Origin of the sequence: Paenibacillus dokdonensis, assembly GCF_004916975.1 — a bacterium.
Classification (GTDB): Bacteria; Bacillota; Bacilli; order Paenibacillales; family Paenibacillaceae; genus Paenibacillus_AQ; species Paenibacillus_AQ dokdonensis.
The window spans coordinates 115,344-173,014 of record NZ_STGQ01000001.1 but is presented as its reverse complement, the minus strand read 5'-3'; the positions used below and the strand labels follow the sequence as shown (position 1 = coordinate 173,014).

Below are 57,671 nucleotides of genomic sequence, written 5' to 3'. Positions count from 1 at the left end.
AGAAGAAAGATAAGAAGCTGCGGCGTGATAAAGCTGCGAAATCACTCGAGCTGGTCGGACTAAAAGGCTGGGGAGATAAAAGCCCCGATGAGCTGAGCGGCGGGATGCAGCAGCGGGTAGGACTCGCCAGAGCCCTGGCGAATGACCCCGAGATTCTGCTCATGGATGAGGCCTTCAGCGCCCTCGATCCATTGATCCGGCGGGATATGCAGGATGAGCTTCTCGATTTGCAGGAGAAGATGAAGAAGACCATTATCTTCATTACTCATGACCTGGATGAGGCACTTCGGATTGGCGACCGGATTGCGCTGATGAAGGACGGATCTGTCGTACAGGTCGGAACGCCTGAGGAGATTTTGACCCAGCCGGCCAATGCTTATGTAGAACGCTTTGTTGAAGATGTCGATCTTTCGAAGGTCCTCACGGCTTCGCATGTCATGCGCCGCCCAGAGACGATTATGGCGGACCGTGGTCCTCGTGTCGCCCTTGAACTCATGCGTGAACGAGGCATTTCCAATCTATTTGTCGTAGACCGTGCCAAACGCATGCTTGGTGTCATTACGGCTGAAGACGCTTCGGCCGCCATGCGGGTCGGACAATCACTGGAGGATATCCTGATTGTAGACGGTCCGCGGGTACAACCGGATGTCGTTATTAATGAGCTTTTCGAAATCACCAGCTTGGCCAAAGTACCACTTGCAGTTGTTGATGACCAGAACCGTCTCCTTGGCGTCATTGTCCGCGGAGCTGTGCTCGGCGCCCTTGCGGGAGAAAATAGCTCGAAGGAGGTGATTCCGGATGCAGAAAATACCACTGGATGAATGGGTTCAGACGCTGGTCAACTGGATGGAGGATCATCTGACGGTTCTATTTAATATTATTTCCGCTGTCATTGAGGGCATTGTCAAAGGCTTCACCTGGCTGTTTATGCTGCCTCATCCTTTTCTCTTCATTATCATTCTGGGAATACTAGCCTTCCTGGTCGGACGATTATCGCTGACCCTGTTCTCCGTAATCGGCTTCCTGCTGATCTATAATTTGGGCTACTGGTCCCAAACGATGGATACGCTGAGCCTCGTTATTACTTCAGCACTCATTTCCGTTGTGCTTGGTATCCCGCTTGGCATCTGGTGCGCTTACAGTAAAGGTGCGTCCCGGATCATTACGCCCCTGCTTGATTTCATGCAGACGATGCCGGCGTTCGTATATCTGCTTCCTGCCGTTACCTTCTTCAGTCTGGGTGTCGTGCCGGGCGTCATTGCCTCAGTCATTTTTGCGATACCGCCGACGATACGCCTGACGCTGCTAGGCATTCAGCAGGTGTCTGGAGAATTGACGGAAGCAGCCGATGCCTTCGGCTCCACTTCAGGCCAGAAGCTCTTCAAAGTGCAGCTGCCGCTGGCTTTGCCTACACTGATGGCTGGTGTGAACCAGACGATTATGCTGTCGCTGTCCATGGTCGTTATTGCTTCCATGATCGGTGCGCAGGGCATCGGTGCGGAAGTGTACCGTGCGGTGACCCAGCTGCAGATTGGTAAAGGCTTTGAAGCTGGTCTGGTTGTTGTTATTTTGGCCATTGTACTTGATCGTTTTACTCAACGCTTATTCAAATCCGATAAAAAAAGGGGAAGATAAGAATGAAAAAACAAGGTAAATGGATGACACTGCTCGGACTCGCCGGAGTACTGATGCTCTCTGCCTGCAACACAAACAGCAGTGCGAGTGACACATCGCAAGATGGAAGTAGCACGGAATCTTTCGGTAAACAAGTAAAACATGAAATTATCGGCATTGACCCGGGAGCCGGCATCATGAAGGCAACGAATAAAGCCATTCAAGAATATGACTTATCCGACTGGAAGCTGATCGAAGGCTCCGGCGCTGCAATGACGGCCACTCTGGCCAAGGATATCAAGAATAAAAAACCGATTATCATCACCGGTTGGACGCCGCACTGGATGTTCTCCAAGTATGATCTTAAGTATCTCGATGATCCGAAAAAGGTATACGGTGACGCAGAGGAAATTCACACCATTGCCCGTAAAGGACTTAAAGAAGATGATCCAACTGCGTATGCTTTTCTAGACCGCTTCGAATGGACATCCGATGAAATGGGTGAAATCATGACCGCGATTGAAGAAGGCGCAAAGCCCGAGGATGCAGCCAAGAAATGGGCCGATGAGCATGCTGACCGCGTGAATGAATGGATCAAGGATCTGAAGCCCGTGGACGGCAAAGCATTGAAGCTGAGCTATGTAGCTTGGGATTCGGAAATCGCCAGCACGAATCTGCTTCAATATGTGCTGCAGAGTAAGCTTGGTTACAAGGTTACTGCCCTTCAGGTAGAGGCTGGACCGATGTGGACCGGTGTCGCAAATGGTGACGTGGATGCCACTGCCGCAGCATGGCTCCCGCTTACTCACGCAGACTACATGGATAAGTTCAAAGACAAAGTCGAAGATCTCGGAGCCAACATGACCGGCGTGAAAACCGGACTGGTTGTCCCTTCCTATGTAGACATCAGCTCGATTGAGGATTTGAAGAAGTAATCGTGATAAACAAATTACCATGCGACAAAAAAAAGAACTCCAGGCACCGTTCATACGGGACCTGGAGTTCTTTGTATATTCACGAGCGAAAGCGACTTTGCTTACTACTCTTCATCCTTCGGCTTCTTTTTATCATCAGCACGATCATTAATCGTTACTGTCACGGGGGAGTATTCCGCAGTAACGGTTTGTCCATGGATGGACACGCTGCCTTCCGGCGAAATATCCTTCTCGGTCATAATGCCAAGTGCGATAGTAAATTCATTGAATTTGACCGGTACATTTTTCTCGCGGCGGATCTCTTCCCCGTTCAAGTAAAATACCGCTTCGTCATTGCCGCGGTCATACGTGATTTTGTAAGTGTTAAACTCACGGGCTTTGAAGTTGGTATCTTCCTTGAAGATGCAGAAGTATCTCGTTTTGTCGGATGGCGGCACCTCTACTCCCGGGAAGGGAAGTACGGCATAGACGCTTGCGTACTTGTCGTTTCCGGCAAAGAAGTCCAGAGCCGCGCCGGTTGTAAAATCCAGTAGATTCAGCGAAACATACCCATCATACAGATCGTTCGGAGCCGTATTTTCACTGCGGGCACGGATTTGCAGTTCGAAGCTGACCTCGCCGGATTCGGGTACCTTGATGGTTTCCACGGAATAGTACATATGCTTGGCGTTATCCAGAATTTGAATCTGATGATTCTCGCGGCTCAGCGGAGCGCGGACATACAGAACACCGTTGCGTACAATGACGACCGCATTAGGTTCGCGGTATTCCCAGAAGGAACCGTCCGGAAGGGGAAATCCACCCACTTTCCAAACTTCGCCTTCCGATAAAATCGTATGAAAATCACCGATGACTTTTTGTTGTTCCATGTTGCTTTCGACTTCCCTTCTTTGATGGATCAGTACCTGTCCATATGATGTTATCAGATCAGTCCTTGAATGAATAAGCATACAATCATAATAAGTCCGCTCAGCTGCGCGGATTTAACGGATGCGCCCATTAAAGGCAAGTAAGCATGCGAGGTATTCTGAGGCTTCAGCTTGCCATATACCTGATAGAGCGGAATCATTGCAGGCAGCGCGAGCAGACCATACACCGGAAGCGCGCCGGCAACCACACTCAGAATCAGTGTCAATACGGATAGCAGCAGCAAAAATCTTGAGAATGTTAGTGCTCTCTTCTCACCCCATACGACAACCAGCGTACGTTTGCCCGCTTGGCGGTCCGCCTGCCAATGCAGGAAATGGTGGTTGAAGAGAATCAATGTTGTGAGCAGTCCGATTGGCAGCGACAGCAGCAGGGCTCTCATATCCAAATGAGAGGTCTGAACGTAATAAGCACCCATGACTGGCAGCACGCCAAAGGAAAGCAGAATCGCGATCTCACTGTACCCCTTGCCCCTGTAGCCAAATTTCAGCGGAGGAGCCACATAGAAGTAGGCAATTAATCCGCCCAGTGCCCCGAATACGAAAGCCCAAATACCGGAGAATATCGCAAGAAGGATGCCGCAAATCGCAGCCAATGCGAACAGTCCCCATGTTACAGCTGCAAACTTACGGATGCTCCAGACTTTATTGGTCAAAAATCCGGAGTTGGTCGATACGGCATCTACGGCTTCTTTTGCCGCTATGTCCGTTCCGCTCTTGTAATCCCACAGATCATTGATCATATTGGAGAACAAATGCGCGGCGGCAGCTCCCACCAGAGTCACCAGGAACAGCCAGACGTTAAACACCCCGTTCCACACAAAAGCCCCGAGTGCGCCAAGCGCAACCGGAATGAGCATAACCGGCACGACACCGAACCGTGATGCCTTCCTAAATTGTTTGAGCATGTCCACACAATGCCCCTTTCTTAGTAAAATACCCGTGCATTGCCGGGAATATCACATTCGCACGGAATATGAATAGAAAATAGCCAACGTAGCAAATGATAAATTTCACAAACCTTCCGATTTCAAGTAGATTATATCCAGGAGACCTGCTTAAATATAGGAAGAAAGTTGTGTATTACTGCTCTTCAAGAATATCATACTTTATCGGATTTTGTCATGAAGTTGTAGAATTTACATCGGTAAAGAATACCAAAAGTCATATGTATAAATTGAAATAAAGCTATGAACACCGTTAGCTGTCTGCGCATACGGTATCCATAGCTTTGTTTTCAATCTATTTTATCGCTTTATATTGTCCAGTGCTTTCTTGCCCAGCCGCTCCAGCAGCTGCTGTTTGTACAGGCTCTCAACCTTCACATGCTTGCCAAGGCTTTCCCAATAACCATCATTTCGGGGGCGCGGATCATAGTCGCTCGGGACAAGTCCCGGCACCTTCGGCCCCACATGTCCGATGGCATAATTTTGCGCGGTCGGCGGCTGCTGCGAAGTCAACTCATCCTCAGTATTCCAGGAAACATAGTTCGCTCCAGCCCAGCCATGACCGCTTCCAAGCCAGCCCCGATCGCGGATGGAGATCGGCGCGTCGATATTATCGAACAATCCGCCCACTGACCAACGGTGATGAGGCTCGCTCGTGTTAAAGTTATTCACGGCTTTGCCATCCAGGAAGACGTTCGGGCCTTGCACACGGCTGTCCACGACGAAGGCATGACGTGCCGTCTCGGTATAAATCCGCTGTGCCAGATTCAGCTGTCCCATTTGGTGGATGACATAACGGCGTCCGCCCGTAATGATGCTGACCATATCATACATTTTGCTGTCCTGAACCGTGATCCACTTGGAGTTACGGCTCATTTGCACCAGCGAATATGACAAATGGTAGCCGGTCACGTCGCGCATCCAGCCGTTTTTCACGCTGTTAAACACGACGAAGCGTTCGGCATGCTTTTCATCCGCATAATACGGATCGGTCTTGCCATTGTCCATTGTTGTGTCCATGACACTTGGATCGAATTCGGAATCCGCACGCATATTTTCCACACCGACCTGCTCAATTCGGGCACTATCCGTGTATTTGAAAATTTGCCCTCCGCCCCATTTACGCTCAATGGCATTGGAGATCGGCGCATCAATGGTGATGTTGTTACCGTCAATGGCAGTAATTACACGATCAAAATCCAGATTAAAGGGCGCCCACTGGGTCGCGGTGCCTTCCGGACGGTTGTATATGTAATCCATGCCGATCTCATGAATCCAGTTCTTGTCTCCAGTCCGGCGAACGACAATAGTATCACCAACATGATAGCTGCTGGCATCATCCACGTGGAAGGAACGCGAACCTGATGGCACGTACAGATCCGTGATCGTTTTCATCGTGCTGTTGTCGATACTCAGGCCTGTATTTTCGCCGATCTCAATCAAGTTGCGAGGGTTCGCTCCAGTACCATAGATCAGTGTACCTTTGTCGTCCTGTCCCTCACCCCGGAGAACGATACCGCTGGCGTTGATTTTCAGTGTTCCACCAACCTCATATTTCCCTTTTTTCAACAGCACTGCTCCACGGAAGCCATCTTTGCCGATCGGCATTTGGGCTACTTGGTCAATAGCTGCCTGAATACGGGCCGTATCGTCCCCATCTCCAGGCTTCACAGTCGCTTTTACCTTAACCTCCGGAATTTTCACGCCGCCGCCCATATAACCCACGTTCGAGAAATCCAGTATTTGATTGCCTCGAAAATCACTGACATAGATCATTTTTCCATCCTTGCCAAGAAAGGCGATCTGGCTTTGGTCTTTCGGAATCCTTTTATTTTCCCATACCGTGAAATAGAATGAATCGTACACTGGCTGCTTACCGTCTTGTTCCATTTTCAAGCGGATTTCATAACGTCCTTCCTTATCCGCTTTACCCGGCGGTGTCCACTGCTTCGTGTCTCCTTTGGCTACAGCCGCAGAATCAAGCTGCGAGATCACCTTGGAGCCGTTATAGATCAGCTCGCCGCTGAGCGTCCCGTTGATATTGGAAACTGCCGACACGGATGGATATACATCATTGGGTTCAATCATCGCCGGCTGGCCGATTTCCGCCTTCATATTCGGATGCGTCAACGTGGAATTCATCACATAGCTTTCACCCAGAAAAGCATTAGGGTCGTCAACCACGATCCAGAAATCATTGGTCTTCAGCTCCTGTGCTGCCTGCACAACACCATGGACGAGCGAGGCACCAACCTGATTGGTCGTAAACGATCCTGACGGTTCAATACTTACGTCCTGTGTAGAAGCAATAAAGGTTTTTGCATATGATGTCAGATCCACTTCCTGCCCGGAGTCGAGTTCTCCTTTCAGGACCAGCGTTCCTTTTTCACCTTTCTCCAGACGCACTTCAGCGTTGTTAGGGTATTCCTTACCACTCGCATCCGTAAAATAAATCCGCTTCAGCCCGGCAGGCGCCGGCGTTTCCGTACTGTTATACACCGCAAGCTCAGATAGTTGCACATTCAGGTCTTTGCTCAGATTCAGGTTCAGTTTCATATATCTTGCCGACACACTTTCGAACATCGCTGCCTCCGTCGAAGTAAGATCTTTATTTTTGTTGTATGCCTGATTCCAATTGCTGCCGTCGTCCGAATACAGAATTTGGTAATCCTTCAGATTATCCGCACGATTGAGATGAATCATGACTTTGTTGAAGGTTTCCTCACTGCCCATATCGACCGATATCCAGACATTCATATCATCCTGGCGGTCTACCGCTAGCGGCTGCCATACGGTGGCGGCATCGCCATCCACGGCATTGCCCGCCTTGCCTGAACTTGCCTGCGCAGATTTGCCGAGCACCAGATTCGTGACTGAATCACTGGCTGCCGCTGCTTTTTCTTTGCCGCCAGGTATCACTGGAAGCACCAGCAGCATGATCATGAGACCGAAGCCAAGCCTTTTCAAAAAGCCTATCAATAAAATCCCACCTCTCTTAAATTGAAATCGCCTACATTTTAACTTGCGCAGATATGAAATGAACATGTCTTTTTTAGTGATGGGATTGTGTTTTATTAAGGAAACCGCTTAGGATGACGCCCGTCATGAAAGTCATATGCGAAAGATTGCAATACGGATAAGTGAAGGGGCGAGTTATTTGTAATGTGTTGTTCATTCTCCGTTCATATAATTTTTTTACAATGACCTTGAACCTAAAAACAGGAGGCTCAAGGCCATGTTGAAACAGTTTGCGAAAACATTCACCCATTATGTCAGCAGCCGAAAAGGCGCTTGGACCGTGCTGATCGGCTGGATTGTCATCATACTTTTACTTAGTCTGACCGCTCCGGGATCTAAAGAGTATGCCGTAAACAGCGGTGAAGGCAGCGTTCATAACGACACACCTTCCGCGGCAGCACAGCAAATGATGGATGAGTATTTCCCCTCCAAGGATGGGCTGACGGCCCTACTCGTCTTTCATGATCCGAACCGGATTACGGATAAGGATCGCAGCGCCATTACAGAAGTCAGTCAATGGCTTTCCTCTGCAGACAAACCGCAGTATGTATCTGCTGCTCTTCCTTTCCATCAGCTTCCGAAAAATGTTCAGGAGCAGATGTTTTCGAAGGACAAGACGACGCTGCTTCTGAATGTAAGTCTGCAAAAGAATCTCGAATCCGACCAGACCTATGATACATTGCAGCAAATCCGTGACCATGTGGAAAATATGAATAACAGCGGCCTTCAAGTCGAAATTACCGGTCCCGCCGGTATCGCTTCAGACACGACGACATTGTTTAAAAATGCGGACTTTGTTCTGATGCTGGCCACCGTAGTGCTAATACTGGTCATCCTCATTGTGATTTACCGTTCGCCGCTGCTAGCCATTATGCCCCTTCTCATTTCCGGTATCGTGTACCTGGTCGTGGACCGGATTCTGGGACTAGGCGGAAAGCTCGGCTGGTTTGTTGTTGAGAAGCAGTCACTGTCCATCATGATGATCCTGCTCTTTGCGGTATTAACCGACTACTGTCTGTTTGTTATTGCACGTTTCCGGGAGGAGCTCCGTCAGACGGAATCGAAACATGAGGCCATGAAGCAGGCCCTGACCCATGTCGCCGAACCGATTCTATTCAGCGGAGGCATCGTGCTGATGGCTATGGTCATTTTGTTTACCGCCATTTTCAAACCGTACAATCACTTCGCTCCCGTGTTTTCCATCGCTATGGTCGTTATTCTCATCGGCGGGGTCACGCTGATCCCAGCTCTGTTCACCCTGGTCGGCCGCAAAGCATTTTGGCCGTTTGTTCCCAAAGCCGGAGCAGAACAGACCAAACCTGAGAAGGAAGGCATTTGGAGCAAAATTGGCTCCTTTGTCACCCGGAAGCCTGCAGTTACCGCCGGTGTTCTGCTGGTATTGCTGCTGGCATCATCCGCCAATCTGTTTGGCATGAAGTATTCTTTTAACATCATGAAGTCGTTTCCGGAGGATATTTCATCCAGACAGGGCTTCGACATTTTGGAGGAGCGCTTCCCTCCGGGACAGCTTGCGCCCGTAACCGTTCTGCTTAAGTCTGATCATAAGATCGATGCCAATGCCGATTTCGTCAAACAGATTGCTTCCCTCAGTGAAAAGCTCAAATCTGAAGGCCATATCAGTTCCATCACACCTGCGCTGACTCCACAGCAAGCAGACAGCGGTCAGCTGCCTGGCAAGGTATTATCTGAATCAGGACAGGTCGTCAAGCTTCAGCTCACACTCGAAGATAATCCGTATGACCCTGCGGCTCTGGATGTAATCGCTCAGCTCCGCCAGGATAGCAACAGCCTGCTAAAGGATAGCGGACTTGAACCGGAGCAGTATTCCCTGCATTTTGCCGGACAAACGGCCGAACAACTTGACGTTCGTATCATGAACCAACGCGATACGACCGTAGTATTCACGCTGATCACGCTCTTCATCGCCGTCATGCTGGCTTTCCAGGCACGATCTGTCAAGATGGCTGCCACCATGATTCTAACCATGCTCCTGTCTTATGCAGGCACCATGGGCCTCGGATGGCTCATCTTCCATGAATTCCTGGGCTATGATTCCGTCAGCTATCGTCTGCCGGTATATACCTTCGTCTTTCTGATCGCGCTTGGCGTTGACTACAACATCATGCTGGTGTCCCGAATCCGGGAGGAAGCAAAGAAATACGAGTGGATGGAAGCCGTCAAACGGGGCGTCTCGCTGACGGGCGGCGTCATCTCTTCAGCCGGTATTATTCTAGCTGCCACCTTCTGCGTTCTGATCACGCAGCCGCTGCAGGAACTGTTCCTGTTCGGCATCCTGATGGCCATGGGCATTCTGATCGACACCTTCCTGGTGCGTGGCATGCTGCTGCCTGCCATCCTGACGATGATTGGCGGCAGCAAGCGGAGTACGAACCATAAGAATAACCTTCCGGTTCATCCGGAGTAAACGACGACAAGGAGGAACAAGTATGTTTGGATTTATGCTATTTTTACATTTGGGCGGATTGTTTGCCTGGGTGGGTGGTCTGATTGTGATCATTGTGATGATTGGCCTGCTCAACAAGCAGCTCGGTTCATCACAGGACTCCAATCTGCTGGCACGCAAGAGCCTGAGCATCTTCAGCTATCTTGCACATCCGGGGGCTGTGCTCGTGCTTGGCAGCGGGGTATATCTCATTTTGAAAATGGGATCCGGCACCAAGCCGCTGTGGCTTGATATTATGGAAAAAGGCGGAGGCACCATAGCACTGCTGTCTCTGATCGTAACGGGTATTTTAGGCAGCAAGGTCAAGAAAAGGCTGAAGGCCGCTGGGGGGCAGCCCGTGAAAGTAACCGGATATTTATCAACGATGACTGCTTTAATGGTACTCATTCTTGGCGTCGTGCTTGTTGTTAGCCTGAAAATATAGTTCAATCCAGAAAAAGGCTGTCCCTAGCTTTTCAAGCTAAGGACAGCCTTTTTTACTTGTATATTGTGAATCAGCAGACTATGCTTTCTTGGCAGTTTTGGCCGATGAGGCTTTGGCTGACTTCGCCGCAGTCTCCTGTGCTTTTTTCGCATAATACACTTTCAAATCTTCCGGTGTTACAAAATCGGTGTAAAAACCATACACACCTCTCGCCTTATATTTCGCCATCTCTTCGGGACTGTTGATCGTATGGACGAAAGCGAATTTGTTTATTTTTTTCAAGCTGCCGACAAAACCGGCTGTCGCTCTCCATTCCGGCATCGTTACAGCGGTAATCTTTTTATGGTTTTTCACAAACTGCAATACCTTCTGGTTTGAATCCGCCGTTTGGTACAAGGTATAAATGTATGACTCAAAAGGAAACACCTTTTCAATGATCGGATACATACTCTCATTATAAATTTGCGGAATGATCCGCTCCAGCATATACGGGTCTTCGTTGGCAAGCTCCACGATTTGACTGAATTGGGCTGTAATGATGCCCTTATCCGTGCTTTTCGTGTCGGTTACAAAATAGGCATCCGGATACTCATGCATCAGATCGATAATCTCGCTAAATTCCAGCGCATTGTATTTGTCGAACATTTTCATGGTTTTCATATCGGCTAAAGGCAGCGGCCCTCCGGTAATTGCCGGTGTCAGAGCCTGTCCCAGCGATTGAAAAGCGTACGCAGACCAATCATGGCGTCCGATCAAATAGCCATCGGATGTAAACTGCAGATCGACTTCAAAGATGCGCTGTCCCTTTTCATAGTTGGTTTCAAAGCCTCATAGGAATTGGTGTACGCCTTTTGATCGATTCCCCCGAGCGCATGGGCGACTAAACTATAGTCCGTCCATTTGGCGGCAAAAGCGGGAGTGCCGAGTGACAGCAAACAAATAACCAGCAGCGGCGGCAGTGCAGTAAACAGTTTTTTCATTCCAACCTCCCATTGTTTTCAGAAACGTATGTCTCAGATTTTGCAAGATCCGAGTAATGAGGATATTCACAATATCCCAATTATATCATGTTAAGGTAATAGAAGGTATAAAGCTGAGCTTTTTTTACATCATTTGATATGAGAGTTGTCGAAATCACAGCTTAAAGTGAATCCACACCATTATTCTCGAATGACTATATAACATACTATATTAAAAAGAAAAAGGACCGGATCTCCGGTCCTTTTCTATATTCTATCCTTCGGATGCCTCTCCGCTAAGCTGCCAGGAGATGCCGAACCGGTCGCGTACCATTCCAAACAATGGACTCCAGAATGTCTTCTGAAGCTCCATATGGACTTGTCCGCCATCGGAAAGAGCGTGAAAAATGGATTGAAGACGCTCCAAATCGCTTGTCATAATGGCAATGCTCAGTTGATCGCCCAACTGATACGGGTTACCCGGAAAGGTATCGGAGAACAACAGCATTTGGCCGTCGAATTCAAGTGCCGCATGCAGCACGCGGTTCTTCGCTTCCTCAGGCATCGGATGGCCTTCATCCGGCATATCCCCAAACCGTTGGATACCCAGATTGTTTGCTCCTAGCACCTTTTCATAAAATGCCACTGCCTCAGCGCAGTTCCCATCGAGCACAATATACGGCGCGATCTTCAAGCTCATTGTCTTGTGTCCTCCCTTATAATGGTTCGTTTAGTTCACACTTTCCTTCCCATTATATCCTGTCTTTTTCAAGAAGATAAGGCAAACGGCGGGACAATTATAAGTTAATTTTTTATAAAAATATGAATCTGATGTTCCTGATGGCTTCAACACCCGGATCAATAAATCAGGCTTTACAGCGGTCGATCGAGAGAGAAGGTCTCACCCAGCTTGGCGTAGCTGTTTCCGGCCAAACGGCTGACAGGCTGCAAAACATCCGCGAGAATCCGGCCATGATCAAGCAATGCATCATCCACATGAAACCGTACGACGCGTCCGATAAGCAGATCCGTGGATGGGGATGCCTCTGTTCCTCCGAGCGGGATGGACCGCTCCAGTACGCATTCCATGCGTATTTTCGCTTCAGCAATCCCAGGTACGCGCACGACATCGCTTGATACTGTTGTCAGACCGGCAGACTCCACCTCGCTCTGATCGGGAGGTAGACTTGCAGCGGTTTGATTCAGCTTCTGAATGGAGGACCCATCTCCGATATGAACAACGAATTCTCCTTCCCGCACAGCATTTCTCGCGGTATCTTTCGGACCTCCCTGCTTTCTTTGCACGGATACGGAGACCATGGGCGGATCTGCCGTTACGATATTGAAATAGCTGAATGGTGCCGCATTAACCTTGCCGTTATCAGCCAGAGTCGTCACCCAGGCAACAGGTCTTGGAATAATGCTGCCGGTCAGCAGCTTGTAATTGTCACGTTCACTTTGCCTGGACGGATCGATAGGAATGATCATGAGACAACCTCCTCTAATACCCGTACTTCAAAAGGTGTAAGCTTGGCTTCGATTTCTGTCCGGCGTTCCTCAAACCATTCAGGCAGCATAAGCTGTTCACCCAAATGGGCAAGCTCTTCGTCGCGCGCGAAGCCCGGTGGATCTGTCGCAATTTCAAACTGGATGCCGCCTCCCTCGCGGAAATAAAGGGCGTTAAAATATTGGCGGTCTACGACCGGAGTCGCTTGCAAGCCATGCTCAAGCACATGTTCTCTCCACAGGACATGCTCTTGATCGTCCTTCGCACGCCAGGCAATATGGTGGACGGTACCCGCTCCTCCTGCACCATGCTCCATTGGCGCCACATTCACGTCAATGACATTGCCAATATCTCCGAATGATTTGAACCGGGCGTAAGCTCCTTCCTGGCCAACCTTCTGAAGGCCCATCACCCGCTGAAGCAAATCAGCCGTTTGCTGAGGTGCCGTACTGTACAGAATTGCGCCGCCAAAGCCTTTAATCGCTTGCTCCATAGGAATGCCACCAAAAGTCCAAGTGCTGAGAGGTCCATCTCTCCGTTCCACGATCTCCAGCTGAAGCCCATCCTGATCGCGGAACGACAGATACTCCTCTGAAAATCTTGCAGTTTTCACAACCGGTATTTGAAAATCTGCCAATCTTTTCTCCCAAAAGCTGAGCGCTCCTGCGGGAACAGCAAATGTAGTTACACCAACCTGTCCCCCGCCTACACGTCCTTGACGTGATCTTGGCCATGGAAAGAACGTAATGATGGTTCCTGGACTTCCTTGCTCATCCCCCAAATAAAGGTGATATACCTCCGGCGCATCGAAGTTAACGGTTTGTTTAATCAGGCGGAGTCCGAGCACACCTGCATAAAAATCTACTGTTTTCTGAGGATCTCTTACAAAGGCAGTAATGTGGTGAATACCTGCGGTTTTCATATTCATAACTGGTTCAGCTCCTTCTATGATCATATTCATCTTTAATTAGAGACATTTAAGTGAAAGTATTAGAGTTTTAATATTTCTTGCTTGTTTGTTTATTTATCTTAATATAAAGATATTATATTTTGAGGTAGTTGTCAATCCTTCAGGTAAATCTGCTGGAAATTTTCACGGATATACGCAAAAAAAGAAGCGAAGCTCTGACAAGAGCTCCGCCCCCCTTTTAAACTTTAGGACAGCTTTTCTATAAACTTCAATAGATTCGCAAGGGCTTGAGCACTTTCCGACCTTTTCGTTTCCTGTGCCGGATTGAATTTACCGCCGCTGCCTTGCAGCAGCCCCATACCCACGGCATCATTGATCGCCTGCTGCGCCCATTTGCTGATAGCGGATTGATCCTTGAATGCTGTATCGGCTGAATTTCCAGGTTTCTTGCCTCCTGCGGCCACAAAAGCATTCAGAAGCATCACGGTCATTTCTTCACGAGTCACGACCTGCTCCGGATGGAACCGCCCGTCTCCCGAACCATGAATAATTCCCGCCTTAACAGCTGCAGCGATGTCCTTGGCATACCAGATGTCATCGCTGACATCCGTGAACACTGCATCAGTTCCTGCCGGCAGGCTGAGCATACGTGTCAGCATCGAAGCGAATTCTGCACGGCTGACCGGCTTATCAGGTGCAAAGGATCCATCCGGGAGTCCATTCACCACATGCCGTGCAGCCATATCCTTGATAACCTCGGAAGCCCAGTGATTGGATGCGATATCCCTGAATGTTTTATCATATGCTATCGCACTGTATTGTCCTGGTGTTGTAAGCTCAACCGTTATTTGTTTCTCGCCTGTTCTCTTCCCGCCTGCATATTCCATTACTTCGCTGCCCGTGATGCGGTAGATCCCGGTACGCACTGGTTTCGCGCCTGCAGGAATATCCAGTGTAAGAATGATTGCATCCGAGAAATGCTTCAATTCATATTGCTTGCCATCCTTCGCCTGCGCAGAAATTCCAACTTGAATTATTCCGTTTGCCGTAAGCACTGCGTCTTCACTTTGCTGCAGCTGCTTGATCGCACTCGAAACAACTTCTGCTGCCAGGGGTTTAACGTCAACGATAAGTTTCAGTTCATTTGAATTTGCACCCGCCACGAGATTCGCGGCCTCCAGCAGAATGGATGACGGAATGGATATTACTGCCCCTCTGGTGTGAATATTCAGTATTCCATCTTGGCCCAGTCGGTCTGGGGCACTGCTTGGCAGCTGCACCTGCGTTTGACCTGACCCCATCTCAATATCCAATTTGCCATTCTGGATGCTATTCAGATCATGATCAGACACTACCCGTTGATTTGACTGCACTACTGGCTGCTCGATTGGTAGCGCAGATGGTGTTCCCGGGCCGGTTGGTGTCTGTGTTCCCGGGTTCGTATTTGTTGCCGTTTCCGTATGCCCGGCAAGCGTATTACTTAAGCCGCTTTCATGATGCAGCCGGCTCACTCCCGAAACGGCATAGGTATATTCTCGGCCCGCAGCAGCGCTAAGATCCTTGTAGACCTGCATCACTCCTTCGGCTCTCCGCACCGTGGCGATCAGCTGCGATGTGTTGGTTGGATCGATAACCGAACTACCCTGAACACGGTATACTGCATAATAAGCGGATTCCTTGTCACCGTTATCCTTCCACGAAAGCTGAATGGAGCCGCTTGAACCTTCAGCCCCTGTCAACTTCGGTGCATCTGGTGTTTCATCCGGGAGCCAAGACATCACAGGAATCAATGCCGGGCGAGAATACATGGATGTAATCACATCCCTTACACCAAGAGGATTGGCGAGCAGGTCAGAGGTGCTGAACATAATATTCCCTGCTACATCCTCACCGTGATCATTATTAAATCGCAGCTGTGCCGGCAGCTGATCAGGATTCTTCCAGTTATCCTCTCCGACACGATATGCTGCCTGTCCGATATACAGCTGAACGTTATGCTTACCCGAATTATCGTTTATTCCATGAATCTCTTTGGTCCACCAATCAATCAGCTTCTCATAGGCCGCAGCTGAATATCCGAAATGCCAATAAATCTGCGGTGCCAGATAATCCACCCAACCTTCTTTCATCCATGTTCTCGTATCCGCATACAGACCATCATAGTTTTGCTGGCCGTTCGTATCTGAGCCGGTTGGATCAGTACCTTTATTGCGCCAAATCCCGAAAGGACTGATTCCGAATTTAACGTAAGGCTTGATTTGCTTGATGGCTGTGTTCAAGCCTTTGACGATCGTATTTACGTTATCTCTACGCCAATTATCCAATGTCATCGTGCCACCGCTGCTTTTATAAGCGTTATACTCTTTGGTGTCGTCGAAAGGTTCATTTCCTGGATACGGATAAAAGTAATCGTCCATATGAATGCCGTCTACATCATACTTCTGCACAATTTCCTTCACGCCGTTAATGATATAGTTTTGGGCTTCGGGAATGGCAGGATTGAAATACAATTTACCACCGTTCTTAACCACCCAGTCGGGATGAAGCCTTGCCGGATGGTTCGTCGAAAGCAGTTCAGGCTGATCGTGCATGCTGATCCGGTACGGATTAATCCAGCCATGAAATTCAAGATTACGTTTATGCGCTTCATCAATCATAAACTTCAGCGGATCATATCCATCGCTCGGTGCCTTTCCCTGTTCTCCGGTCAACCAATGCGACCATGGGAAATATTCAGACGGAAAGAAGGAATCACTCGTCGGTCTTATTTGTACAAAAACCGCATTGATCCCGGTCTGTTTCAGCTGATCCAGCAGTTTAACAAAATCCTGCCTTTGCTGCTCAGGATCGAATACATTCTTAGTTGGCCAATCTATGTTCTCGACCGTAGAAATCCATGCGCCGCGCAGCTCGCGTTTTGGATGTGCTGCCGGATTCGTTACTACGAGAAGCTGCTGTGCTTTTTTTCCGGATACCTCTGCCGTGATCATGGTCGTTCCCGGTGCAATGGCTGTCATTTTTCCTGTCGTTGGATCAATGGTTGCAATATTGGTATCCATGCTTCCAAATATGATCCCCGTAGTGATCTCTTTTTTACCTTCCACTTTATAATCCCCATAGACTTTGGCTGCGGGTACATCTTCTCCGACGATCGCGGAGAACACATTCCCAATCTCAATCGTTTTCAGTTCTCCGGCCTTAACCTGTACCGTGTAATTCGCTTCATGTCCTTCATATTTTGCCTTCACCATTGTCTCTCCTACTTGCAGGGCCCGGATTTGATGCCCCGTTATTTCGGCGACCGCTTTGTCAGCTTCAACCTCAAAGGTCGTTTTCGCCGATACATCTACAGGCTCTCCGTCTCCAAAAACAGCAAACGCCTTCAAGTTGGAAGTTTCTGTCAGTACCAGCGAAGACGGTCCCTCAATCAGGATTCGCTCAGGCTGAGCAGGCTCTAACGAAACGACCAGCCGGTACACGGCTGCATATTTGTTCTGATACGTGGCTATCAATTCGGTTTCCCCGGCAGCCAATGCTGTAATCATACCGCTCGGATCAATCGTTGCCACAGTCTCATCGCTGCTCGAAAAGGTAACGCTGCCGCTGTCTGCAGGCTGTGGGGACGAATCACCCTTGCGAGTTATCAGCGCGTTGGCTTTCACGGTTTCACCAATGCCCAGAGGCTTGACGCCAGACCACTCCAAACCGAAAATATTCGTGTCCCCGTAGATCATGCTCACCTGATCTACATATAAAGTTCCAGCCGTTTTCGTTCCCGTCTCGACCAAATAAATATAATTGAGCTTAATCGGATCATTGCTTGAAGGAATATCAGCCGTGACGTAACGCCAGCCGTTCAAAACTTCACTGCTGCCTGTAAAGTCGAGTGTTATCAAGGCTCCCTTGCCATCCTGAATTTGACCGCGGATCCAGTGCTTTTTATCCTCGCCATACACCCAGAATCCGATTTTCTTCGGGCTGCCGGATATCTCGCGGCCGTCTTTTCCGTCCGGAGCCTTAAAGCGTATGTAAGCCGCCGAAGTACCACCCTGATTGGTAAAGTCATATGTCAGCCTGCCCGCTTTCAGACCGTATTTAACCGGATTTGGACGCTCTGCCGGGTCAATGGCAGCCGAATTGGCTGCAGCAGTGGTGACTCTAAGATCTGTCATATCTTCAAAATCCTCAAAAACCTTGACCCACTCGTTGTTCGCTGCTGCTTGCATCGCAGGAGGAGCCTCGACATTCACAGTGACTTCCGTAGTCAAACCACTGTATTCGGCCTCAATGACTCCCATGGCTGGTTGTTCTCCAGCTGTCAATGTTCCTGCTGATATCTTGCCGATCCCGGGAACACTATCCGTTTTGATACTCCAGATCACCTCATGCTGCGGTATCTCCACTTCGCTGCCGCCAGCATCATAGCCTTTTACCGTAAGCGCTATTGATGTATTCACGTTTACCGTTATAGGTTCAGGCGATATATCCAGACGCACCGCATCAGCGTTTTTTTCTGCTTCTGTTTTCTCCTCTTTTACTGGTGATGCTTCACCTTGCGAATCCCAAGGAATGCCGTTATTGTCTGTGCTTGGTGGCTCGTCTTCCCCAGTAACTGCCTCCTTATCATCCGGTTTTGCAGGATCAGCCTCCCCGTCATTCTCCAAATCTTCTTTACTGTTATTCTTTACGGGTGTATCTACCTGCTCTCCATTAACTTCCTCCTCTGCTGCCGCTCCGTATACAGAAACGGGCGTATAAGATATGAATGCGCTTACAATTAAACTTATTATGAGCATTACACTAAGAGGCCTACCTAACCATGATACTCTGTGTACCATACATGCACGTCCCTTCCCATAAATAAAGTTTTTCTTGCAAATCTTGAGCGCTTCCTCATGATGAAGTTAGCAATCACCCACTTTCTTGAAAATATGTTTTAATTATATAGTGCATTTTAAAATTTTACTACAAAAATTTAATTTAATAATTCGTTATTATTTGTGGTTATTTGCTATAAACCCGTCGATTGTTTATGCACTTTGACAGAAGTTGAACCCAGTAGAGATCATGCGCTTCTTACTCAAAAAAACAGCCGCCCCAACTCGGGACGGCTGTCTCTCCGCTTTTGCCAATCTCTCCATTCGTTTAGTACATGGTCCAATAATCCGCATTTCCTTCCTTGATCATCGGCTGGTTCTGCTGCTTCCGGGCCTCCGCGATTGCTGGTTCTTCCCGCTCCCACTTTTCAATAATCACAATGCTCTGGAGATTCGCTTTATCCTTCCATTCAATATACTGCAGCTTCTCCAGCTCCCGCAGAGAGCGGAGAAGCTCCTCTTTCCGTTTCCCTGTCTTAATTTCAAGCTCATGAATGGTCGGCAGCCTTCTCCGTCCGCTGAGATAGTTAAAAAGAATGCGTAAAATTTTCCGATCCATATCCGCCAGCATGGCAGTCACTCCCTACGCAATTTTAGCCGGCTGCCATGCCAGAATGCGGTCCAGACGGAATGTCCGCGGCGCTCCCGTTTGCAGGCATGTGGCACGTACGATTTGTCCGCGGATACCTTTGACCTCGATTTTGCGCTGTGTTATTTTCCCCGTTCGGTCCAGATATACAATTTCCACCCTTTGACCGATGTATTTTTCCGGCATGACAACCCCTCCTAACAGAACCCTTGTTCCTATATTATACCCGAACATTTGTTCTTTAATCAATGGTAAGTTGCTGCCAATATAAATCATGCTGCCTGAATTCCAGAAATATCACGCGGGTTCATTTTACATCGAATGCAATGCTTAAATAAAAAAAGACTATCCAATGATAGTCTTAGTAGTAATAACAGAGATGTCCGGTCCTACAAAATAGCTTGCACGCGTCCCACGTTACCGTCGGTCAGCCTTACTTTAATGCCCCTCGTATGATTGGGCGAGTTGGTCAGCAGCTTTTGGACAACCCCCTGCGTGCGCTTGCCTGTACGCTGATCTTCTTTCTTCACGATTTCTACGGTCATTCCCGGCTTGATGTTGGCCCGGATCATATGCGATTCCATGATGTTCACGTTCCTCTCTGTCTTACAGCCTAGGTAATATAAACTTACAAGCGGCTGCCTTTGCCTTATATCATATCACAAATGCAAATTGTCTTCCGTTCGGGTACAATAAGGGCAAAACAACATTTGGAGGATACACCATGGAAAACGAAGAAGAACAAAGACAACAGGCCATCCCGGCTGAAGATGAAGAAGGTAATTTTAAACTGCTCGATGTCGAACGCATACTTTCGATAACGTCTGAAATTGAAGATGACGAAGACAGTGCCGCGATTTTCCATTATGAAGACGGCAAAACATACAAATACGTTCACAGCGAGAAAGCAATGAAACAGTTCAGCGAGTGGATTCAAAAAGGGGAAGGTTAAACGCAAAAGATGACGATGCGAAGGCTGCCGGTGGGCAGCTTTTTTGATATGGATACAGCCGTTATGGATTCGAAAAAACGGGGACACGATCATCCGTGTCCCCGTTTCGTCCGTAACGATTTAATAACATTTGCGAAAATTACTCATTGCCCGTCCATCTAACAAAAATAGAGAAAGTACGGTTAAATTCACTACTGAAGCAACCGGCTCCACTTGCGCCAAAAACGCCAGTGCTGAGGATGCTGCCGGTTCATGGCTTGCACGGCCTCATCAATAAATTGTTTCTGGCTGTCCAAGAGATTGGCCTCATAAGGCGCGGATAGCCGTTTATATTGCCCGTTACCCGACATCTGCCGGGCCTTGTCATTGTCCCGCAGCATGATATCCAGTTGATGAAGGATACGCTGCTTCAGTCTGGGATCATATACGGGGCAGGCCGTCTCGACGCGGCGGGTGGTGCTGCGTGTCATTAAATCCCCTGACGAAATATAGATGGAGCAGTCCTCATCCGCACCAAAACAAAAAATGCGGGAATGCTCAAGGAAGCGTCCAACGATGCTGCGGACCGCAACATTCTCCGTATTTTCCGGGACGCCTGGGAGCAGGCAGCAAATCCCGCGAATGATGAGCTGAACGGGAACTCCAGCTTCCGAGGCTTCGGACAGCTTCTGCAGAATTTCGATATCCGTCAAGGAATTCGATTTCATCAGGATGCGGCAAGGCTCACCACGACGAGCTTTCTCGATTTCCCGATCCATGCACGCAAGCAGAGGCTGCCTGAAGTGATTCGGTGCCACGAGCAGGTGCTGATATTGCCCCTCCAGATTCGACATCGCCATATTTTTGAAGAAGGTGTCCGCATCACGGCCGATTTCTTCATGCGAGGTCATAATGGAGATATCCGTATATAATTTTGCCGTCTTTTCATTGTAATTTCCTGTACTGATATGCGTAATATATTGGATTCGATTCCGGTCTTTCCGGGTGATGAGACACATCTTGCTATGCACCTTATAACCCTCGACTCCGTAAATGACCTGGCAGCCTGCCTCCTCAAGCCGTTCCGCCCATTCAATATTATTCTGTTCATCGAACCTCGCCTGCAGCTCGATCAAGACGGTTACATCCTTCTGGTTTTCTGCCGCACGGCTTAAGTATTGCGTAATGATCGAGTGCTGAGCCAGCCGGTAAATCGTGATCTTGATCGAGACGACTTGGGGATCTTCAGCGCTTTCCTTCAAAAGCTGCAAAAAAGGATCCATCGAATCATACGGATAATAGAGCATCATGTCTTCTTTCAGGCACCACTCCGTTATCGTAGGATAGGCCTGCGTTTCGAGAGGATTATAGGCCTGGAACGGAGGGTACATACACTTCAGTTTTAAGTGCTTTGGCATGCGCTGGATCAGATCGAACGGATAGTTCATCACAATGGGCGCTGCACTGTTGAACACCTGCTTGCGGCTCAGCTGCAGCTTATCGCATAACAATTGTCCAACACGCTTGGGAAGAAGACCCTCCACTTCTAATCGGACCGGTGCCAGACGCGCCCGTTTCTTAAGCGTCTTTTTCATAAGTAGCCGGATATCGTCATCGTCTTCGTATTCCAGGTTCTCATCATCCAGCGCAATATCCGCATTCCGGGTCACCGATACCAGATGGGCGCTGCTCACTTTATACATATTTAACAGCTGTTTGGCGTATCCAAGGATGACATGGCTTGTCAAAATATATCGGAAAGATTCTCCCGGCAACTGGATGAAATCCGGAAACGATGGGGATACCGGTATAATGCCAAGCGTATGGTTCTTGTCCTCAAAACTGCACATCACATAGGGCTGCTTATTCTTCAGATGCGGGAACGGATGATGCGAATCGACCACAACCGGCGATAAAATCGGGAAGATATGCTGTTCATAATATTCTTCAATGAACTTTTTCTCCTGCTTGTTCAGGTCCTCCATGCCCACGCGATAGATCTGAAAGTTCTGCAGGGCTTGTTCAATCTGGGCAAAAATAGCGTTACGCTTCTCATAAAATGGTTCGGTGGCCGCAAAGATAGCGTCCAGCTGCTCCTCGGCCGTCCATCCGGTCTTGTTATCCCGATGTTCTTCCTTCATGACAGACAAATCCGTTAAACTGCCAACCCGAATCATATAGAACTCATCCAGATTGCTGGTGAAGATGGACACAAACTTCAGGCGTTCGAACAACGGAACCCGCTCGTCCATCGCTTCTTCAAGCACGCGCTCATTGAACCGAAGCCAAGACAGCTCCCGGTTCTGCATATAAAGGGTTTGAGATTTTAATGGCATAGAAGTGATCATGTCTCTTCCCTTCCTTTGGTTAAACGATCATATAGGAACCCTTCGCGAACGCCTGAGCGGCTGATATGTATCACTTCACTTTGGAAAAACGCAGCGATCTCATTCAGCAAAACCATGCCGGGAATCAGGGTGTGAATGCGATCCGGCGCCTTCAGCAGAATAGGAGCAATATGCTTTTTCTTATGATTTTTAAAATGCCCGAGCATTCCTTGCAATTCCTCGACGGTTAATAGATTTCCGTTGTCCGTGTCGCCAAGAACGCCTTTCAATTTGAAGGAAGCGCGAATCGTGCCGCCAACGCCGCAAATCGGCAGCGGGCCCAGATCATCCGGAACAGAAAGGGCATGCAGCTTCATGCGCACCAGCTCTGCGATGGCTTCCCGTTCTTTCTCCGTCGGAATGATTTTCTGAACATATTTCTCGTAGGCATTCAAACACCCGATCGGCAGGCTATCGCTATAACGAATCTCGTTATTTTGAAAAATGGCAATCTCGGAGCTGCCACCGCCAATGTCGACGAGTACACCCTCCGCCAGCTCTACGCTTTGCATCGCCCCCACATAGCTGAGTCTGGCTTCCTCTTCGCCGGAGATCACTTCCACCTCAATCCCGGCGCATTCACGAATCGCATCGGCCACTTGCCGGGTATTCGCAATATTGCGGATCGCCGCAGTCGCGAACACATGAATGCTGTCAGGCGTAACAGGCAGCTGCTTCAGCATTTTCATATAATCTTTCAGGGTCTGACAGACTATACGGATGCCCGCTTCATTCATACTCTTCTTTTGGATATAATGGACCAGTCCTGCCATGGTCTTGCGATGAAATAATACCTGTGTTTCCTGACCTTCATATTGATATACGGTCAAACGAATCGTATTCGATCCGACGTCGACAATCGCAGTAATCAACTCTGCTCACCACACCTTAAATCTTCGTTTTCTTTCATATATTAATCTCGAATTGTTTTCGCAATGTAAAATTGTGAGGATATCTGAGAAATAAGCGCAGAAATGATGCTATTTTATCATTTTCCCTCAACAGGAAAGAAAAAAACCGTCAAGTACAAGGATTGCTGTACTTAACGGTTTTTTCTGTTTTTTATTCATTTGAGCCAGCCCTGCTCTTTAAAGCGCGTAATTGCCTCCACCCGTTTCATGACAATATCATATAGACGACTGCATATCGGTGCTGAATCGTTCAAACTGCTTGCTGTGCAGATCGGTATACACACCGTTGTTCAGCAAAAGTTCTTCATGATTTCCTTCTTCGATAATGGCCCCATCCTTCACCACGAGAATCTTATCGGCAGCCATGATCGTGGAGAGGCGGTGGGCGATCACGATGCTGGTTTTGTCCTGCAGAAGGAGATGCATCGCTTTTTGAATGTAGTATTCCGATGCCGTGTCCAGCGATGAGGTGGCTTCATCCATAATAATAATGGACGGGTTCTTCAAGAGAACTCTCGCAATGGAAATTCTCTGCTTCTCGCCTCCCGACAGCTTGATCCCCCGGTTCCCGACGACCGTGTCGTAACCATCCGGAAGTTCCATGATGAAGTCATGAATATATGCCGCTTTGCAGGCATCAACCATCTCCTCCTCGCTTGCTTCGCTGCAGGCGTACAGCAAATTTTCCCGGATCGTCCCGTTGAACAGATAACTGTCCTGGGTGACGAGACCAATCTGTGAGCGCAGGGATTCCAGTGTCATATCGCGAATATCCGTTCCGCCGATCCGGATGCTTCCGGAATCAATCTCGTAAAGCCGCGGAATCAGGTTCGTGATGGTCGTTTTTCCGGCTCCGCTCGGGCCGACGAGGGCTGTCATCGTGCCGGAGGCTGCAGTGAAAGAAATGTCCTGCAGCGCCTGTTTATCCTTCTGATACGCAAAGCATACATCTTCGAAAATGATGTCCTGTTTGGTCAAGTCCGCTGCCCGGGCATCCGTGCGATCAATGATCCCGGGCTTCATATCAAAATAATCGAAAATACGTTCAAACAATGCAACCGATCTTTTAATCTCCACATACAGATTCGTCATCTGGCCGAAAGGACCGTAAATCCGGCCCAGCAGCGCCACGAAGCTGATAATCGCTCCGACCGTGATTTCCCCCTGGATAAACAGATAACCTCCGTAGAGATAAATAAGCATCGGTCCCAGGCTCGTAAACGTAGTCAAAATCATCATGAACCAGCGGCCGGCCATGGATTCGCGGATCTGGAGCTGTGTCGACTCCCGGTTAATGGTTCTGAAGCTGTCATACTCCTTTCCTTCCCGTGTGAACAGCTTCATCAACAAATAACCGCTGATGCTCAGCGTTTCCTGAATGATATGGTTCTGCTCAGACATTTTTTCCTGCGTCTGCTTGGCCAGCTTCCATCGCACATTGCCCATTTTTCTTGTCGGTATAATAAATAGCGGCACGATCAATATGCCCATGATGGCAAGCTTCCAGTTCATGATGAAAAGCGTGGCGACCGTGGTGGAAAGCACGAACAGATTGCTGGCAAAATTAATCACCGTGCTGTTGAAGACGCCTTGAATGCCTGAAATATCGCTCGTCATCCGGGTTATGACTTCCCCCTGCTTGACGGCAGAGAAAAACTGCAGCGGCATCCGCTGCAAATGGCTGTACATCTGATTCTTCATATCGTACACGATGCTCTGAGAGATAAATGAATTTAAATAGCTCTGCAGCACGCCGAGCAGCCCTGACACGACCGTGGTTCCCAGTGAAATCAGCACCAGCTCCACTAGAAGCTTCATATTTTTGTCCGGAAGCGCATGATCGACGATCCGCTGGATCAAAAGCGGCGGCAAAAGTCCCAATAATGACGAAACCAGCAATATCGACAGCACGAGCATGGTCTGTTTCCAATACGGCTTGAAATACTTGAAAATGCGCAGCAGCATGGCCTTCGAAATATTGGGCTTCTGCTGGGCGTCATCGAATTTCATCCGGCCAAAGCCCGCACCCGGCATGCCTCCCCCATACATTTTGGACATCGTATTCCCCCTATCATTATGAATGATTGAATCACCTATTGACTAGATAATAAGGTACCTGTATGATAATGTCAAGGTACCTTATTATCAGGTGCCTGAATAATAAGGAGGAACGAACCGATGAACGAAAACGAAAATGGTAATGAAAACAACGCAACTCTAATGGAACAGCTATTTCAGTTTATTATGCTGCTGCGCAGATATCAGTTTCATGTCCGCGGGGATCAGGAGCATTTCGGAGATCCGCACCGGGGACAGGGACGGGTGCTCGCGCTTCTGAAAATAAAACCGGAAATTACGCAGAAGGAGTTGACGTATTTGCTCAATATGCGAAATCAGTCTCTGGGCGAGCTCCTCACTAAGCTGGAGCGCAACGGCTTGATCACAAGATCCCCGTCGGAACAGGACCGCAGAGTCATGAACGTGAAATTGACGGAAACCGGAGCGGAAGCTGCCGACCAGCTCGAACAGCGGCAGCAGGATGAGAACAAGCTCTTCGATTGCTTGAATGAAGATGAGCAAGCCAAATTTAGCGAATATTTGGATCGCTTAATCGGCCAGATGGCGGAGCAGATCGGGGCTGGAGCTTCTTCTGAGCATAATCCAGGGGATTTCTGGGGCGGACATGGACGTCATCGCCCGCACGGCAAAGGGCCACATGGATTCCGGTTTCAAAGAACGACGGGATTTCCTTCCTTCGGTTGGGGACGACACCGAGCTCCGGGTGACGAACGCTTCGGTGGACCGCGGTCCGGACAGGATCATGAGCAGGAATAAGAATTTCGGGACAGCGTGTGCTTCCCAATGTAATCATGAGAAGCACAGCCACATTCTTTGTAAGCAACTGCAGGCTCCCGGATTCAATATGGATTGAAAAAGGACGTAAAAAGGCCTCTCAGAAATAAATTCTGAGAGGCCTTTTTAATAATGTGAAAATGTGGTCAAACGGTGTTTCCCTTACGGAAAACCCTTGATGCATAAGGGCTGGTGGCCCTTATTACATCATGCCGCCCATTCCACCCATGCCGCCCATGTCAGGCATGCCTGGTTTTTCTGGTTCTGGCTTGTCAGCGATAACCGCTTCAGTGGTCAGGAACATAGCCGCTACGGAAGCCGCGTTTTGCAGAGCAGAACGGGTTACTTTCGCAGGGTCAACGATTCCAGCTTCGAACATGTTTACCCACTCATCAGTCGCAGCATTGTAGCCTACGCCAACTTCTTCTTTTTTCAGACGTTCCACGATGACGGAACCTTCTTGGCCAGCGTTAGCTGCGATGGTACGGATTGGCTCTTCCAGAGCGCGGAGAACAATGTTCACGCCTGTTCTTTCATCGCCAGTCACTTGAACAGCACTCACAGCATTATATACGTTCACGAGGGCAGTACCACCACCGGAAACGATACCTTCTTCAACCGCAGCACGGGTTGCATTCAGGGCGTCTTCGATGCGAAGCTTGCGCTCTTTCAGTTCAGTTTCAGTTGCAGCACCGACTTTGATAACCGCTACGCCGCCAGCCAGTTTAGCCAGACGCTCTTGCAGTTTCTCTTTGTCGAACTCGGAAGTTGTTTCTTCCAGCTGCGCACGGATTTGGTTCACACGAGCTGTAATGTCGGATTTGTCGCCGCTTCCGTCTACAACGGTTGTGTTTTCTTTCGTTACGCGCACTTGACGTGCATTACCCAGTTGATCGATGGTAGCGCTCTTCAGATCAAGACCGAGCTTCTCCGTGATCACTTGGCCGCCAGTCAGGGCAGCGATATCCTGCAGCATGGCTTCACGGCGGTCACCAAAGCCAGGAGCTTTAACGGCAACAGCGTTGAATGTTCCGCGCAGTTTGTTCACAACCAGCATCGCTTGAGCTTCGCCTTCGATATCTTCAGCGATGATCACAAGCGGTCTGCCTTGTTGTACGATTTTTTCGAGCAATGGCAGAATTTCTTGGGTTGTAGAGATTTTCTTGTCCGTGATCAGGATGTATGGATTGTCCAGAACGGCTTCCATTTTGTCCGTATCCGTGATCATGTAAGGAGATACATAACCGCGGTCGAACTGCATGCCTTCCACGACTTCCATCTCTGTATTGAATCCGCGGGATTCTTCGACTGTGATCACACCGTCGTTACCCACTTTTTCCATAGCTTCAGCGATCAGTTCGCCAACTTCATCGTCAGCAGCGGAGATCGCAGCTACTTGAGCAATTTTTTGGTTGTCATTGACAGCGATAGCGATGTTTTTCAGTTCAGCTACTGCCGCTTTAACCGCTTTGTCGATACCTTTGCGAACGACCATAGGGTTAGCGCCTGCAGTTACGTTTTTCAGACCTTCGCGGATCATGGCTTGAGCCAGAACCGTTGCAGTTGTCGTACCGTCACCGGCAACATCGTTGGTTTTGGTTGCTACTTCTTTAACGAGCTGGGCGCCCATGTTTTCAAAAGCATCTTCCAGTTCGATTTCTTTTGCGATCGTCACACCGTCATTGGTAATGAGCGGGCTTCCGAATTTTTTCTCAAGAACGACGTTACGGCCTTTAGGTCCGAGTGTCACTTTTACAGCGTTAGCCAAAGCATCTACACCACGCAGCATGGAGCGGCGTGCGTCTTCACTGAAACGGATATCTTTTGCCATGTTGATAAAAACCTCCCAAAAAAATAGTTTCTCAATTCTGTGGTTCCTATGTTCAGGCCTTAGCCTACGATTGCGTGAATGTCGCTTTCTTTCATAATCAGATATTCTTTACCTTCATACTTGATTTCTGTTCCGGCATATTTGGAGAAAAGAACACGGTCGCCTTCTTTTACTTCCAAAGGAACGCGAACTCCGTCTTTTACAGCTCCGCCGCCAACAGCAATAATTTTACCTTCTTGCGGCTTCTCTTTTGCAGAGTCCGGAAGGACAATCCCGAATGAAGTCGTTTCCTCTTGTTCGATCGGTTCTACCAATACGCGGTCACCTAAAGGTTTGATCATGAAAAATAGCCTCCTTGTTAATATGTTGTATTCCAGTAACGGCGATGTTGTCGTTATGTATTAGCACTCGACAGCCTCTAGTGCTAACAACCACTTTTATGATACTCAACTTGGGCACAGATTTCAAGTCCTCTTGATGCATTTTTCAAAGAAACTCACACATTTTCACTCAATTAACCAGAGCTTGTCCTTCACCACTTGAAGAAGCCCCGTTACTCATACTCCATCATTCTATCCAGCGGATTTTAAAATATGCCGGGGAAACGGGATAAAATTTAGAAGAATGAATCTCTGAAACAACAAAAAAGCAGTCTTCCCCGGGTAGAGAAGAATGCTCTTTTCATTGCAAGGATGAAGCTCATCCTGTGCGATTCAATGATGTTATTCCATGTTCGCAGGAAACTTGTATTTCTCTTCGGCAGCCTCATCGGCCGCGAGCTGTTTCCGGTATATTACCGATGACAAGTATACACTGAATTCATACAATAGCAGCAGCGGGATGGTTACCAGAAAATCCGAGATAAAATCCGGCGGCGTAATGACTACCGCGATGAACACCAACGCAAAATAGGAAACCTTGCGCATCTTCCGCAGCCTGCGCGGATTTAGAATTCTGAGCTTGGTCATGAACATCACGATAAGCGGAAGCTCAAACAGCAGCGCAATCGGCAATACCAGTGTAAACATAAAGTTGAAATACTGAGAAATGCCGTAGGTTTCTGTGAGCCCCATATTTTTAGTGATCGTTGTCGTAAAGCCGAGTGCCATCGGAAATACCACGTAGTAACCGAATGCAATGCCGATTAAAAATAAAATCAATAAATACGGAACATAGTGGAGCGCCGCTTTACGCTCGATTTCACGGAGTCCGGGGCTGACAAACGCCCACAGCTGGTACGCCGTAAACGGGATGGTTAATACCAGCGCAACAACCATCGCAATTTTCATATATATGCCGATGCCGTCCCAGAACGCAAATGCATGAAGCTGGAAGTCTTTGGCCGAGTCCACACTGATCAGATACTTATAAATGGGATTGGCGCAGACCAGGCCGATGATCAGGCCCAGCAAAAGAACGACCAGAATAATGATAATGCGCTTACGCAATTCTCCAAGATGATCAACGATCGACATTTCTTCCTGTATATCAGACATGCTGTCACCATCCTATCTCTTCTGCCCTGCGGACAAAACAAAATCCCTCCCCGCACGGAAGGGATTCCAAAGTCTTCTCTTTCAAACCAAATTATTCTGGAAGACGTTTATTGTCAGCAGTGCTCTGTGCAGCAGCCGGAGCTGCGGCTTGCACTTCACTTGGAGCGGCAGCGAGCGGCCTTGCCGGTTCGCTTGTACGGGAAGATTGATCATCTTCACCAATAATATCACGGGCTCCGTCCTTGAACTCACGGAAGGTACGACCAACAGCACGTCCGAGCTCAGGGAGCTTGTTCGGTCCGAATAACAGCAGCGCCAAAATCACCAGCAAAATAATTCCCGGTACGCCAATACTACTCAGCATATCGAATTCTCCTCTCTGTACTTTACTCGCTAAAACTAAAGCGATATGCCGCTCTTCGATTTATTGAGGAAAGAGAATCAAAGTTGTAGTTAAAAAGACATTACGACCACGGTTTAGACAAAGTTTTGCCACAAAGACATCATACCATAACTCAAATCACAACAATATCAAATAAGTGTGACAATTTTGGAAATAGAACGGAATTTTCTGGTTATTGGCGGAACTGTCCCGTAACCATCAAGAGCGCCTCCGGCAGCTGGTCCATAATGGCAGCCAGGTTCTCATGCACTCCTTTGGGTGTTCCGGGCAAATTGACGATCAGCGTCCGGCCGCGAATGCCGCATATGCCTCTGAACAGCATCGCCCCCCGGTTCTTTTGCATGACTGTCGCCCTCATCGCTTCGGCCATACCCGGCACTTCACGTTCGATCACCCGCCTTGTCGCTTCCGGTGTAACATCCCGTATCGCCAGCTCCGTTCCTCCCGTTGTCAGTACCAGATCCGCTTGAAAATAATCCGTGAGTTCAATGAGTGATGCGATAATATCATCCTGTTCGTCGGGTACAATCCGGTACTCCACAATCTCCCCGCCGAGTTCCTCCTCCACCAGCTCCCGGATGACCTGGGCGCTTGTATCTTCACGCTCACCTCTTGATCCTTTATCGCTTGCCGTTAAGATCGCTGTTTTCCACACCATGAGATCACCCCTCCTCCTTCGCATCTTTTTAACAAAAGACTCCTATGACTCGCGCTGATAATCCCCGCTTTTTCCACCAGTCTTGGACTTCAGCATGGTCGGTCCGATAATCATGTCCTTTTGCAGCGCTTTGCACATATCATAGACGGTCAAGGCTGCGGCGGAAACGGCCGTTAAAGCCTCCATCTCTACGCCAGTCTTGCCGGTTGTTTTCACGGTTCCTTCTATATAAAGCTCATCATGTCCGTTATCCGCAAAATGGATGTTAATTCCCGTCAGCGGAAGCGGATGGCACATCGGAATCCAGTCGGATGTTTTTTTGGCAGCCATCACCCCCGCCACCGAAGCCACGGCAAGCACGTCGCCTTTGCCTATTTTTCCTTCCTTAATTCGGGAGAGTGTTTCCGGGGCCATCTTCACCATCGTTTGCGCAACGGCCGTGCGTGATGTGACCTCCTTGTCTGAAACATCCACCATTTTGGCTCTGCCCTGTTCATTAAAATGCGTCAGTTCCATCTTCAACCTCCTTGAATTCATACACAACTTGCTCCGTAATCAGAACCTGAAGACGTGCATCTGTCTTTTCCATGGGAACCTGCTCTACCACCTGAACACCAAAACCGATGCCGGCCCATACCGGAAGCTTTCCATGCCCCCTTTGGGCCGAAAAGCGCTCATACAACCGGTCGTAGTAGCCGCCCCCATACCCCAATCTTCCTCCCGCCATGTCAAAAGCGATTCCCGGCACAAAAACTGCCTCCGGGATAAATTCTTCCGGCACAGCCGGGGAATGCTCCGGATCCGGCTCCAGAATGCCGTACGATCCTGATTTCAGCTCGTCCCAGTTCTTCAGCGAATGAAGTGTCATTGAGCAATCCTCCCGCCGACAGCGGGGAACATACACTTCAATGCCTGTCTGCCATGCCTCTTCAATGAGTGGTTTCGTATCCAGTTCACTGCTGAAAGAGACATAGATCAGTATGCTGCGCATATTTTCCTTCTTCAGCCATGAGACCGCCTGACCGCATGCAATCCGAGAAAAGTCCCGGTGCTGCTCAGCCGAGATACCGCTGCGAACCTGAGCCATTCGAGTACGAAGCTCTGCTTTTATTTCCTGAATTGTGGAATTTTCGCCGTTCATCGTTTAAAAACAGCTGCCTTCCCTTAAAAAGTAAACTTTCGAATTTTCATAAATTTCATTTCATTTTCATCATGGAGCCATATATGGAATCTTCACACCGTATAGATCTACATATAGCATGTATTCAGCCGCTTCATGAACTTTTGCAAAACCCGCAGGTTCATTTTGCTCTTAGTTTACCACTGTTGCTCCATTTTCGCCAAGATTGGTCTGAAGTCCTGCCCTTCAAGTCGCGAATTCTTCGTATTTCATGTAAACTGGGATTATTAAGGTGATCAGAATTTATTCATTATATATCGACGGAATTGATTCAAGCTTCTTTATATTGATTTCAATTCCATATAGATGGAGGTTAATCAGCTCATGCTGCTTCAAGCAAGTGGAATCAGAAAATTATATGGAATAGAGCCCGTGCTCGAGGGAATCAATCTGCAGATTTTGGAAAGGGAGCGTGTCGGACTCGTTGGGGTCAATGGCGCCGGCAAATCCACCCTTCTACAGATTCTCGCAGGTGAAATCTCGTATGACGGCGGACAAATTTATAAATCCAAGGAAACCACGATCGGCTATCTCGCCCAGAACAGCGGTCTTCAATCTAACCGCACGATCTGGGAAGAAATGCTGGACGTATTTTCCCCTTTAATTGAAACAGAAAAAGAACTGCGTCTTCTCGAACAGCAAATCGCGGATCCTTCCCAAATGGATAATCCGAAAAAATATCAGGAACTGCTCGACCGTTACGCCATCCGTTCCGATTGGTTCAAGGACCATGGCGGTTACGAAATGGAGACCCGCATTCGCAGCGTCCTTCATGGCATGGGGTTCGGCAGCTTTGCTCCGGATACCCCGATATCCACTCTCAGTGGCGGTCAAAAAACACGCCTGGCTCTGGCGCGAATCCTGCTGCTGGCTCCAGATCTGCTCATGCTGGACGAACCGACCAACCATCTTGATATTGCGACTTTAACCTGGCTGGAGGATTACTTGCGGTCCTATTCCGGAGCCATACTGGTCGTTTCTCATGACCGCTACTTCCTGGATCGGCTTGTGACTACCATCGTTGAAATCGAGCGCCACCAATCGAAGCGTTACACCGGAAATTACAGCCGTTATATTGATCTTAAAGCTGCTGAATTTGAATCGGCAATGAAGCAGTACGAGAAACAGCAGGATGAAATTGCACGGCTGGAGGATTTTGTACAAAAAAACATCGTCCGGGCCTCTACCACCAAGCGGGCACAAAGCCGCCGGAAAGCCCTCGACAAGATGGATCGTTTGGACAAACCCATGGGGGATTTGAAAAAGGCCGTCTTTTCCTTTGGCGTGGAATATATGACCGGTAAAGATGTGCTGCAAGTTAAGGATCTCGCTGTTTCCTTCTCCCCTCCCAAGAGGCTGTTTTCAAAGGTATCATTTGATCTGCACCGCGGAGAAACCGTTGCCCTGATCGGTCCAAACGGTATCGGCAAATCGACGCTGCTTAAATGCCTGATCGGAAGCTTCCGGCAAGAGTCTGGATCGATCCATTGGGGAACGAAGGTTAAGCTTGGCTATTATGATCAGGAACAGACAAACCTGAATCCCGCCAATACGGTATTGGAGGAGCTATGGAGCGAGTATCCGCATATGGAAGAAGCCAGGATCCGTACTGTGCTGGGTAACTTCCTGTTCAGCGGTGAGGATGTTCTGAAAAAAATCGCTGCGCTCAGCGGCGGCGAAAAAGCGCGTGTCGCACTCGCCAAGCTGATGCTGCTGGAAGCCAACATGCTAATTCTTGACGAACCTACCAACCATCTCGATCTATACAGCAAAGAGGTGCTCGAGTCCGCACTGATTGATTACGAGGGGACCCTTCTGTTCATCTCGCATGACCGTTATTTTCTCAATAAAATGGCCGAACGGATCATCGAGCTTCATCCGCAAGGCGTTGAGCATTTCCTGGGGAATTATGACGATTATACCGCCAAAAAGCAGGAACTTGAGGAATTGACACAGGAGGCGCTTGAAGCTGCAGGCGGCAGTGTGTCGAAACCAGAGAATTCTGCCGATGCAGCCGAGAAAGCGGGCGTCAACTCCTTTGAAGCCGACAAGCAGGCGAAACGCGAGGAACGAAACCGCCAACGCAGACTTGCCGCATTGGAGGAACAAATTCAAGAGCTGGAAAGCACCATCGCTGAACTTGAAACTGAAATGACTAAGCCAGAGGTATTCCAGGATTACATGGCCCTGCAAAAGCATCAGCAGGATCAAGAGGCCAAGAAAACACAGCTTGATGAGATCTTCGCCGAATGGGAGACGCTCGTTAGCGATTAATCCGGACTTTGGTCTTGCAATATAGGTCTTTGAGATCAAGAAAACGTATTTTGTCAAATTCACAAAACTTTTTTAATTTCAAAGGAAAATGTTTGTACACAATCTTATCCACATAAAAAGTGCATAACTTAGTCAAGAAAATGGCCCTTTGGGCCATTTTTTATTGAATAAATTAAGTTTTTTTGCATCATCCACTTTTATCCACCAAATTATCCACATTATCCACAGTTTTTGCTTCGTGAAAATGAAAACACTATCCCCGTTTTCAAAACCCTTATAAACCAACGGATTGCGCATTAAACATGATTTTGTACACAAATTTGGTTGAATATGTGGATAACATTGTCCACATCTTGACAAAAAGAATGTCGAATGCTGTAAGAATAGCAGTTCTTGACCTCCCGATCTTCCCATAAAAAAAGGCCCGTACTTTCACTCAAGTAACGGGCACTACGGCTGCCGTAATGCAGAAGCTGCTTATGATTAATTAACTTGCAGCGGCTTTCCCTCATCCTCTGCTGACAAAACGGCGCTGTTACAGGCTGCTACATACGCCAGACCGGCTGCCATGACAATATCATGGTGTACGGCTGTCCCCCGGTAGGTTTTTCCCTTCCGTTCAACACTGACCGCTGCTTCGGCATGGGCATCCTCGCCACCGCTTAAGGAGTGCAGCTCAAGATCACCAAATGTAATCTCTGCGTCAATACCTTGGCTGATCGCTGCAATAACCGCTTCAAGCGGTCCATTACCCATGCTCGAGTGCGAGGTCTCCCGGTTCTCATGAAGATGACGCAGAGTCACTGCCGCCACACGGTTGGAAGCACTGCCCGCCACGACCTGAACATCTCCCAGCTCATATACTTGAGTGGGTTTGCCCAGCGATTGGCTGACCATCTGCAGCAGCTGATTATCACTGACCACTTTCAATTGATCTGCCGCTTCTTTAAATACATTGTAGAACTGATTCAGCTCTTCACCTTGGATTTCAATGCCATAACGGGCCAGACGGTCACGAAGAGCATGACGGCCGGAATGCTTGCCCAGAATAATCATGCTGCGTGGAATTCCCATTTTCTCCGGATTCATAATTTCGTAAGTACTTCGGTCTTTCAGCAGACCATCCTGGTGGATACCGGATTCATGCTGGAAGGCGTTGCGGCCAACGATAGGCTTGTTATACGCCATCGGAAAATGCATAGCCCCGCTGATCATCCGGGAAGTTTCATATAGCTTTTCGATTGCGATTCCTGTCGTATAGCCCAGTGCGTCGCCTCTCGTCTCCAGCGCCATGACCAGCTCCTCCAAGGCAGCATTGCCCGTTCGTTCGCCAATTCCGTTTACGGTCACTTCCACCTGGGATGCTCCATTTTGAATGGCAGCCAGACTGTTAGCCACAGCAAGACCCAAGTCATTATGGCAGTGAGCGCTGTACTGAACGGACTTGCCTCCTCTGGCTTCATCGCGGACACGGCGGAACATGTCTCCATATTCCTGCGGCAGCGCGTAGCCAACCGTATCCGGAAGATTGATGATCGAGGCTCCCTCTTCGATCGCGACCTCCACCATTTCGATCAGATCCTCGATTCGTGTACGTGTCGCATCCATAGCCGTAAATTCAACGACATCCGAGAATTGTCTGGCGTAAGCTGTCATCTCGCGTGCAAGGGCTACGGCCTCCTTGCGTGTTTTTCGCATTTGATGCTGCAGGTGAATATCCGAGGATGAAATAAACAGATGGATACGCCGGCGCGCAGCATCCTGGGTTGCTTTAACGGCAGATTCAATATCCCCTTTGACCGCACGGGCGAAGCCGCAGATCTCTACCTGCTGGAACCGGCGTGAGATTTCCTGTACCGCGGCAAACTCACCCGGGCTCGAAATGGGAAAACCAGGTTCAATGACGTCGATCCCCAGCTCAATCAGCTTGGATGCCAAAGCAATCTTTTGCTCCGGTTTAATGCTTGCACCTGGCGCCTGTTCTCCGTCTCTCAGTGTGGTATCGAAGATTTGAATTCTTGATTTATCGGTCATGGGAAAGTCCTCCTTGGATTATCTTTTTTATATATTCGGTTCGGAATAGCAATACTACTTAATTCTTGGCTTCAAGCCTACTGACCGCTGCGATAACTGCCGATCCGCCTGCTACTTAATTCTATGCCGAAAAAACATTTCTTTTAGGAAACCACACGTCGACTTGCGGCTTCCTGTTGACCCACCCACTGCTGCCGGCAGCAAGGCTGTATGCCTTCAGTTCATGTCATATCCCTGTCCGCACACAAACCAAAAAGCCCGCCATCTCTTGTAAACAAGAGACGACAGGCTTTACACCCTCCGCGGTACCACTCTTTTTGGTGCTTCCATGTCCTTGCCGGAATGAAAACACCCTCCTCGAGCTCCACATCATTATACTTCTGATCATGGAGCATCCCTGTAACGGGGGCCAGCCGTAATGCGGTGTACTCGGAAAAAATTCCGTTTCCACCGCTCCGCTTCCGGGCGAGATTCGAAGGATCTGTCACTGCGTCGCACCACCCCGCAGCTCTCTTTAGATCAGAATTCCTTTTACTGCTCCCGTTCATCGCGTTTCGTATATGAAATCATCATTGTTGTTTTGGAATACAAAAAAGCCTGCCATCTCTTGTCATTCAAGAGACGACAGGCTGTTCACCTTCGCGGTACCACTCTTGTTGCTCCTCTTCATCCATGGCGGAATCCAAGAAACCCCTCAATAGCCTCTTATCGGTGGCTGACCGTAGCAGTATACTATCCGGTTGCAAAACCGGTCCGGAAAATGAATATCCGGTATTTCCACTGCTCCGCTTCCAGGCGAGTTGCAGGTTCCTTTGACTGCGTTGCACCATCCCGCAGCTCTCTAATATCCCGGATTCCTACTGCTCCTGTTCATTGCGTTACAACATATCCATTTGGAATTTGAACTGATTATAAAGTTTAAGGCAAATGCTGTCAATAGGTAATTCTAAAAAGAGGCTTCCCTTTTCGGAAATCATTTATTCCTGCACTGACCAGTCTTCCAGCGAAAATTGCGGCATCGCCTTGATATCGAGGGCCGTAAATTTTTGTTCCTTCCACTTCAAATAGGCTGCGGCACCAATCATGGCCGCATTATCCGTACAATACTCGAACGGTGGAATGATCAAAGGAATGCCCTCCTTTTGACACTGCTGGTCCAGCTCTCTGCGCAAACCCCGGTTGGCGGCAACGCCTCCGCAAAGCAGCAGCTGTTTCGCGCCGTAGGCCTTGACTGCCCGGATGGCCTTCGTGGTAAGCACCTCAACGACAGACTCCTGGAATCCGCGGGCAATGGCCCCCTCCATCGGTGATTCTCCGCGCATTTTGCGCTGATTGACAACATTGAGTACCGCGGATTTTAATCCGCTGAAGCTGAAGTCGTAAGAATCCGGTTCAAGCCACACACGCGGAAGATCAATCGCTTCATCTGACTCCAGTGCCAGGCGGTCCACATGCGGTCCGCCTGGATAGGGAAAGCCAATAGCACGGGCGACTTTGTCGTAAGCCTCGCCCACAGCATCGTCACGAGTACGGCCTATGACCTCGAAGCTGCCCTCAGACTTCATGTACACCAGATCCGTATGCCCTCCGGAAACGACCAGCGCCATGCACGGATACTCAATATCCGCCACCAGACGGTTGGCATAAATATGCCCGGCAATATGGTGTGTACCGATCAGCGGCTTATTCAGCGCCATGGCCAGACTGGTAGCAGCAACCACGCCGACCAGCAAAGCCCCGACTAGGCCCGGTCCCTGTGTGACGGCCACTGCCGAAATATCCTGAAGGCGGATGCCTGCCTTGTTCATGGCTTCTTCCAGCATCAGCGTAATATTCTCAACATGCTTACGTGAGGCGACCTCCGGCACAACACCGCCAAAGGCTTTATGGGTTTCAATCTGGCTGGCGATCAGATTGCTGAGCACCTCCTTGCCGTCCTTCACAACAGCAACGGAAGTCTCATCACAGCTTGTCTCCACCGCCAGTATATAGCAGGTTTCATGTTCATTTTGAAATTCACTCATCAGTATGCTTCGCTTCCTTCCTCACTGCCATAAGCGCTGCCGCGTTCAGGCAGATCCGCCCACATAATCATGGCATCCTCCTGGTTGTCCGAATAATAACCCTTGCGGAGCCCGGCAGGCTTAAATCCCAACTTCCGATATAAATTTTGCGCTACTTCATTGGTGACCCTGACCTCAAGCGTCATCCGCTGCATCCCCAGCTGAGCTGCGGTTTTCATGAGTTCACGCAGAAGGCGTTCCCCCCATTTGCGTCCGCGGAATGCCTCCAGAATAGCGATATTGGTCACATGCGCTTCGTCGATGACAGTCCACATTCCCGCATAACCGACCGCCTGACCCAGATACTGCATAATCATATAACGTGCAAAATGGTTCTGGGTCAGTTCGTTTCGAAATGCATCCTCCGTCCATGGCAGCGTAAAGGCTTCATGCTCGATTACCATTACATCCGGAATATCCTCCAGCGCCATTTGTCTGAAGGTCAGGCCTTCATTATTCAAGTACAACTCCTGCTCCATGACGTTATGACAGACTCCCTTCACGGCTTCCGCAGGAGCTTCTCAGCTTCCGCCAGCTGTGTATAATTCGGCACTAAACGGTGCACGTCATCGATTTCTCCACGCATTAGATGCTGCGCTCCCAGCCGTCCCACCGGTTCACCCTCCATATCACATCCTGTAATATGAAGCCGGTCCCCGAGCATCGGACGCAGACGTTCTGCTGCAGCTTCTAGATTCCCGATCTCCCCTACAAACCAGATGCCCTCCGGCTTCTCTTCCTCAGGCGTCTCGGTCCATAGATGTTCAATTTCTTCCACCCAATGATCCATCAGGCGGATCGCATCCTCATGATGGCGGACAGGCATGTGATCCCCATTAGCCTGAAACAGTGCCGTATAGGCTTGCCCTCTTCTGGCATCCACTAAAGGAACCACCCAATTCTTGCCGGTGCCTCTCTCCGCAGCGCTCAGAAGTCCGCTCCATGCCAATGCATGCAGACTGGAAATACCGGCAACCGGAATATTCCAGGTCCAGGCCAGCGTTTTGGCAGCCGTAACGGCAATGCGCGTGCCCGTATAAGAGCCGGGACCGATGCCCACCGCAATACCGTTCAGATCGCTTGATGCCACACCGGCTTCCGCCAATCCCTTTTGAACAAGGGGCAGCAGGTGAACCGAGTGATTCCGCTCCCCTGCGGCTTTAATGGTATGCAGTACTTTATCATTTTCCATAACCGCCAAAGCAAGACATGCCGTGGACGTATCCAACGCCAAAAACCGCTTAAGCGGCTGTGATTGTGGTTGATTCATTCTGTAAAGACCCCATTCTGTATCAGACTTCTGCACCACTCTTCATAAGGCTCTCCGTAACCCTGCACCGTAATTCTCCGCTCGGTTGGACCGGTGGTTTCAAGTTGTAGATGCAGATGCGGCTCCGGCAGCAGCTCTCCCACGATCTGTGACCATTCCACGAGGCTTACCCCGCTGCCGTAAAAATATTCGTCGAGCCCCAGGTCCTCCGCCTCTTCAAGCGACACCCGGTACACGTCCATATGATAGAAAGGCAGCCGCCCCTCGTATTCTTTAATAATCGTGAACGTGGGGCTATTAACGATCGCCTTCACGCCTAAATGCTTGGCAAATGATTGTGAAAATGCCGTTTTCCCTGCTCCCAAATCTCCGTCCAGACCGATAACGGTACCAGGTCCTGCCGCTTTCGCCAGCCACGCTGCGAGTGCTTCCGTATCCTGAGGACTATGGGAGGTATATACAAACGGTTTCCCGTTTTGAACCTGTTTCAATGCCTTGACCCACCTTCGCCTTCAGCTTCAATTCCATGCTATAACTTGTCCTTAATTATATCGGTCTCCTCCCGCTCCCGCAAGGATAGTCCGAGAGACCTGCTGATTCGAATTCATTCTACAATTTTTCATGGGAGCGGTAATATTCCGCCAGCTCTGACACCATCTGTGCAAGACGTTCATTAAGTTCAGCCGGTTCACATATCCGGATGGCTGGGCCATATGACAAGAGAAGTACAAAGCGCAAGATTCGCTTCCGTTTTCATTTTAATGTATCTTCCCTTGCCATAGTACCTGTATGGAGAGGCTTGCCGTTTAGCTGCTGCGTACTCAACACATCGCCCTCCGCAGACAACGCATGTAATGTAAAATCCATTCCTAGTGACTCATCAACAAATAAGTACCATATTCTCAAATCCTTGCCGGCATCAATCATCACCGCAGTCTCCGTTGTTGCTGTCTTGGCGTCCGTCACCGTCACCGATGCAATATCCGGATTCACGACAGCACCGAAGAGCAAGGGAAATGGCGTTTCATCCTCACCCGGCAACCACTGCACCGACCACTGCGCATCCAGCCGCTCCTGCTCTGCCATAGCCTCATCTGTCTCCATCATAGTGTGCCCGCCGCCAGTAACCCACCTCCAGCCCATCAGAGCCCGGCTTGTATAATCCACGGAAATTACAGGTCTTGGATTGCGTCGATGGATATAACGGAGATAAAAGACAACATCCCCGTCCCCCTTCTTTTGTTCTTGGACAACTTCAATAGGTTCATCCAAGTTTCTTGCTTTTTCAATCGCCTGAACCGCTGTCCTGTAGGTCCCATCTATAAAAAAGATATAAAAAAAGGCCAAACCGGCAGTCACAATGGCGATGGACAAGATCATTTTTTTCATAACCCTACCTCTGTCAATGGAAGAATAATATTCTTATATTACAAAATATTGTAACCCAGCGACAGCTAGAGTGCATCTATCCGTTCCCGCTCAACATAAAAAAACCGCCAAGCGGCAGCGCAGGACAGTCTTTGCAGACATCTGTGGCTTGTAACCGTTTGGCGGCTTTTTAAAATGCATGGTTTAGTTTACCGCATTTCTTCCTTTACGATAACGGGTGGCTTTTCCCAAACCTTGCTTGGGATTTCCCGCTTCAGGACAGGAAGCAATTCCTCGGCAAAACGCTGCAGCTGCTCCTGCTGCTCCGTCTCCGTCAGACCGTCAACGCTGATACTCAGCACCTGATGGCCGAAGGCTTCGTGATAGTTCAGGATCTTCTCGACGACCTGCTCTGGACTGCCAATCAGTGCCGGACCATTCGCGATCGTATCCTCCAGACTTACAAACGGTGACTGGTTATGCTTAGCCGACTCTGTGGCACTAAACGCATGATAGTAAGGTTTGAAGCGGCGGATCGCCTCCTCAGTCGTATTTCCCAGGTAAAGACTCCCTGAGCCCGCTCCCACTACAGCCTGGGACGGATCATGCCCGTAATAGGCCAGTCGTTCACGGTAATGATCGATGAGCGCTTTGTACTTCGCCTGCGGATGAAAGGAATTCGAGGAAAAGATAGGCTCCCCAAACTGTGCCGCAAGCTCCGTCGACAGGGTGCTTGACGCGCTGCCATGCCAAATCGGTATGGATGACTGATACGTTCTTGGAAAGGTTGTCACCTGGTTTAGCGGTGAACGATAGCGCCCTTCCCAGTTGACGTTTTCCTCCGTCCAAAGCCTCTTTAACAGCCGGTAACGTTCAGCCATGGAATCCCATTGCTCTTCCTCCGTAATGCCGAAGAGCGGATAATGCCGTGGATCATTGCCCTTTCCGATGTTCATTTCCAGTCGTCCCCCGGACAGGTGATCAAGAGTTGCGTAATCCTCGGCAACACGCACCGGATCCAGGACGCTCAGCACCGTAACCGTGGTCAACAGACGAATGCGGGAGGTTCTGGCCGCAATGGCAGTCAATACGATGGGTGGTGAGGAGGATAAGAAAGGAGCCCCATGCCTCTCTCCCACACCATAGGCATCAAAGCCAAGCTTTTCGGCGAGAACTGCCTGGTTGATGACATTTTGAAATTTTTGCTGCGACGTCCAGGACTCCCCAGTTACGGCATTGGGGAGATTCATCATTAAACTGAACAATGCCACTTTCATGATATGGAGCCTCCTTTGATTGATTCTGATGAAATAGGGTCATGAATGTCAGAATGATCCACCCTTATTTTGCAGCACAAAAACCGCGATCCCGCTGGATCGTGGTCTTGTTCAAGAGATGGCAAGTGGAATGCTTCAGACTTCAGACTTCAAACTGCCGCCTGCTCCTCTCTCTCGTTGCTGGAAACAGGGATATAATGCTCAAGTTCATGCTCAAGCTCGTTCAGAGCCGTGTCCAAACGCTCCTTCAGCTGCTCGGCAAGCTCAAATCCCCCATGTTCCGTGCGGCTGATCCAATGGTCTACAGCAAACACCCCTCCGAGTATATTCGTGCCTCCAAGCGCGGACACAACTGGCTTCAAGGCATAGTCCACGGCGAGCAGATGTGCAATCGTCCCTCCGATAAAGAGAGGCAGCACCACTTTCCCTTGAAACCCCTTTTGGGGTATAAGATCGAGAACGGTCTTCAATGCGCCTGAGTACGAGGCCTTAAAAACGGGACTGGCAATAATGACTGCGTCTGCCTGCTCCACGCTGGCAAGTGCCTGCTGAATGACAGGGCTGTTAAAGTCTGCGCGGAGAAGATCCTCAGCCGGAAGTTCAGCAGCTGAAATCAAATCGATGTCAAAGCCGGATCGAGCCAGACGATCTGCAGCGTATTGGGTCATTCCAAATAATCGGGACCCGTGTGTCGGACTTCCTACGATTAAAGCAATTCTTCTCATCACAATCTCCTCCTTATGGTTGAACCGCTAACTTGGCATAACGGTTCTCCGGAACCGATAATCCAAGATTGCCCCGCAGCGTATCGCTCTCATAATCTGTTCTGAAAATGCCCCGCTTCTGCAAAATAGGCACCACCTGATCCACGAAATCCTCAAGCCCATGCGGCACGGAGGCTGTAAGCATGAATCCGTCAGCCGCTCCGGCCTCGAACCATTCCTGGATGCGGTCTGCCACCTGCTCCGCTGTACCGATAAAGTTCCCGCGCGGCGTAGCAGATTGGATTGCGACTTGTCTAAGCGTTAAGCCTTTTTCCTTCGCATCCTTCTTGATTTTATCTGTACCGCTCTGGAAGCTGTTTTTGCCCAGATCGCCAAGCTCCGGAAACGGTTCATCGAGCGGATACTGCGAGAAGTCATGATGCTCGAAGAATCTGCCCAGGTAATTGAGCGCATTCTCAATCGTCACCAGACTGGCAACGTCCTGATATTTGCGTTCCGCTTCTTCCTCGGTGCTGCCAATGATGGGTCCGATGCCAGGGCAGATCAATACTTCATTCGGATTCCGGCCAAAGTCGGCGGCACGAGCCTTCACATCCTGTGCAAAACGTATGGCTTCTTCGAGATTCTCGGCTCCCGTGAAAATAGCATCCGCTTCTTTCGAAGCATAATTTTTACCAACCTCGGATGCGCCTGCCTGGAAAATTACCGGCTGCCCTTGCTTGGATCTGGCGATATTCAGCGGTCCTTTCACCGAGAAAAATTCACCCTCATGATTTAGCTCATGCATTTTCTCTGGATCAAAGAACACACCTGTCTCCTTATTCCGGACAAACGCATCATCCTCCCATGAATCCCATAAGCCGCGTGCAACTTCCAGATACTCGGTCGCGATCCGGTAACGTTTGTCATGTTCCGGATGCTCCTTTTTACTGTAGTTCAGCGCGGAGCCTTCCAGCGGAGAAGTGACAATGTTCCAGCCGGCGCGGCCGCCGCTGATGACGTCAAGTGAGCCGAACTGACGGGAGACCGTAAACGGTTCGCTGTACGAAGTGGATAAGGTGCCGACAAGGCCGATGTTTTTGCTGACAGCAGCAAGCGCACTCAGGATGGTGATCGGTTCGAAGCGGTTCAAAAAGTGGGGAATGGATTTCTCGTTAATATACAATCCGTCTGCAATAAAAATGAGATCCAGCTTGCCCTCCTCGGCCTTTTGAACCCAGCTCTTGTAAAGTTCAAAATTCACACTCGCGCCCGGATCGCTGTCCGGATGCCTCCATAATGAAGTTCCTCCGCCAACTCCATGCAGGAGAGCCCCAAGCTTTAACTGTTTTGGCTTTGCCATGTTTAACATCCTCCTTATCTGAAATGCTCCATTTAGAAAGCTTAATTTGGAAAACCGATATGTTAAGCCGTCCGTGCTTTATACCGCAACAGCAGCCTCTTTAATGCGTTCAATTTGACCAAGATGCCCCTTAACATGTTTGGAAAATCCTTGTATGATGGTCTTGACACTTACGGTCTCACCTTTAAAATTGACACCGGTCTTCGCCAATTCTTCCTCGCTCAAACGCCCCACCAGTAGGCTGTTATATTCCAAGATCGCATGGAAGGCATCCAGGATGTCCGAGAGCTGTCCTTCGTTCGAGTGTTGACCGCTGACCCAGGCATCCTGGTTAAAGGCTGGCAGCTGTGCCGTTGCAGCAGCAAGGATATCGCGAATCCGAAACGAAATGACAAAGCTGTGATCGACGAGATGTGAGACCACCTCCTGGACGCTCCATACCTCCGGCGCCTGCTTCCACTTCACCTGCTCCTCACTTAGTCCGTCTATGGCCGTCAGCAGCTGTCCATGGGTATTTAAAAAAGCATCTAAATTAACCTCACTCATGTTATCTCCTCCTTATGCGAAGCTTGGTTCAGGTGATGCCTGCTGTTCAAAACGCGATAACGAAAACGGACGGATGTCATGCTGCGGCTGTTCATCCATGACAAGCTGCGAGCATATTTCGCCGACCACGCTCGAAAATTTGAAACCATGTCCCGAGAACCCCCCTGCCACAAGGATATTCGGATATTGCGGATGCCGGTCTATAATGAAATCCTCATCCGGCGAAAGCTCATATTTGCAAACTGCGCCTTTGGTGAGCCGGCCAGCAGCTCCCGGCATATACTTCTCCAGTACGCTACGCAGCTCCCCTTCATCTTCCTGTAAGCTGCCGAAGGGCAGAACTGGGTTCCCCGGCTTCCAACCAAGTCCGGCATCATGCCGGCCGATCTTAAGACCAGCGCCTCCGATATCCGGAAAACCGTAATATCCGCCTTCCTGAGTGTTGAGTGTAAATCCGGGGAATCTTCCCGTTTGAAAATCGGGAGTACTCGTCTCGAACCATCCAACCACTTTACGGACAGCTCTGACCGGGAGTGAAACAAACGGGGCAAGCGTGCTGAACCATGCTCCAGCGGTCAGAATTGCGCACGACCCATGATACTTACCATTCCGGGTGTGGATAATCACGCTGCCCTTCCGGGCCGTAATGCCGGTGACCGCAGTATGTGTCAGCAGCTCCGCTCCGTGAAACAGCGCCAGCGCCCTATAAGCCTGGATACACGCCTCACTCCGCAAATAACCGGCGGCAGGCTCATACATGGCTTCGAAATGCTCCGGAATATCAAGGCCAGGCCAGCGTCTGCGCATTTCTGCAGCATCCAGCTTTTCCGCTTGAACCCCATGCTTGGCTGCTTCTACGATACGCTTGGACAAGGAATACAGATCCGGATCAGTTATATTGAGAACCCCTGACTGCACCAGCAGGTGAGTTTCCGTTAAATCTTCCACTTCATTCCACAGCTGGTGGGCACGGATAGCCATGTCTGTATAGACTGGATGACCGCTATAGGCATGCCGGATCAGCCTTGGTTCACCATGATGGCTTCCCTCTTGGTGCGGCGGATCAAACGCATCAATCAGCAGTGTGCGCACGCCCGCTCTGGCGAGATAATATCCGGCGCTCATCCCCATGGAGCCTGCTCCGACGATAATGACATCATAGCTCTTGATGGATGTTATGACCGCTCACCCCCACTGGGATGCAGACGATTTAATGCGCGTTCAGCCAGATCCGTGAAGAAACGGATGCTGACCGGAATCGCAGCCTCATCGAGCGTAAAGGCCGGGTGATGCCACTCCTGCGTTCCCGCCGTTCCCATAAAAACGAATAGCCCCGGGATGCTTCGCTGGTATACCGCAAAGTCTTCGCCGGCCGGCGAAGGTACCGGTACCACCGCTTGCAGTCCGGCAGCGGCAGCAGCCTCACGCCCCAGCTCCGCGAGCGTCTCATCGTTATGGACTGGAGGGGGGCCTTCGATCCAGCAGACACCGGCACGGGTACCCAATCCAGTGCTCACTCCTTCAACCACTTGGCTGAAGCGCTCCAGCACCTGCAGCCGTACCTGATCGTCGAAGGTCCGGATCGTTCCTTCCAGTACGGCCCTTTCTGGAATAACATTCCAGGCTGTTCCGCTGTGAAGTTGGGTCACACTGATCACCGCGCTTTGCAGAGCACTTACATTCCGGCTCACAATGGATTGAAGTGCCGTAATGACATGGGCTGCAGTTATGATCGGATCGAGTCCCGCTTCAGGAACGGCCGCATGGGAGCCTTTGCCGTCAATCTCCACGACAAAGCCGTCTGCAGCAGCCATCAGCGGACCACTTTTAATGCCGATCGTCCCCACAGGCAGATCCGGCTTATTGTGCATGCCGAATATCGCCTGCACCCCTTCGAGCGCTCCACTGTCAATGACCTGCTTCGCTCCCTTGGCCTTCTCTTCAGCCGGCTGAAATATCAGTCTGATGGTGCCTTGCAGTTCACTCTCGCGCGCTTTCAAGGCATACGCTGTTCCAAGCAAGGCCGCGGTATGAAAATCATGCCCGCAGGCATGCATTTTTCCTGTAATCGTTGATGCGAAGGCGAGACCCGTCTCTTCCTGGATCGGCAGTGCGTCGATATCCGCGCGCAGCGCAATAACTGGGCCTTCCTGGAGACCTCCGACCTCAGCGATTACGCCTGTTGCCAAAGGATAATCAAGAATCCGGATATTACCTTCCTCCAGCCAACTGCGAATAGACTTCGTCGTTTCGAATTCCTCATTCGACAGCTCCGGATATCGATGCAAATGCCTGCGGATTTGAATGAATTTTTCATGAGCAATTTCGGATACGGACTCCAGTTGATGACCAGTCATCACATCATCCTCCTTCACATTTTTTTTGAACGAAGCCTCATACCTCCGCTGCCGCACCAACCAATGCTTCACTCAACAGTTCAAATGACCGGAGACGTTTTTCGAATGGGGCGATATTGCTGGTTACGATGAACTCATCCACACCGGATGCCTTATGAAGTGCCTCAAGCTTCTCACGCACGGACGCTTTGGTACCCTTCGTGATAATAGGCTCCTGTTCTGCAATCGTATAATCCTCATTTGCCTGCCGGCCAAATTCCTCCGCCTGCTCGCGAGTGCCGAGCGTCAGCGTCTTTCCACTGGCCAGATGAATTTTCACCAGCTTCTGTGCCCCTGCAAGGTTAGCAGCCTCCTCTTCGGTATCCGCGACAGCAACGGCGAGCGCGATGATGACCTGTGACTGAGTGCCATGTTCTGGGTTAAATGTATTGCGGTAGCTGCGGATTGCTTCCAGCGCCACCTCTTCATCCCCATTGATAAATAAGGAAAATACATATGGAAGGCCCAGCCCGGCTGCAATTTCCGCGCTCCCCACGCTGGCGCCGAGAACATAGAGCTCAGGCGGGTTCTCCGGAAGCGGCGCTGCTTTCAGCCCGGCCAGTGGATGTTCCGGTTCCAGACGGTTATGCACAAATTGGTCCAGCTCCACGATTTTGTCCGTCAAAGATGCCGACTCCTGAATGCCGCGTTGCAGCGCCTGCGTACTGCGCGGCAAACCTCCCGGCGCACGCCCGATCCCGAGGTCCACACGTCCTGGAGCCAAGGAAGCTAATACGTTAAAATTCTCAGCTACCTTATATGGGCTGTAATGCTGCAGCATCACACCTCCTGAACCGATACGGATCGTTTCCGTCTTTGCCAGCAGATAGGAGATCAATACTTCAGGCGAGGAGCCTGCCAACTGCTCGGAATCATGATGCTCCGACACCCAGAACCGCCGGAATCCCAGCTGCTCCGATTTTTGCGCCAGCAATACCGTGCGCGCCAGTGCTTCTGCTCCTGTCTCTCCCGGATAGATCGGACTTTGATCAAGAACGCTTATTGTAATCGCCATACCCTTTGCCTCCTAAATGCTATAGTTAAGTTCAGGTGTAATCCGCTTCAAAAACTGCTTCGTCCGCTCTTCACGGGGGTTGTTGAACAGTTCCGCCGGCGTTCCTTCTTCCACGATCACGCCGCCGTCCATGAATACCACATGGTTCGCGACATCCCGCGCAAAGCCCATTTCATGGGTGACAACGATCATCGTAATGCCTTCCTTCGCGATTTTACGAATCACGGCAAGCACTTCGCCCACCAGCTCCGGGTCCAATGCCGATGTCGGTTCATCGAAAAGAGTCACTTCCGGCTCCAGCGCCAGTGCGCGGGCAATCCCCACACGCTGCTGCTGACCACCGGAGACGATGACCGAATTGGACAGATTCGGAAGGCTGACCGCCAGCGCCTGGGGAAAAATAATTCGGCGTAGCGCCTGCGGTGTCGTCATGCCTATCGAATAAGCGGCTTCCAGCTGACCACGGTTCACCGCGAGCAGACCGGAACGGATCACTTCTGCCATATAGGCGCCCGCTGTGATTGAAAAGGATATGAAGGCGAAGCCGATCATCGGAATAGAGGATGATTTGAATCCCCATCCCAGCTGTGAGGACAATGCATCCAGCAGCATCGGCAGACCGAAATAGATAAGGAGTAGATGGGTAAGCATTGGAGTTCCCCGGATAAAGGTGACGTAGCCGGACGCAATCTGGCCCAGTACCGGGATTTTATAAATTCGCAGCAGCGCGGTGATCAACCCGATGACAAAGCCGGCGGTAACAGACACTGCTGTAATGACAAGCGTGGTAGGAATTGCAGACAGCAGCTGAACCAAAGCCGTCCAGATAAAGGATGGATCGATTTTCATAGGTCAGCTCCTCCTTTGCCCGAACCGATGCTGGCAACCATGCGCCGATAGGAGCGTTTTCTTTGAATCCGAAACCTTCTCTGCCCTGCCGGGTCAGGCTGCTCATGTCTCAACAAGCGGCGTTCTAGGGTCAAAAGCAGCTTCTCGAGCGTAAAGCTGACCGCCAGATAGATGAGTGCAAGCGAGATATAAGCTTCAACAAAATGCTGCGTGAGAGAACCCAGTGTATCCGCCTTGCCCGTCATCTCCATCACTCCAAGAGTGAAGGCAAGTGACGTGTCCTTCAGCAGAGCAATGACCAGATTGGAGAAGACCGGAACCGCTATCGCCAGCGCCTGAGGCAGCACAATCCGGGTAAATGCCTGATGCCCCTTCATGCCCATGGCATAAGCCGCCTCGACCTGTCCCCGGTCCACCGCCGTTACCGAAGCGCGGATCGTTTCCGACATAAAAGCACCGGTATGAAGGCCATAGGTCAAGATGACGAATACCAGCACCGGAGCTCTGGATATATCGATATGCACCAGTTTCAGGATTTCGGGAAGACCATAGTAGAATAGAAACAGCTGGATCAAAATCGGAGTTCCCCGAAAAAAAGAAACATACACTCTGGCCAGCGTATTCACTACCGGAATCCTGTATAGGCGGGGAAGGGCGATGAGAAACCCCAGGATGATCCCCACCAGAAGCGAACCTGCTACGATCAGCAGCGTAATTCCCAGCGTCGATAACAGCTTTGGAAAATAACTGAATATATAAGTAAAATCAAACGGCGCCCCCATGAGCTTCCTCCTCCCTACCCTAGGTCATGCATGCAGTCTATTTCTTGGAATCGGCGGTGAAATCCGAACCCAGCCACTGTTTGCTCAGATTGCCCAGCGTACCGTCTGCTTTCAGTTCCTTGATCGCACCGTCGATGTCATCCGCCAGCTTCTGCTCCTCCGGATCATCTTTACGGAATACAAAGAGGATATCCGCTTCCAAGAGATCATCCCCCGTTGTTTTCAGCTTGCCCTGCGGGTCAATCAGCGGAAGTGAGAAGTCTGCACCGATCGTGGCTTCCACGCGTCCGGTCGTAATCTGATTCACCGAATCCTTGGCCGCGCCGCTTTGATAGACGATGTTGATGGCATTGTTATTTTTCTTGTTATAGTTCTCCAGGATTTGAGCCTCGGCACTTGTTGCGCCGGTCAAAACCTTCTTGCCTTTCAAATCATCCAGTGATTGTATGGAATTATTGTCCTTGCCAACAATGATCTTGTTTCTCCAGTGGGCGTAAGGCTCTTTATTAAATAAATACTTTTGCTCGCGTTCTGGATTTTTTTCCATCTCGTGTGCAACAAAGTCAATTTTCTTCGTCTCCAGACTGAGGAGGAGATTAGCGAATTCCTGGGTTTGCAGCTCGAACTCATACTGTGGAAGACGCTTATCAATTTCCTTGACAAGCTCCACGTCAAAGCCGGTCAGCTTACCGTTCTCGTCGATAAAGCAGATTTTCGGAAAGGCTGTACCTGTGCCCACCACGATCTTTTTCACGGTTCCCGCTGACGCATTGGCAGTTCCTTCTTTGGCTTGATCGGCTGACTTTTCGGCACCCGATCCGCATCCGGCAATTACCCCCGTGAGCAGTAATGCAGCAGCCATTGTCCATGATTTACGCATGATCTCATCCCCCTTTCGATCCAAATTGATAATTCCCATCTGTTTAGTATGAATTTGATGTTACTAACTTTACCGCGAATTACAGCACGCGTCTAATAGAGTTTTTCTATTCATATATCCAAATCCTTAATTCAGTACCCTTCCGCCCGATTCGAGCAGCGCTTCAGCGAATTCCGTGTGCTCTCCGTTTAATGTAATCAGGTTGGTTTGCAGGGCGATGCCCATCGTTTCGGTAATATCGACGGGGACAAGCAGGCCCGCCTCTACTTCCTGCTGCACACAGAGCCCGGGGAGAAAGCAAATTCCAGCCCGGCGCATGACAAGCTTCTTGGCCGTTTCGGAGTTATCCACCTGGAACACGATGTTAGGGGGCTGCTCCAAGCTTTCGAATACCCGATAGATCCGCATCCAATCAAGGGAGCCGCACTCAAAGAAAATAAGTGACTCATGGCGGATATCGCGAATTGATGCCCTCCCTGCAGCAGCTAACGGATGCTCCTTATATACATACAAACGGATCGGATCTTCGAAGAAAGGATAGGACTGAAATGCGGGATTCATCAGTTTTCGTACAAACGCCAGATCCAGTTCCCTGGAAGACAGCTTGGCAGCGAGCTCATCTGTAGGAGCGGTCGTAATTTTGAATTTAATATCCGTAAATCTTTCACTCAGCCGCATAAGCAAGTGAGGCATTAAGTAATTCGATACAGACACGGTGCAGCCAATCCGCAGTTCATTGGGTGTAGCGCGCTTGGAATGGATGTGATGCTTGCCTTTTTGGTAGGTCTGGAGGATTTGCTGAGCATAGGGGAGAAACTGTTTGCCTTTTTCGGTGAGATTGATCTGTTTGCCAAACCGGTCGAAGAGTCTGCAATCCAGCTCGCGTTCAAGCGACTGGATTCGTGCAGTAACGGTGGGCTGGGACAAGAAGAGCACATCTGCTGCCTTATTAAAGCTCCCATAATGATTGATGTAAACGAAAGCTTCAATATTTTCAATATTCAATACATACACCCCCAATTACATACTATCCATATAAAAATAGACGGTTTTAAAGCAGTAACTTATAAATTATTCTAATCTCACCCATTTCTTTAGTTCAATTTATACAGTTGGAATTTTATTGTCAATGATTATTTAGATCAATCCTGTATAATTGAATTTTTCAATAACGATATCAATATTTGTTAATTCCTATATGTTTACTTTGTTTTTGGAGTTATACTGAATAAACAAATTTGATGAAACGATGAAAAGGAGTGACCGTGATGACCACAGCACAAGAAATTATGATCCGCGATGCGGAGGAATTTGAGCAGGAGGCCATAGCGCATGTCATGCTCGAAGCCTATCAGCAGTATGCCTTCGACCTTCCGGAGCCACGTTGGGAGGAATACCGTAATTCCATCCGTGACTCCGTATATGGCAGCGGTCCTCATGCCCGCATCGTTGCCGAGCTGGACGGTGAAATTGTTGGAAGTGTGCAGCTGTTTCTCTCCTCCGAGGCCGCGTATGGTAAGCCTGAAATGGGCTTACAATCGCCAATTATCCGGCTTCTTGCCGTGTCTCCTACAGTCCGCGGACGAGGAATAGCCACGGATCTGATCAAGGAGGCTGCGCGCAGATCCGTTCAGTTAGGTGCATCCACCCTAAATTTGCATACATCGGACATGATGGCCTCTGCCGTACAGTTATACGAACGTCTTGGCTTCAAGCGCGCTTATGAGACGGATACCCGGAACGGAGAAACGCTTGTAAAAGGATATCAGCTCGATTTGAGCTCAACTTCCCTGCTCGAACGGGTTGTATAACAATGAAATAAGGCGGTGCCGAAGCTCTACAGCTGGCACCGCCTTTTCATGTATTGTGCTATGAACCGATCCTCTCAGCAACAATAGTAAATGTCTTGGGAATCCCCTTGTCATATACTTCAGAGGAAAGATTGGGCATTTCTTCGAGAGACATAATACGGAGACCTGATTCTGCCACGGCAGTCACAATTTCTCCGAGCGTCCATTTACGCAAATAGACCGTATTCGTACTGCTATTCTCCCCGTTGTTCAAATACTTTTGAAAGGATACGTCACTTGCCTCCAAGGATGTGCTGAAATAATCTCCCGTCACTTTATGCTTTCTGATCTTCGCCGTCGTCCCTGAGGAGGATATGAGCTTCGTAGAAATAGGATGGAAATCCTGAACCACCAATCTGCCTCCTGGTTTCAACAGCCTTGCTGCGCAATCAAAAAGAGGCTTCAAATCCTTAAAATAATGCAGAATTCCGTTTTCCATGAAAACCGCATCATAGGACAAAAGAAATTCCTCTTCCGGAAGCTGCAGCACATCCGATAACACATATCGCAGTTCAACCCCCGCAGCACGGGCTAACTCCTCTGCATACTGCTGATTTTCATAAGAAAAATCAGCAACGGTTACCTTGGCTCCAAGTAAGGCTAACGCAACGCCTTTTATCCCATTGGAGCCCATCAGGTTCATTATGCTTTTACCCTGAACCTGCTCTTCAAAATATTTGTATAGATGTTGAATGCTTTTGACCGGATTGTCCTTTAGCCGTTCGGCTGCCTGCTCGGGCGTACCAAAGCGGTTTACCCATGCCGAGTAAGCCCCGCCATTCCATGCTTCTCTGTTCGATTCGCGCGCTTCCATTGTTCCTCCAAGGTTAATAAAAATGTGGGCTGTTTCTTGCAAATCACCAATGGTCCGCCCTCTATGAACATCATTTGATGGGTATATTGTATGTTATGCCCATTTATTTTAACGCAAAAATCGACAAACAGAAAAGAAGTTTTTTCACGGAGGCCAAGCAGGCCACCCTTGAAAAATCTTCAGGTGACCAACTTTTTTGGAGTATTTTACAGACTATTCAGGGGCAATCGCCTGCGCCCGAATCAGCTTCAGGAGCTGCTCCTTCTCTTGCGGCGGAATCCATTCCACGAGGCGTGCCGCAGCGACCGGAACCATCCAGCGTTCAATCTGCTCATGTGAGATATCGGTTAGTTTCATATATTCCTGCAAATACTCTACCGTCAGCTGCTCCCGAATGCGGGCAAACAGCTCCTGAACGGGAGGTGGCAGCTCTTCTGGCAGTGTTCCCGTTCTAAGCAAAAGCAAAGTTCTTGCGACATCAGCGGCTGGACTTCCGCTCATCGCCGTCATCCAGTCAATGATCCACTCCTTATGTCCCAGCATAATATTATCCGGATGATAGTCTCCATGGCAGAGCAAGGAGTCGTCCTCCAGCAAATCTATCCTAGCAATAATCCTGCCCTTCTCTTCTTCCGTTAAAAAAGGCGCCTCTGTAATCTGATCGGCCAACATAGCCTTTTGACGGGGAAGTCCATCCACTTTTCTCTTATGTATCTCCGCATGAAGCCGCGCCATGCGCCCCGCTTCCTCTTTTATAATCCCAGGATCCCGGAAAATGGCTGCCAGCATGGTCAATCCGTCTGCCTCTTCATAAACAATGCCCATGCGTCCGTTATGTTCTTTCAGCTCAAAAGGCTCGGGTACCCGAAGCCCAGACGCATGCACTTCCCGGCTGACACGGAACTCCTGCTCTACGGCCCTCAACGGGAACCCCTCCCGAAAGAGCTTCAATACCCGCTGTGGTTCATAGGCCAGCAGTTCCGCTGTTCGTCCAGAAGCAATAATCCCCTCACTCTTGTTCATCTTCCCTTCTCCTCCTCCAAGGTAACAACAATAGCTGATCTTACAATAATTGTAATCGAAATCGGAATAATCTTGAAGAAATTATAATATAACCCCTCGACTTATAATCATAAAAAAGCCCGTCAGCTCCTTTTATGGGCAACGGGCCTTCTTCATATGATAATCTATCCTTCCTCCAACCGCTCCACATTGACGGTTTGGGTGTTGGTCGGCCTTGCGCCCACCTGTACGGTAGCCATACCGTTCACTTCATCCACATTTTCAATCCAGACGGGTTCCCCTTCGAGCTTTACAGCAATGTTGGTTGTGTCCTTATAGATCTCAAGCGCGCGTTTAACGTCCATCACCATCGAACCTCTCTTTTATTCATAGTAGAATTACCAGACCCGATTTCTCTGTTTACTTGTCACCTGATTCGCCGTCATGCGGCTCCGGAACCATCGAATCCGTCGTACTGTCACCGATATATCCGTTATCCGCCGTAATTTCTCCGCCGCCAAGTCCTTCATTTACCATCCGGTCGATATCAAACATATGGCTCTCATGAGATACCTGCTCAGGTGCTGTCATGCTTTCCCAATCCACATCGTTCCCATTGATAAAGCTGGCAGCTTCCATATTGTTGGACACTTTTTCATAGCGCTTTAACGCCGCTTTATTAAAATCCTCATGCAGGTCTTCATCCTGATTTTTCCGCATTCTCTTTTGCCTCCTGCCCGTAAAAATGGTCTGCATTGTTCTTAGCATGCCCTTTTCAGGAAAAAAGCATGTAAAAACAGCGAATCATCCTTCATTTCTTCTATTCAAATGTCATAGATTGGGCAAAAAATAGGCATACTGTTAGGAATAGAATGAATACAAAAAAATAAAAAAGGAGCGGCTGAATATGCATACGGTTTGGAAAGGCGCCATCAGCTTCGGGCTGGTTCATGTGCCTGTCAAAATGTTTTCGGCGACGGAAGATAAAGATATCTCCATGAGATATGTGCATAAGGAGTGCGGCAGTCCCCTGTCCTATGTCCGCAAATGTCCGGTGTGCGAGAAGGAGGTTGAGTGGGAGGAGATTTCCAAGGGATATGAGTACGAAAAGGGAAAATTCGTCCTGTTTGAAAAGGAAGAACTCGAGCAAATCACGGATCAGGCGAATAAATCGATTGCCATCCTCGATTTTGTGGATTTGACGGAGATCGATCCCATTTATTTTCAGAAAACATATTACTTAGCGCCCGATCAGGCTGGCGGTAACGCTTATCAGCTTCTGAAGGAAGCTATGCAGCAGAGTGGTAAAATCGGCATCGCCAAAATATCCATCCGCTCCAAAAGCTCCCTCGCGGCCATTCGCGTGCTGGAGAACTGCCTTGCTATTGAAACCATGTTCTATCCCGATGAGATCCGTCCGGTGACGCAGGTTCCGAACTTACCTGAAAATGTGACCGTGAATGAGAAAGAACTCGGCATGGCCCAAATGCTGATTGACCAGCTGTCCGAGTCTTTTAATCCCGGGAAATATACCGATGATTATCGCGCGCGGCTGCTCGAGCTGATCGAGCATAAAGTCACGGGTGAAGAGATCAAGATCGCGCCTGCCAAGCAGGAAACGAATGTGATCGACCTGATGGCCGCCTTGCAGGCCAGTATCGAAGCCTCCCGGCCGGCAAGTGTGGTTACCGATCCGGGCAAGCCTAAGAAAGCTGCCAAGCCCAAAGCCAAGACGGCAGCAGCCGCAGATGACAAGCAGGCCGCGGGCGCTGAAGCTCCTAAGCCGAAACGCCGCAAGACGGCCAAGAAAAATGAAACCGTCTCCTAACCGTAAGCCAGGGAGATCCTGCCTATGAAGCTGCGTCCGGTTAAACCATTCGAGCCAATCATGACGAATATTCTTCCTTCGGGAGGACGCTTGATCGCTCAGATCAAGTGGGATGGCGTGCGCATGTTGGTTTACCATGACAGCGAGGGTACGGAGCTCATCAACCGCAAAGGCAATAACCGCACACGTCAGTATCCCGAGCTCATGGACACGGCTGCCTATTGCCAGGCGGACTCCTTTATACTGGACGGTGAGATTATCGCCTTGGTCGATGGCGTGCCTTCGTTTCATCAAGTGATGAAGCGGGACAGCCTGCGACAAGAGCAGCAAATCCGCGCCCGTGTGCAGCAGGTCCCGATCGTATATATGGTATTCGATATCCTGTACTTCAACGGGGAATCCGTCACGAATAAGCCCTTGCATGAACGTCAGGCACTGCTGGCTCAGGTTCTGATCCCAAGCCCGATGGTACAGGCTGTTCCGAGCTATCCGGATATTTCCCTGCTGCATGAAATATCCAAACAGCATCAGCTCGAGGGCATTGTCATCAAAGACTTGGACAGCGTATATGCTGTCGGCGGCAAGGATAAGCGCTGGCAAAAGCGAAAAAACATTCTCGATCTCAATGCCGTGGTTGGCGGCGTCACCTACCGGGACGGTCTGGTGAACGCGCTGCTGCTCGGCCTTTATGATGAAGAAGGCAAGCTAATCTATATTGGGCATGCCGGAACCGGCAAGCTGACAGTGGCAGACTGGCGGAGAATTACGGAGGAGGCTGCCACCATGCTGTTAAAGGACAGGCCATTCACTAATCAGTCGGAACGTCAAAAAGGGGCGGTATGGATCCGCCCCGAGTGGGTCGTAAAGGTGAACTTTCTTGAATGGACGCCCGGAGGCACGCTGCGCCAACCGAGCATACAGGCCTTCGTGAATTCTGCTCCAGAGGACTGTAAGTTGGATCAATGAGATGCAATCATATGCTCAGCGAGCTGTACGAAATCCTGTTTGGGTGAACGCATTTGCCTTCTTCCTCCGATGCCGTCATCATGCTTTTGAGCTTTATTTTGGTTCTGCTATATATCTTTTTGACTGCTTCTTCGCTTTTATTCAACAACTCTCCGATTTCATCAAATGGTTTATCTTCGAAAATCCGGAGCACCAGCAGGCAGGTGTCCTCATCCATTTCTTTGGCACCTCCCTCTCTATGGATGAGGTTTAAATAGGTAGAACAACCGGGCTGTCCCAAGCGGGACATCTATCGACAAATTTTTCGGAGGTATTTTTATGCCGCGTACCGTGAAAGGCTCCATAATCATTGAAGGCCATGCCATTCCTATCACCAATCCGGATAAGCCGCTATGGCCCGAAATGGGCATCACCAAGGCGATGTATCTGCAAAAGCTGGCTGCGCTCGCGCCTTATCTGCTGCGCTACTGCCAGAATCGGCTGCTCACAACGATCCGATATCCGCATGGGGTACCCGGTGAATTCTTTTATCAAAAAAATGCTCCAGAA

General features: G+C 49.5%; 56 protein-coding genes and 1 other annotated feature (2 of these 57 cut by a window edge). Of the genes, 12 read left to right on the top strand and 44 right to left on the bottom strand.

Annotated elements, in window-relative coordinates; translation table 11 throughout:
• The 3 genes in view from E6W40_RS00890 to E6W40_RS00880 are tightly spaced (at most 2 nt apart) and all read left to right on the top strand, a layout consistent with a single transcriptional unit that may run on beyond the window.
• A protein-coding gene (locus tag E6W40_RS00890) for a quaternary amine ABC transporter ATP-binding protein (protein WP_136603754.1) crosses the window boundary here: on the top strand, positions 1-821 show its 3' portion. Its footprint begins 397 nt before the window's first position; only the last 821 of its 1,218 coding nucleotides appear in the window; its start codon lies beyond the left edge, outside the window; the stop codon is at positions 819-821.
• Positions 799-1,635, top strand: coding sequence for an ABC transporter permease (locus tag E6W40_RS00885; protein ID WP_136603753.1), 837 nt, complete (start codon positions 799-801; stop codon positions 1,633-1,635). The genes E6W40_RS00890 and E6W40_RS00885 overlap by 23 nt, the downstream gene beginning before the upstream one ends.
• Positions 1,636-1,637: 2 nt before the next feature.
• The gene (locus E6W40_RS00880; RefSeq protein ID WP_136603752.1) at positions 1,638-2,549 is read left to right on the top strand and encodes a glycine betaine ABC transporter substrate-binding protein; all 912 of its coding nucleotides are present in this window, start codon (positions 1,638-1,640) and stop codon (positions 2,547-2,549) included.
• Positions 2,550-2,653: 104 nt separating this feature from the next.
• Here E6W40_RS00880 and E6W40_RS00875 read toward each other — a convergent pair whose 3' ends face one another.
• The 3 genes from E6W40_RS00875 to E6W40_RS00865 all read right to left on the bottom strand — a co-directional run bounded on the left by E6W40_RS00875 (position 2,654) and on the right by E6W40_RS00865 (position 7,401).
• Complete coding sequence (locus tag E6W40_RS00875; protein ID WP_136603751.1) at positions 2,654-3,418, bottom strand: DUF6081 family protein; 765 nt, start codon at positions 3,416-3,418, stop codon at positions 2,654-2,656.
• A gap of 53 nt (positions 3,419-3,471) precedes the next feature.
• A complete protein-coding gene (locus E6W40_RS00870) occupies positions 3,472-4,389 on the bottom strand; it encodes a prenyltransferase (protein ID WP_136603750.1) in 918 nt (305 codons plus the stop codon).
• Between the two features lie 333 nt (positions 4,390-4,722).
• Positions 4,723-7,401, bottom strand: coding sequence for a discoidin domain-containing protein (locus tag E6W40_RS00865; RefSeq protein WP_246072782.1), 2,679 nt, complete (start codon positions 7,399-7,401; stop codon positions 4,723-4,725).
• A 256-nt stretch (positions 7,402-7,657) separates the two neighbouring features.
• On the opposite strand from E6W40_RS00865, the gene E6W40_RS00860 reads away from it, so the two are divergent.
• Both E6W40_RS00860 and E6W40_RS00855 read left to right on the top strand, forming a co-directional pair.
• Entirely contained in the window at positions 7,658-9,886 is a 2,229-nt protein-coding gene (locus tag E6W40_RS00860; RefSeq protein ID WP_136603749.1) for an MMPL family transporter, read from the top strand.
• Positions 9,887-9,908: 22 nt separating this feature from the next.
• Positions 9,909-10,349, top strand: coding sequence for a hypothetical protein (locus tag E6W40_RS00855; RefSeq protein ID WP_136603748.1), 441 nt, complete (start codon positions 9,909-9,911; stop codon positions 10,347-10,349).
• Between the two features lie 78 nt (positions 10,350-10,427).
• Here the strand turns inward: E6W40_RS00855 and E6W40_RS00850 are convergent, their stop codons facing one another.
• The 9 genes from E6W40_RS00850 to E6W40_RS00810 form a co-directional block, all read right to left on the bottom strand.
• On the bottom strand, positions 10,428-11,105 hold the full coding sequence (locus tag E6W40_RS00850) for a PI-PLC domain-containing protein (RefSeq protein WP_136603747.1): 678 nt from the start codon (positions 11,103-11,105) through the stop codon (positions 10,428-10,430).
• Entirely contained in the window at positions 11,102-11,329 is a 228-nt protein-coding gene (locus tag E6W40_RS00845) for a hypothetical protein (RefSeq protein WP_136603746.1), read from the bottom strand. The genes E6W40_RS00850 and E6W40_RS00845 overlap by 4 nt, the downstream gene beginning before the upstream one ends.
• Before the next feature lie 253 nt (positions 11,330-11,582).
• Positions 11,583-12,008, bottom strand: a complete 426-nt coding sequence (locus tag E6W40_RS00840) for a VOC family protein (protein WP_136603745.1) — start codon at positions 12,006-12,008, stop codon at positions 11,583-11,585.
• A gap of 173 nt (positions 12,009-12,181) precedes the next feature.
• A complete protein-coding gene (locus tag E6W40_RS00835) occupies positions 12,182-12,796 on the bottom strand; it encodes a flavin reductase family protein (RefSeq protein ID WP_425464903.1) in 615 nt (204 codons plus the stop codon).
• The gene (locus tag E6W40_RS00830; RefSeq protein WP_136603744.1) at positions 12,793-13,743 is read right to left on the bottom strand and encodes a ring-cleaving dioxygenase; all 951 of its coding nucleotides are present in this window, start codon (positions 13,741-13,743) and stop codon (positions 12,793-12,795) included. Before E6W40_RS00830 ends, E6W40_RS00835 begins: the two co-directional genes overlap by 4 nt.
• A 227-nt stretch (positions 13,744-13,970) precedes the next feature.
• The gene (locus E6W40_RS00825; protein ID WP_168928785.1) at positions 13,971-18,521 is read right to left on the bottom strand and encodes a family 10 glycosylhydrolase; all 4,551 of its coding nucleotides are present in this window, start codon (positions 18,519-18,521) and stop codon (positions 13,971-13,973) included.
• Between the two features lie 349 nt (positions 18,522-18,870).
• On the bottom strand, positions 18,871-19,173 hold the full coding sequence (locus E6W40_RS00820) for a hypothetical protein (protein WP_211146953.1): 303 nt from the start codon (positions 19,171-19,173) through the stop codon (positions 18,871-18,873).
• 12 nt (positions 19,174-19,185) lie between these two features.
• Positions 19,186-19,377: a WYL domain-containing protein gene (locus E6W40_RS00815; RefSeq protein ID WP_136603742.1), complete on the bottom strand. Its 192-nt coding sequence runs from the start codon at positions 19,375-19,377 to the stop codon at positions 19,186-19,188.
• A gap of 203 nt (positions 19,378-19,580) precedes the next feature.
• Entirely contained in the window at positions 19,581-19,775 is a 195-nt protein-coding gene (locus E6W40_RS00810; protein ID WP_246072780.1) for a YwbE family protein, read from the bottom strand.
• Positions 19,776-19,915: 140 nt separating this feature from the next.
• Here E6W40_RS00810 and E6W40_RS00805 point away from each other — a divergent pair, with 140 nt between their 5' ends.
• Positions 19,916-20,143 carry a hypothetical protein gene (locus tag E6W40_RS00805; protein ID WP_136603741.1) on the top strand — a complete coding sequence of 76 codons (228 nt, stop codon included), beginning with the start codon at positions 19,916-19,918 and terminating at the stop codon, positions 20,141-20,143.
• Positions 20,144-20,334: 191 nt separating this feature from the next.
• Here the strand turns inward: E6W40_RS00805 and ppk1 are convergent, their stop codons facing one another.
• The 3 genes from ppk1 to E6W40_RS00790 form a co-directional block, all read right to left on the bottom strand.
• Complete coding sequence (gene ppk1, locus E6W40_RS00800; protein ID WP_136603740.1) at positions 20,335-22,470, bottom strand: polyphosphate kinase 1; 2,136 nt, start codon at positions 22,468-22,470, stop codon at positions 20,335-20,337.
• Positions 22,467-23,381, bottom strand: coding sequence for a Ppx/GppA phosphatase family protein (locus tag E6W40_RS00795; RefSeq protein ID WP_136603739.1), 915 nt, complete (start codon positions 23,379-23,381; stop codon positions 22,467-22,469). The genes ppk1 and E6W40_RS00795 overlap by 4 nt, the downstream gene beginning before the upstream one ends.
• A gap of 255 nt (positions 23,382-23,636) precedes the next feature.
• A complete protein-coding gene (locus tag E6W40_RS00790; RefSeq protein WP_246072778.1) occupies positions 23,637-25,478 on the bottom strand; it encodes an ABC transporter ATP-binding protein in 1,842 nt (613 codons plus the stop codon).
• Between the two features lie 120 nt (positions 25,479-25,598).
• On the opposite strand from E6W40_RS00790, the gene E6W40_RS00785 reads away from it, so the two are divergent.
• Complete coding sequence (locus E6W40_RS00785; RefSeq protein WP_246072776.1) at positions 25,599-26,255, top strand: MarR family winged helix-turn-helix transcriptional regulator; 657 nt, start codon at positions 25,599-25,601, stop codon at positions 26,253-26,255.
• Positions 26,256-26,475: 220 nt separating this feature from the next.
• Here the strand turns inward: E6W40_RS00785 and groL are convergent, their stop codons facing one another.
• The 7 genes from groL to E6W40_RS00750 all read right to left on the bottom strand — a co-directional run bounded on the left by groL (position 26,476) and on the right by E6W40_RS00750 (position 31,802).
• A complete protein-coding gene (gene groL, locus E6W40_RS00780; RefSeq protein WP_136603738.1) occupies positions 26,476-28,104 on the bottom strand; it encodes a chaperonin GroEL in 1,629 nt (542 codons plus the stop codon).
• Positions 28,105-28,163: 59 nt separating this feature from the next.
• Entirely contained in the window at positions 28,164-28,445 is a 282-nt protein-coding gene (groES, locus tag E6W40_RS00775; RefSeq protein ID WP_136603737.1) for a co-chaperone GroES, read from the bottom strand.
• 381 nt (positions 28,446-28,826) lie between these two features.
• Positions 28,827-29,600 (bottom strand): twin-arginine translocase subunit TatC, encoded by a 774-nt coding sequence (tatC, locus tag E6W40_RS00770; protein ID WP_136603736.1) that lies wholly within the window; start codon positions 29,598-29,600, stop codon positions 28,827-28,829.
• A 91-nt stretch (positions 29,601-29,691) separates the two neighbouring features.
• Positions 29,692-29,961 carry a twin-arginine translocase TatA/TatE family subunit gene (locus tag E6W40_RS00765; RefSeq protein ID WP_136606763.1) on the bottom strand — a complete coding sequence of 90 codons (270 nt, stop codon included), beginning with the start codon at positions 29,959-29,961 and terminating at the stop codon, positions 29,692-29,694.
• 214 nt (positions 29,962-30,175) lie between these two features.
• Positions 30,176-30,661 (bottom strand): MogA/MoaB family molybdenum cofactor biosynthesis protein, encoded by a 486-nt coding sequence (locus tag E6W40_RS00760; RefSeq protein WP_136603735.1) that lies wholly within the window; start codon positions 30,659-30,661, stop codon positions 30,176-30,178.
• 42 nt (positions 30,662-30,703) lie between these two features.
• The gene (gene moaC, locus E6W40_RS00755; protein WP_136603734.1) at positions 30,704-31,177 is read right to left on the bottom strand and encodes a cyclic pyranopterin monophosphate synthase MoaC; all 474 of its coding nucleotides are present in this window, start codon (positions 31,175-31,177) and stop codon (positions 30,704-30,706) included.
• The gene (locus E6W40_RS00750; RefSeq protein WP_136603733.1) at positions 31,158-31,802 is read right to left on the bottom strand and encodes a 5-formyltetrahydrofolate cyclo-ligase; all 645 of its coding nucleotides are present in this window, start codon (positions 31,800-31,802) and stop codon (positions 31,158-31,160) included. Before E6W40_RS00750 ends, moaC begins: the two co-directional genes overlap by 20 nt.
• A gap of 363 nt (positions 31,803-32,165) precedes the next feature.
• On the opposite strand from E6W40_RS00750, the gene E6W40_RS00745 reads away from it, so the two are divergent.
• A complete protein-coding gene (locus tag E6W40_RS00745) occupies positions 32,166-34,115 on the top strand; it encodes an ABC-F family ATP-binding cassette domain-containing protein (RefSeq protein WP_136603732.1) in 1,950 nt (649 codons plus the stop codon).
• A 483-nt stretch (positions 34,116-34,598) separates the two neighbouring features.
• Here E6W40_RS00745 and E6W40_RS00740 read toward each other — a convergent pair whose 3' ends face one another.
• The 17 genes from E6W40_RS00740 to E6W40_RS00655 form a co-directional block, all read right to left on the bottom strand.
• A complete protein-coding gene (locus E6W40_RS00740; protein WP_136603731.1) occupies positions 34,599-36,149 on the bottom strand; it encodes a 2-isopropylmalate synthase in 1,551 nt (516 codons plus the stop codon).
• 274 nt (positions 36,150-36,423) lie between these two features.
• Positions 36,424-36,706, bottom strand: a binding site (T-box leader).
• A gap of 420 nt (positions 36,707-37,126) precedes the next feature.
• Positions 37,127-38,173 carry a tRNA (adenosine(37)-N6)-threonylcarbamoyltransferase complex transferase subunit TsaD gene (gene tsaD, locus E6W40_RS00730; protein WP_136603729.1) on the bottom strand — a complete coding sequence of 349 codons (1,047 nt, stop codon included), beginning with the start codon at positions 38,171-38,173 and terminating at the stop codon, positions 37,127-37,129.
• Complete coding sequence (gene rimI / locus E6W40_RS00725) at positions 38,173-38,691, bottom strand: ribosomal protein S18-alanine N-acetyltransferase (protein ID WP_136606762.1); 519 nt, start codon at positions 38,689-38,691, stop codon at positions 38,173-38,175. The genes tsaD and rimI overlap by 1 nt, the downstream gene beginning before the upstream one ends.
• A gap of 20 nt (positions 38,692-38,711) precedes the next feature.
• Positions 38,712-39,482, bottom strand: coding sequence for a tRNA (adenosine(37)-N6)-threonylcarbamoyltransferase complex dimerization subunit type 1 TsaB (gene tsaB, locus E6W40_RS00720; RefSeq protein ID WP_136603728.1), 771 nt, complete (start codon positions 39,480-39,482; stop codon positions 38,712-38,714).
• The gene (gene tsaE, locus E6W40_RS00715) at positions 39,479-39,973 is read right to left on the bottom strand and encodes a tRNA (adenosine(37)-N6)-threonylcarbamoyltransferase complex ATPase subunit type 1 TsaE (RefSeq protein WP_136603727.1); all 495 of its coding nucleotides are present in this window, start codon (positions 39,971-39,973) and stop codon (positions 39,479-39,481) included. Before tsaE ends, tsaB begins: the two co-directional genes overlap by 4 nt.
• Positions 39,974-40,235: 262 nt before the next feature.
• Positions 40,236-40,871 carry a hypothetical protein gene (locus E6W40_RS00710; RefSeq protein WP_136603726.1) on the bottom strand — a complete coding sequence of 212 codons (636 nt, stop codon included), beginning with the start codon at positions 40,869-40,871 and terminating at the stop codon, positions 40,236-40,238.
• Positions 40,872-41,059: 188 nt separating this feature from the next.
• Positions 41,060-42,127, bottom strand: coding sequence for an LLM class flavin-dependent oxidoreductase (locus E6W40_RS00705; protein WP_136603725.1), 1,068 nt, complete (start codon positions 42,125-42,127; stop codon positions 41,060-41,062).
• A gap of 149 nt (positions 42,128-42,276) precedes the next feature.
• Complete coding sequence (gene ssuE, locus E6W40_RS00700) at positions 42,277-42,852, bottom strand: NADPH-dependent FMN reductase (RefSeq protein WP_136603724.1); 576 nt, start codon at positions 42,850-42,852, stop codon at positions 42,277-42,279.
• A 13-nt stretch (positions 42,853-42,865) separates the two neighbouring features.
• On the bottom strand, positions 42,866-44,194 hold the full coding sequence (locus tag E6W40_RS00695) for an LLM class flavin-dependent oxidoreductase (protein WP_136603723.1): 1,329 nt from the start codon (positions 44,192-44,194) through the stop codon (positions 42,866-42,868).
• A gap of 78 nt (positions 44,195-44,272) precedes the next feature.
• Positions 44,273-44,740 carry a DinB family protein gene (locus E6W40_RS00690; protein ID WP_136603722.1) on the bottom strand — a complete coding sequence of 156 codons (468 nt, stop codon included), beginning with the start codon at positions 44,738-44,740 and terminating at the stop codon, positions 44,273-44,275.
• Between the two features lie 12 nt (positions 44,741-44,752).
• Entirely contained in the window at positions 44,753-45,919 is a 1,167-nt protein-coding gene (gene solA / locus E6W40_RS00685; protein ID WP_136603721.1) for an N-methyl-L-tryptophan oxidase, read from the bottom strand.
• Complete coding sequence (locus E6W40_RS00680) at positions 45,916-47,097, bottom strand: M20 peptidase aminoacylase family protein (RefSeq protein ID WP_136603720.1); 1,182 nt, start codon at positions 47,095-47,097, stop codon at positions 45,916-45,918. Before E6W40_RS00680 ends, solA begins: the two co-directional genes overlap by 4 nt.
• Before the next feature lie 37 nt (positions 47,098-47,134).
• Positions 47,135-48,151 (bottom strand): LLM class flavin-dependent oxidoreductase, encoded by a 1,017-nt coding sequence (locus E6W40_RS00675; RefSeq protein WP_136603719.1) that lies wholly within the window; start codon positions 48,149-48,151, stop codon positions 47,135-47,137.
• Positions 48,152-48,163: 12 nt separating this feature from the next.
• The gene (locus E6W40_RS29855; protein WP_136603718.1) at positions 48,164-49,000 is read right to left on the bottom strand and encodes an amino acid ABC transporter permease/ATP-binding protein; all 837 of its coding nucleotides are present in this window, start codon (positions 48,998-49,000) and stop codon (positions 48,164-48,166) included.
• On the bottom strand, positions 48,997-49,782 hold the full coding sequence (locus tag E6W40_RS00665) for an amino acid ABC transporter permease (RefSeq protein WP_136603717.1): 786 nt from the start codon (positions 49,780-49,782) through the stop codon (positions 48,997-48,999). The genes E6W40_RS29855 and E6W40_RS00665 overlap by 4 nt, the downstream gene beginning before the upstream one ends.
• Positions 49,783-49,819: 37 nt before the next feature.
• Positions 49,820-50,662 (bottom strand): transporter substrate-binding domain-containing protein, encoded by an 843-nt coding sequence (locus E6W40_RS00660; protein ID WP_136603716.1) that lies wholly within the window; start codon positions 50,660-50,662, stop codon positions 49,820-49,822.
• Between the two features lie 126 nt (positions 50,663-50,788).
• Positions 50,789-51,667 carry a LysR family transcriptional regulator gene (locus tag E6W40_RS00655; protein WP_136603715.1) on the bottom strand — a complete coding sequence of 293 codons (879 nt, stop codon included), beginning with the start codon at positions 51,665-51,667 and terminating at the stop codon, positions 50,789-50,791.
• A gap of 263 nt (positions 51,668-51,930) precedes the next feature.
• On the opposite strand from E6W40_RS00655, the gene E6W40_RS00650 reads away from it, so the two are divergent.
• Complete coding sequence (locus E6W40_RS00650) at positions 51,931-52,473, top strand: GNAT family N-acetyltransferase (RefSeq protein ID WP_136603714.1); 543 nt, start codon at positions 51,931-51,933, stop codon at positions 52,471-52,473.
• 58 nt (positions 52,474-52,531) lie between these two features.
• Here E6W40_RS00650 and E6W40_RS00645 read toward each other — a convergent pair whose 3' ends face one another.
• The 4 genes from E6W40_RS00645 to E6W40_RS00630 all read right to left on the bottom strand — a co-directional run bounded on the left by E6W40_RS00645 (position 52,532) and on the right by E6W40_RS00630 (position 55,048).
• A complete protein-coding gene (locus E6W40_RS00645; protein WP_136603713.1) occupies positions 52,532-53,326 on the bottom strand; it encodes a class I SAM-dependent methyltransferase in 795 nt (264 codons plus the stop codon).
• A 213-nt stretch (positions 53,327-53,539) separates the two neighbouring features.
• On the bottom strand, positions 53,540-54,349 hold the full coding sequence (locus E6W40_RS00640) for a phosphotransferase family protein (RefSeq protein ID WP_136603712.1): 810 nt from the start codon (positions 54,347-54,349) through the stop codon (positions 53,540-53,542).
• A gap of 164 nt (positions 54,350-54,513) precedes the next feature.
• Positions 54,514-54,693 carry an H-type small acid-soluble spore protein gene (locus E6W40_RS00635; RefSeq protein ID WP_136603711.1) on the bottom strand — a complete coding sequence of 60 codons (180 nt, stop codon included), beginning with the start codon at positions 54,691-54,693 and terminating at the stop codon, positions 54,514-54,516.
• Positions 54,694-54,748: 55 nt separating this feature from the next.
• Positions 54,749-55,048: a hypothetical protein gene (locus E6W40_RS00630; protein ID WP_136603710.1), complete on the bottom strand. Its 300-nt coding sequence runs from the start codon at positions 55,046-55,048 to the stop codon at positions 54,749-54,751.
• Positions 55,049-55,235: 187 nt separating this feature from the next.
• Between E6W40_RS00630 and ku the strand changes: the two genes are divergently transcribed.
• Complete coding sequence (ku, locus tag E6W40_RS00625) at positions 55,236-56,156, top strand: non-homologous end joining protein Ku (RefSeq protein ID WP_136603709.1); 921 nt, start codon at positions 55,236-55,238, stop codon at positions 56,154-56,156.
• 24 nt (positions 56,157-56,180) lie between these two features.
• Positions 56,181-57,122 (top strand): ATP-dependent DNA ligase, encoded by a 942-nt coding sequence (locus E6W40_RS00620; protein WP_136603708.1) that lies wholly within the window; start codon positions 56,181-56,183, stop codon positions 57,120-57,122.
• A 7-nt stretch (positions 57,123-57,129) separates the two neighbouring features.
• Here E6W40_RS00620 and E6W40_RS00615 read toward each other — a convergent pair whose 3' ends face one another.
• Entirely contained in the window at positions 57,130-57,339 is a 210-nt protein-coding gene (locus E6W40_RS00615; protein WP_246072773.1) for an RNA polymerase sigma factor, read from the bottom strand.
• A gap of 101 nt (positions 57,340-57,440) precedes the next feature.
• Between E6W40_RS00615 and ligD the strand changes: the two genes are divergently transcribed.
• Positions 57,441-57,671, top strand: partial view of a non-homologous end-joining DNA ligase gene (gene ligD / locus E6W40_RS00610; RefSeq protein ID WP_136603706.1) — the beginning only. The gene runs 660 nt beyond the window's last position; only the first 231 of its 891 coding nucleotides appear in the window; the start codon lies at positions 57,441-57,443; its stop codon lies off the right edge, out of view.

Excerpts from the sequence above, each read along its gene's own strand:
- E6W40_RS00885 (WP_136603753.1), top strand. The coding sequence starts at position 799 with ATGCAGAAAATACCACTGGATGAATGGGTTCAGACGCTGGTCAACTGG.
- E6W40_RS00880 (WP_136603752.1), top strand. The coding sequence starts at position 1,638 with ATGAAAAAACAAGGTAAATGGATGACACTGCTCGGACTCGCCGGAGTA.
- E6W40_RS00875 (WP_136603751.1), bottom strand. The coding sequence starts at position 3,418 with ATGGAACAACAAAAAGTCATCGGTGATTTTCATACGATTTTATCGGAA.
- E6W40_RS00860 (WP_136603749.1), top strand. The coding sequence starts at position 7,658 with ATGTTGAAACAGTTTGCGAAAACATTCACCCATTATGTCAGCAGCCGA.
- E6W40_RS00855 (WP_136603748.1), top strand. The coding sequence starts at position 9,909 with ATGTTTGGATTTATGCTATTTTTACATTTGGGCGGATTGTTTGCCTGG.
- E6W40_RS00845 (WP_136603746.1), bottom strand. The coding sequence starts at position 11,329 with ATGAAAAAACTGTTTACTGCACTGCCGCCGCTGCTGGTTATTTGTTTG.
- E6W40_RS00840 (WP_136603745.1), bottom strand. The coding sequence starts at position 12,008 with ATGAGCTTGAAGATCGCGCCGTATATTGTGCTCGATGGGAACTGCGCT.
- E6W40_RS00835 (WP_425464903.1), bottom strand. The coding sequence starts at position 12,796 with ATGATCATTCCTATCGATCCGTCCAGGCAAAGTGAACGTGACAATTAC.
- E6W40_RS00830 (WP_136603744.1), bottom strand. The coding sequence starts at position 13,743 with ATGAATATGAAAACCGCAGGTATTCACCACATTACTGCCTTTGTAAGA.
- E6W40_RS00825 (WP_168928785.1), bottom strand. The coding sequence starts at position 18,521 with ATGCTCATAATAAGTTTAATTGTAAGCGCATTCATATCTTATACGCCC.
- E6W40_RS00820 (WP_211146953.1), bottom strand. The coding sequence starts at position 19,173 with ATGCTGGCGGATATGGATCGGAAAATTTTACGCATTCTTTTTAACTAT.
- E6W40_RS00815 (WP_136603742.1), bottom strand. The coding sequence starts at position 19,377 with ATGCCGGAAAAATACATCGGTCAAAGGGTGGAAATTGTATATCTGGAC.
- E6W40_RS00810 (WP_246072780.1), bottom strand. The coding sequence starts at position 19,775 with ATGGAATCGCATATGATCCGGGCCAACATCAAGCCGGGAATGACCGTA.
- E6W40_RS00805 (WP_136603741.1), top strand. The coding sequence starts at position 19,916 with ATGGAAAACGAAGAAGAACAAAGACAACAGGCCATCCCGGCTGAAGAT.
- ppk1 (WP_136603740.1), bottom strand. The coding sequence starts at position 22,470 with ATGATCACTTCTATGCCATTAAAATCTCAAACCCTTTATATGCAGAAC.
- E6W40_RS00790 (WP_246072778.1), bottom strand. The coding sequence starts at position 25,478 with ATGTCCAAAATGTATGGGGGAGGCATGCCGGGTGCGGGCTTTGGCCGG.
- E6W40_RS00785 (WP_246072776.1), top strand. The coding sequence starts at position 25,599 with ATGAACGAAAACGAAAATGGTAATGAAAACAACGCAACTCTAATGGAA.
- groL (WP_136603738.1), bottom strand. The coding sequence starts at position 28,104 with ATGGCAAAAGATATCCGTTTCAGTGAAGACGCACGCCGCTCCATGCTG.
- groES (WP_136603737.1), bottom strand. The coding sequence starts at position 28,445 with ATGATCAAACCTTTAGGTGACCGCGTATTGGTAGAACCGATCGAACAA.
- tatC (WP_136603736.1), bottom strand. The coding sequence starts at position 29,600 with ATGTCTGATATACAGGAAGAAATGTCGATCGTTGATCATCTTGGAGAA.
- E6W40_RS00760 (WP_136603735.1), bottom strand. The coding sequence starts at position 30,661 with ATGGTGTGGAAAACAGCGATCTTAACGGCAAGCGATAAAGGATCAAGA.
- moaC (WP_136603734.1), bottom strand. The coding sequence starts at position 31,177 with ATGGAACTGACGCATTTTAATGAACAGGGCAGAGCCAAAATGGTGGAT.
- E6W40_RS00750 (WP_136603733.1), bottom strand. The coding sequence starts at position 31,802 with ATGAACGGCGAAAATTCCACAATTCAGGAAATAAAAGCAGAGCTTCGT.
- E6W40_RS00745 (WP_136603732.1), top strand. The coding sequence starts at position 32,166 with ATGCTGCTTCAAGCAAGTGGAATCAGAAAATTATATGGAATAGAGCCC.
- E6W40_RS00740 (WP_136603731.1), bottom strand. The coding sequence starts at position 36,149 with ATGACCGATAAATCAAGAATTCAAATCTTCGATACCACACTGAGAGAC.
- tsaD (WP_136603729.1), bottom strand. The coding sequence starts at position 38,173 with ATGAGTGAATTTCAAAATGAACATGAAACCTGCTATATACTGGCGGTG.
- rimI (WP_136606762.1), bottom strand. The coding sequence starts at position 38,691 with ATGGAGCAGGAGTTGTACTTGAATAATGAAGGCCTGACCTTCAGACAA.
- tsaB (WP_136603728.1), bottom strand. The coding sequence starts at position 39,482 with ATGAATCAACCACAATCACAGCCGCTTAAGCGGTTTTTGGCGTTGGAT.
- E6W40_RS00710 (WP_136603726.1), bottom strand. The coding sequence starts at position 40,871 with ATGAAAAAAATGATCTTGTCCATCGCCATTGTGACTGCCGGTTTGGCC.
- E6W40_RS00705 (WP_136603725.1), bottom strand. The coding sequence starts at position 42,127 with ATGAAAGTGGCATTGTTCAGTTTAATGATGAATCTCCCCAATGCCGTA.
- ssuE (WP_136603724.1), bottom strand. The coding sequence starts at position 42,852 with ATGAGAAGAATTGCTTTAATCGTAGGAAGTCCGACACACGGGTCCCGA.
- E6W40_RS00695 (WP_136603723.1), bottom strand. The coding sequence starts at position 44,194 with ATGGCAAAGCCAAAACAGTTAAAGCTTGGGGCTCTCCTGCATGGAGTT.
- E6W40_RS00690 (WP_136603722.1), bottom strand. The coding sequence starts at position 44,740 with ATGAGTGAGGTTAATTTAGATGCTTTTTTAAATACCCATGGACAGCTG.
- E6W40_RS00680 (WP_136603720.1), bottom strand. The coding sequence starts at position 47,097 with ATGACTGGTCATCAACTGGAGTCCGTATCCGAAATTGCTCATGAAAAA.
- E6W40_RS00675 (WP_136603719.1), bottom strand. The coding sequence starts at position 48,151 with ATGGCGATTACAATAAGCGTTCTTGATCAAAGTCCGATCTATCCGGGA.
- E6W40_RS29855 (WP_136603718.1), bottom strand. The coding sequence starts at position 49,000 with ATGAAAATCGATCCATCCTTTATCTGGACGGCTTTGGTTCAGCTGCTG.
- E6W40_RS00665 (WP_136603717.1), bottom strand. The coding sequence starts at position 49,782 with ATGGGGGCGCCGTTTGATTTTACTTATATATTCAGTTATTTTCCAAAG.
- E6W40_RS00660 (WP_136603716.1), bottom strand. The coding sequence starts at position 50,662 with ATGCGTAAATCATGGACAATGGCTGCTGCATTACTGCTCACGGGGGTA.
- E6W40_RS00650 (WP_136603714.1), top strand. The coding sequence starts at position 51,931 with ATGACCACAGCACAAGAAATTATGATCCGCGATGCGGAGGAATTTGAG.
- E6W40_RS00645 (WP_136603713.1), bottom strand. The coding sequence starts at position 53,326 with ATGGAAGCGCGCGAATCGAACAGAGAAGCATGGAATGGCGGGGCTTAC.
- E6W40_RS00640 (WP_136603712.1), bottom strand. The coding sequence starts at position 54,349 with ATGAACAAGAGTGAGGGGATTATTGCTTCTGGACGAACAGCGGAACTG.
- E6W40_RS00635 (WP_136603711.1), bottom strand. The coding sequence starts at position 54,693 with ATGGACGTTAAACGCGCGCTTGAGATCTATAAGGACACAACCAACATT.
- E6W40_RS00630 (WP_136603710.1), bottom strand. The coding sequence starts at position 55,048 with ATGCGGAAAAATCAGGATGAAGACCTGCATGAGGATTTTAATAAAGCG.
- ku (WP_136603709.1), top strand. The coding sequence starts at position 55,236 with ATGCATACGGTTTGGAAAGGCGCCATCAGCTTCGGGCTGGTTCATGTG.
- E6W40_RS00620 (WP_136603708.1), top strand. The coding sequence starts at position 56,181 with ATGAAGCTGCGTCCGGTTAAACCATTCGAGCCAATCATGACGAATATT.
- E6W40_RS00615 (WP_246072773.1), bottom strand. The coding sequence starts at position 57,339 with ATGGATGAGGACACCTGCCTGCTGGTGCTCCGGATTTTCGAAGATAAA.